The sequence below is a fragment of the Flavobacterium bernardetii genome, from assembly GCF_011305415.1.
Taxonomy (GTDB): domain Bacteria; phylum Bacteroidota; class Bacteroidia; order Flavobacteriales; family Flavobacteriaceae; genus Flavobacterium; species Flavobacterium bernardetii.
The window spans coordinates 1-53506 of record NZ_JAANOQ010000011.1; the positions used below are offsets into that span (position 1 = coordinate 1).

The 53506-nt window shown below is 30.1% G+C and carries 42 protein-coding genes; 9 read left to right on the forward strand and 33 right to left on the reverse strand.

What is annotated here, in order from left to right:
- The coding region (locus G6N05_RS14640; RefSeq protein WP_187003019.1) for a choice-of-anchor L domain-containing protein at positions 1 to 1722 on the reverse strand (1722 nt) is incomplete at its 3' end.
- 132 nt (positions 1723 to 1854) lie between these two features.
- Between G6N05_RS14640 and G6N05_RS14645 the strand changes: the two genes are divergently transcribed.
- Both G6N05_RS14645 and G6N05_RS14650 read left to right on the forward strand, forming a co-directional pair.
- The gene (locus G6N05_RS14645) at positions 1855 to 2751 is read left to right on the forward strand and encodes a NifU family protein (RefSeq protein ID WP_166131416.1); all 897 of its coding nucleotides are present in this window, start codon (positions 1855 to 1857) and stop codon (positions 2749 to 2751) included.
- Between the two features lie 87 nt (positions 2752 to 2838).
- Entirely contained in the window at positions 2839 to 3600 is a 762-nt protein-coding gene (locus tag G6N05_RS14650; RefSeq protein WP_166131419.1) for a mechanosensitive ion channel family protein, read from the forward strand.
- A 54-nt stretch (positions 3601 to 3654) separates the two neighbouring features.
- Here G6N05_RS14650 and G6N05_RS14655 read toward each other — a convergent pair whose 3' ends face one another.
- From G6N05_RS14655 to G6N05_RS14675, 5 genes are all read right to left on the reverse strand, one after another.
- Positions 3655 to 3942, reverse strand: coding sequence for a DUF559 domain-containing protein (locus G6N05_RS14655; RefSeq protein ID WP_317167492.1), 288 nt, complete (start codon positions 3940 to 3942; stop codon positions 3655 to 3657).
- 200 nt (positions 3943 to 4142) lie between these two features.
- The gene (locus G6N05_RS14660) at positions 4143 to 4841 is read right to left on the reverse strand and encodes a hypothetical protein (protein WP_166131422.1); all 699 of its coding nucleotides are present in this window, start codon (positions 4839 to 4841) and stop codon (positions 4143 to 4145) included.
- Positions 4838 to 5506 (reverse strand): tRNA (adenosine(37)-N6)-threonylcarbamoyltransferase complex dimerization subunit type 1 TsaB, encoded by a 669-nt coding sequence (gene tsaB, locus G6N05_RS14665; protein WP_166131425.1) that lies wholly within the window; start codon positions 5504 to 5506, stop codon positions 4838 to 4840. Before tsaB ends, G6N05_RS14660 begins: the two co-directional genes overlap by 4 nt.
- Before the next feature lie 82 nt (positions 5507 to 5588).
- On the reverse strand, positions 5589 to 6914 hold the full coding sequence (locus tag G6N05_RS14670; RefSeq protein WP_166131427.1) for an efflux RND transporter periplasmic adaptor subunit: 1326 nt from the start codon (positions 6912 to 6914) through the stop codon (positions 5589 to 5591).
- 4 nt (positions 6915 to 6918) lie between these two features.
- Positions 6919 to 8286: a TolC family protein gene (locus G6N05_RS14675; protein ID WP_166131431.1), complete on the reverse strand. Its 1368-nt coding sequence runs from the start codon at positions 8284 to 8286 to the stop codon at positions 6919 to 6921.
- A 160-nt stretch (positions 8287 to 8446) separates the two neighbouring features.
- On the opposite strand from G6N05_RS14675, the gene G6N05_RS14680 reads away from it, so the two are divergent.
- On the forward strand, positions 8447 to 9838 hold the full coding sequence (locus tag G6N05_RS14680; RefSeq protein WP_166131433.1) for a DUF4403 family protein: 1392 nt from the start codon (positions 8447 to 8449) through the stop codon (positions 9836 to 9838).
- A gap of 74 nt (positions 9839 to 9912) precedes the next feature.
- Here the strand turns inward: G6N05_RS14680 and G6N05_RS14685 are convergent, their stop codons facing one another.
- From G6N05_RS14685 to G6N05_RS14760, 16 genes are all read right to left on the reverse strand, one after another.
- Positions 9913 to 10341 carry a hypothetical protein gene (locus tag G6N05_RS14685; protein WP_166131436.1) on the reverse strand — a complete coding sequence of 143 codons (429 nt, stop codon included), beginning with the start codon at positions 10339 to 10341 and terminating at the stop codon, positions 9913 to 9915.
- A gap of 1 nt (position 10342) precedes the next feature.
- Positions 10343 to 10603, reverse strand: coding sequence for a hypothetical protein (locus G6N05_RS14690; RefSeq protein WP_166131439.1), 261 nt, complete (start codon positions 10601 to 10603; stop codon positions 10343 to 10345).
- The gene (locus G6N05_RS14695) at positions 10593 to 11174 is read right to left on the reverse strand and encodes a DUF420 domain-containing protein (RefSeq protein ID WP_166131442.1); all 582 of its coding nucleotides are present in this window, start codon (positions 11172 to 11174) and stop codon (positions 10593 to 10595) included. Before G6N05_RS14695 ends, G6N05_RS14690 begins: the two co-directional genes overlap by 11 nt.
- Positions 11175 to 11216: 42 nt before the next feature.
- Positions 11217 to 11846, reverse strand: a complete 630-nt coding sequence (locus tag G6N05_RS14700) for an SCO family protein (protein WP_166131444.1) — start codon at positions 11844 to 11846, stop codon at positions 11217 to 11219.
- Positions 11847 to 11947: 101 nt separating this feature from the next.
- Positions 11948 to 12640 (reverse strand): hypothetical protein, encoded by a 693-nt coding sequence (locus tag G6N05_RS14705; RefSeq protein WP_166131447.1) that lies wholly within the window; start codon positions 12638 to 12640, stop codon positions 11948 to 11950.
- Between the two features lie 77 nt (positions 12641 to 12717).
- Complete coding sequence (locus tag G6N05_RS14710) at positions 12718 to 13068, reverse strand: cytochrome C oxidase subunit IV family protein (RefSeq protein WP_166131450.1); 351 nt, start codon at positions 13066 to 13068, stop codon at positions 12718 to 12720.
- A gap of 22 nt (positions 13069 to 13090) precedes the next feature.
- Positions 13091 to 14071, reverse strand: a complete 981-nt coding sequence (locus G6N05_RS14715; protein ID WP_166131453.1) for a cytochrome c oxidase subunit 3 — start codon at positions 14069 to 14071, stop codon at positions 13091 to 13093.
- A gap of 44 nt (positions 14072 to 14115) precedes the next feature.
- Positions 14116 to 14700: a cytochrome c oxidase subunit 3 gene (locus G6N05_RS14720; RefSeq protein WP_166131458.1), complete on the reverse strand. Its 585-nt coding sequence runs from the start codon at positions 14698 to 14700 to the stop codon at positions 14116 to 14118.
- Between the two features lie 28 nt (positions 14701 to 14728).
- Positions 14729 to 15622, reverse strand: a complete 894-nt coding sequence (gene cyoE / locus G6N05_RS14725; protein WP_205729771.1) for a heme o synthase — start codon at positions 15620 to 15622, stop codon at positions 14729 to 14731.
- Positions 15623 to 15788: 166 nt separating this feature from the next.
- Positions 15789 to 17948 (reverse strand): prolyl oligopeptidase family serine peptidase, encoded by a 2160-nt coding sequence (locus tag G6N05_RS14730; RefSeq protein ID WP_166131461.1) that lies wholly within the window; start codon positions 17946 to 17948, stop codon positions 15789 to 15791.
- Between the two features lie 7 nt (positions 17949 to 17955).
- Complete coding sequence (locus tag G6N05_RS14735; RefSeq protein WP_166131464.1) at positions 17956 to 19599, reverse strand: S8 family serine peptidase; 1644 nt, start codon at positions 19597 to 19599, stop codon at positions 17956 to 17958.
- Entirely contained in the window at positions 19592 to 20461 is an 870-nt protein-coding gene (locus G6N05_RS14740) for a thiopeptide-type bacteriocin biosynthesis protein (protein ID WP_166131467.1), read from the reverse strand. The genes G6N05_RS14735 and G6N05_RS14740 overlap by 8 nt, the downstream gene beginning before the upstream one ends.
- Complete coding sequence (locus G6N05_RS14745; RefSeq protein ID WP_166131470.1) at positions 20454 to 22673, reverse strand: lantibiotic dehydratase family protein; 2220 nt, start codon at positions 22671 to 22673, stop codon at positions 20454 to 20456. The genes G6N05_RS14740 and G6N05_RS14745 overlap by 8 nt, the downstream gene beginning before the upstream one ends.
- Before the next feature lie 5 nt (positions 22674 to 22678).
- Positions 22679 to 24316, reverse strand: a complete 1638-nt coding sequence (locus G6N05_RS14750; RefSeq protein ID WP_166131473.1) for a S8 family peptidase — start codon at positions 24314 to 24316, stop codon at positions 22679 to 22681.
- Positions 24317 to 24386: 70 nt separating this feature from the next.
- On the reverse strand, positions 24387 to 24545 hold the full coding sequence (locus G6N05_RS14755) for a hypothetical protein (protein WP_166131476.1): 159 nt from the start codon (positions 24543 to 24545) through the stop codon (positions 24387 to 24389).
- Positions 24546 to 24667: 122 nt separating this feature from the next.
- Positions 24668 to 26359 (reverse strand): helix-turn-helix domain-containing protein, encoded by a 1692-nt coding sequence (locus G6N05_RS14760; RefSeq protein ID WP_166131479.1) that lies wholly within the window; start codon positions 26357 to 26359, stop codon positions 24668 to 24670.
- Between the two features lie 394 nt (positions 26360 to 26753).
- Here G6N05_RS14760 and G6N05_RS14765 point away from each other — a divergent pair, with 394 nt between their 5' ends.
- The 5 genes from G6N05_RS14765 to G6N05_RS14785 all read left to right on the forward strand — a co-directional run bounded on the left by G6N05_RS14765 (position 26754) and on the right by G6N05_RS14785 (position 31605).
- A complete protein-coding gene (locus G6N05_RS14765) occupies positions 26754 to 27170 on the forward strand; it encodes a hypothetical protein (protein WP_166131482.1) in 417 nt (138 codons plus the stop codon).
- A gap of 132 nt (positions 27171 to 27302) precedes the next feature.
- Positions 27303 to 28373: a pepsin/retropepsin-like aspartic protease family protein gene (locus G6N05_RS14770; protein WP_166131485.1), complete on the forward strand. Its 1071-nt coding sequence runs from the start codon at positions 27303 to 27305 to the stop codon at positions 28371 to 28373.
- A complete protein-coding gene (locus G6N05_RS14775; protein WP_166131488.1) occupies positions 28370 to 29629 on the forward strand; it encodes a pepsin/retropepsin-like aspartic protease family protein in 1260 nt (419 codons plus the stop codon). The genes G6N05_RS14770 and G6N05_RS14775 overlap by 4 nt, the downstream gene beginning before the upstream one ends.
- A 391-nt stretch (positions 29630 to 30020) precedes the next feature.
- A complete protein-coding gene (locus G6N05_RS14780) occupies positions 30021 to 30464 on the forward strand; it encodes a hypothetical protein (protein ID WP_166131492.1) in 444 nt (147 codons plus the stop codon).
- A gap of 10 nt (positions 30465 to 30474) precedes the next feature.
- Positions 30475 to 31605: a hypothetical protein gene (locus tag G6N05_RS14785; RefSeq protein WP_166131495.1), complete on the forward strand. Its 1131-nt coding sequence runs from the start codon at positions 30475 to 30477 to the stop codon at positions 31603 to 31605.
- Between the two features lie 52 nt (positions 31606 to 31657).
- On the opposite strand, the gene G6N05_RS14790 is transcribed toward G6N05_RS14785, so the two are convergent.
- The 11 genes from G6N05_RS14790 to G6N05_RS14840 all read right to left on the reverse strand — a co-directional run bounded on the left by G6N05_RS14790 (position 31658) and on the right by G6N05_RS14840 (position 50055).
- Positions 31658 to 32440, reverse strand: a complete 783-nt coding sequence (locus G6N05_RS14790; protein WP_166131498.1) for a LamG domain-containing protein — start codon at positions 32438 to 32440, stop codon at positions 31658 to 31660.
- A 196-nt stretch (positions 32441 to 32636) separates the two neighbouring features.
- The gene (locus G6N05_RS14795) at positions 32637 to 34148 is read right to left on the reverse strand and encodes a T9SS type A sorting domain-containing protein (protein WP_166131501.1); all 1512 of its coding nucleotides are present in this window, start codon (positions 34146 to 34148) and stop codon (positions 32637 to 32639) included.
- Positions 34149 to 34332: 184 nt separating this feature from the next.
- Positions 34333 to 34974, reverse strand: a complete 642-nt coding sequence (locus tag G6N05_RS14800; RefSeq protein ID WP_166131504.1) for a hypothetical protein — start codon at positions 34972 to 34974, stop codon at positions 34333 to 34335.
- A gap of 171 nt (positions 34975 to 35145) precedes the next feature.
- Entirely contained in the window at positions 35146 to 35697 is a 552-nt protein-coding gene (locus G6N05_RS14805) for a hypothetical protein (RefSeq protein ID WP_166131507.1), read from the reverse strand.
- Positions 35698 to 35819: 122 nt separating this feature from the next.
- Entirely contained in the window at positions 35820 to 37904 is a 2085-nt protein-coding gene (locus G6N05_RS14810) for a gliding motility protein RemB (protein ID WP_166131510.1), read from the reverse strand.
- Between the two features lie 157 nt (positions 37905 to 38061).
- A complete protein-coding gene (deoC, locus tag G6N05_RS14815) occupies positions 38062 to 38805 on the reverse strand; it encodes a deoxyribose-phosphate aldolase (protein ID WP_166131513.1) in 744 nt (247 codons plus the stop codon).
- 52 nt (positions 38806 to 38857) lie between these two features.
- On the reverse strand, positions 38858 to 39250 hold the full coding sequence (locus G6N05_RS15810; protein ID WP_166131516.1) for a VanZ family protein: 393 nt from the start codon (positions 39248 to 39250) through the stop codon (positions 38858 to 38860).
- A complete protein-coding gene (gene gcvH, locus G6N05_RS14825; protein ID WP_166131519.1) occupies positions 39204 to 39584 on the reverse strand; it encodes a glycine cleavage system protein GcvH in 381 nt (126 codons plus the stop codon). The genes G6N05_RS15810 and gcvH overlap by 47 nt, the downstream gene beginning before the upstream one ends.
- A 131-nt stretch (positions 39585 to 39715) precedes the next feature.
- The gene (gene sov / locus G6N05_RS14830; protein WP_394351483.1) at positions 39716 to 46927 is read right to left on the reverse strand and encodes a T9SS outer membrane translocon Sov/SprA; all 7212 of its coding nucleotides are present in this window, start codon (positions 46925 to 46927) and stop codon (positions 39716 to 39718) included.
- Positions 46928 to 47022: 95 nt separating this feature from the next.
- Positions 47023 to 47604 carry a Holliday junction branch migration protein RuvA gene (gene ruvA, locus G6N05_RS14835; RefSeq protein WP_166131522.1) on the reverse strand — a complete coding sequence of 194 codons (582 nt, stop codon included), beginning with the start codon at positions 47602 to 47604 and terminating at the stop codon, positions 47023 to 47025.
- 150 nt (positions 47605 to 47754) lie between these two features.
- A complete protein-coding gene (locus G6N05_RS14840) occupies positions 47755 to 50055 on the reverse strand; it encodes an NADP-dependent malic enzyme (protein ID WP_166131525.1) in 2301 nt (766 codons plus the stop codon).
- A gap of 809 nt (positions 50056 to 50864) precedes the next feature.
- Here G6N05_RS14840 and G6N05_RS14845 point away from each other — a divergent pair.
- Positions 50865 to 53506, forward strand: a 2642-nt coding sequence (locus G6N05_RS14845; RefSeq protein WP_166131528.1) for a DUF4347 domain-containing protein, incomplete at its 3' end; no start/stop codon positions are given.

The following is a 53506-nucleotide window of genomic DNA, read 5'->3' on the forward strand; positions in this document are numbered from 1 at the left end:
TCCAATTCCTGTAGCTCCTGTTGTTGTATGAGTAATAGCTGTTAAAACTGTATTCACACATAAAGTAGGTGTTGAAGAAGCAGCTGTAACAGTATCTCCAGGCGTAACTATAATAGTCCCAGTAGCATTAGCTGTTCCACATCCTCCAGTTAATGGAATCGTATAATTGAATGTTCCAATTGCGCTTGGAATTCCTGAAATTGTAATAACATTTCCCGACCAAGAAGCTGTAACTCCAGCTGGCAAACCAGTTGCCGCTCCAATTCCTGTTGCTCCTGTAGTAGCATGAGTAACCGTAGGTACTAATGACGCACCCAAACACAAAGAAGGAGTTGTTGATGCAGCTGCTACTGTATTAGCTGAAACATGAACAACATTAAAATTAGCATATTCAGGACAAGCTGCAAATATGTTAATTACTTTAGCTACAATAGGAATAGAAGAACCTAAAGCCAATGGTATAGGAGCAGTAATTGGATTGTTCTCAGCTTGCGCATCGGCCATTGTATAGTAATATTGTACTTCGTGAATAGCAGGATCTTGAGTACCTAAAATAAGATTATCATATACTGTCAAATTTACAGGTGAACTACAAACATATTGGTCTCCAGGTGCTTCATTAATATCAAAACCTGTAAAATATTCTACAACAATACAATCTGTTTGTGAACAACTTCCACCACCAGTAACACTTGCACTCACACAATAAGTTCCTGGTTGACTAACAATAATTGATGGCGCATCAATATTTAAATTAGCACCGTTTAAAGTCCAAACAAAATCAAAATTAGCTGCATTTAATCCTGTATTTAAAGCTCTAGTTTCACCTGGACAAATAGCTTGACCGTTAGAAACTAACATATCTTGAGTATAAGCACCTCCTAAACCAATAGGATAAGTTAAATTAGCAACTCCAACATTAAAACTTCCACCTTCTATAAAAACAGCAGAATCAAAAGCAGTATCATTATAATCTCCAATAACTAATTTTATAGTATAATTATGATTAGGAATAACTGTTGCAGACGCTGTCATCGGAACAGTATACCCCATCATGTTCATTGCAGTATTTGCAGCTGGAAGACTTGGAGAATAAACATCAAAAAAAGCAGGGTTTACAGATGGACACCCACCATTATGAGTATTATTTCTAATATTTGTAACAGAAACTGGTGTACTTGTTCCTGGTATTACAGCTAAATTCTGAGGTGGAGTTCCTGCAGTAATATCAGTTAAAATGAATGCAAATACATCACCAAAAGTACATTGATAAGTACCATATTCATTTGATGCAAAAACGAAATTAAAACTAAAATTATCTGTGAAAGGAGTAAAATTAAATTTGACAAACGAAGCATCATTAATACTACCAGTATTTCCGTTTGCTTGACTTATAGCAAGAAGTTCTGCGTCTCCAGTTCCAGAACAAACACTACTCATATTTGAACCTGTGAAACTTCCAGAAGAATTAATAGCATTTCCACATCTAATAATAACACCATCTTGAAAAGCAAAACCTGAAGATGGGCCACCATAAGAGAAATACCCTACTCCACAATTTCCTTGTGTAAGAAAGTTACTAACTTGAGCACATGGTGAATCAATTAATACGTTCTGAATTAACTGAGGCACAGTGTAAGATGTAGTATTTACATTTATTGATTGTGAAAATAACATTCCACTTAAAAACAATAAAATAACCGATAAAGTAATTTTTTTCATTTTTTTTGTATATATTTAGTAGTTGTTTGATATTGTGTTAACTAATTTAATATTGTGTTAACAAATTTATAATGTTCAAATATATAACTTTACTTAATGTAATGTTTGTATCTTTGCAAAAAAAGTAATAAAATGGGCAAAATTTCTATAAAAATCACAAATAATATATCAATTGTTAAATTTGAACTTGAGGAGTTTATCACTAGAAATCAAAACTTTGAGTTTAAAAATATTGATGAAACTGCTAACTCACCATTAGCGAAACAATTATTCTACCTACCGTTTGTAAAATCAGTATATATTTCGGGAAATTTCATTGCAGTTGAAAAATTTTCAATTGTGGAATGGGAAAATGTTCAAGATGATGTAGCGCAGCAAATTGAAGATTTTATTGAAAAAGGCGGGAAAATTATTTTGGAAGAAACTTCAACAAAGAAAAACCCAATCACAATTTACGCAGAATCTACACCAAATCCTGCAGTTACGAAGTTTGTTGCGAATAAAAAACTAACAAACACAGCCGTGGAATGCAAAAATATTGATGAAACTAAAGCTTCACCATTAGCTAAAGATTTATTTAGTTTTCCATTCGTGAAAGAAGTATTTATCGATGAGAATTACATTTCTATTACGAAATATGACATTGCAGAATGGAACGAAATTACATTAGAATTACGTACATTTTTAAAACAATATTTAGAACAAACCGATGTAGTTGTAGACGAAAGTTTAATCGAAAAAACAGATAACTTCAAAATTAAACAAGAGGAATTTTTTGATAATTTAGATGTAACTTCTCAAGAAATCATCAATATCTTAGAAGAATATGTGAAACCAGCAGTTCAAAGTGACGGTGGGAACATTACATTTAATTCATATGACGAAACTACAAATGTGGTAAAAGTAACTTTACAAGGTGCTTGTAGCGGTTGTCCTTCATCAACATTTACCTTGAAAAACGGTATTGAAAACATGTTACGTGATATGTTAAAAAACAACACTATTATAGTTGAAGCTATGAATGGTTAATAAATTTAAGATAAATTAAATCAATAAAAAATAGTTAAAAAGCGTTCTAATTATAGAGCGCTTTTTTATTTTTGCAAAAAAAATATAATGGAATTTCAAACCTACTTAAATACTATAAAAGATCTAATTTTTGATTATTCTCCTAAAGTAGCAGTTGCCTTACTTATTTTATTTGGCGGATTATGGCTTACGAGTTTTATAACCAAAACGGCCAAAAAATTAATGACCAAAAGAAACGTTGAAATTACGTTAACCAATTTTTTAGGTAATATTATTTTTTGGACCTTAAGAACCATGCTTTTCATCACTGTAATTTCTAAATTAGGTGTAGAAACTTCTTCTTTTGTTGCTATTTTAGGGGCGGCTGGTTTAGCTGTTGGTTTATCTTTACAAGGTTCGTTATCTAATTTTGCGGGAGGAATTCTAATTATTTTATTCAAACCCTTTCGAGTTGGCGATACCATTGAAGTCCAAGGCGAACAAGGAAGTGTTGCCGAAATTTTAATTTTTTCAACCAAAATGATTACTTCAAACAATCAAGTAGTTTATATTCCGAACGGGATGTTATCTAACGGAAAAATAAAAAATCACAGTCAGCTAAGTACAAGACGTGTTGATATTGATATTATTACGAACTATAAGTCTGATGTTACAGATATTAAAAACAAAATTGCAGCAATTATCAATCAACATCCATTGATTTTAAAAGAACCAAAAACAGATGTTTTTATCAATAATTTCACAGAAACATCAATTCATTTTAGCGCAAGAGTTTGGACAGAAAACGCCCATCACATGCAAGTGAAATCAGATATTTTAGAACAATGCAAGGATTTGGTGAGAATTTAGATTTAGGCACATTTTAATTCCCCTCTTCTAGAGGGGTGGCCGTAGTTCGGGGTGTCAAACTTTATATTCTTGAATAATATAATTTTCCAATTCTATCATTATATTTTCTAAATCGTGTAATACTCGAAGTTTTGAAATTCTATAAATTCTGATACCAATAGAAATCATAAACTCATCTCTTTTGGAGTCATAATCTTCTTTTTCATTATGACTTTCGCCATCAATTTCAATTACAAGTCCTAAACTTTTCACATAAAAATCTACAATACAATTGCCAATTACTCTTTGTCTATCAAAATCTAATTGCCAAAATTCTTTGTTTCTTACTTGTTTCCAAAACACGACTTCTGCAAAATTACCAGCTTTCTTAAGGCTTTTGCTCTGTCTTTTAATGCAGAATTATATGGTAGATTAAGAATGTAGTTTGCTTTGAGAGGATTACCTTTTATAGTTAGAGATTCTGTCATATTAGAACTTATTTTTTACACACCACCCTACGGACACCCCTCTAAAAGAGGGGAAGTATTGCGAAGTATTTCAGTTTAATATTTAATAATTTTTTCTAAAAAATTCGAATTCATCTTGGTTTCTTTTTCAATTGGAGTCAACAATAATAAATAAATTGATTTCTCTTTTTTATAGAACGAAACAATAAAAGGAACTTTTTTCTTAAAAAGAAAATTGGAACCACTAGCCTCTACAAAAACATCTGTTGGGTTATTTATATTTTCGTATTGCAACGACATGGTAGTTAAAGGTAAGCTGTAAGATATAAAATTCTTAGTATGAACAATTTTCTTTAATTGCTTTTCATCACCTGATAAAGAAAAAAATATTTTTGAAACTGAAGATAAATTTTCGTTTCTAAACTGAATATCATAATATTTATTTGATTGTAACTGGCAATGAGAAATGATTACATCTTGAGAAGTTGATTCATTATTAAAACTAATTATTTCATCTAATGAAATATCGTTTTTTAAATCAATTTTTGTAAAATAAAAGTTATACTTATTATTGTATTTATACAATTTTAAAGCATTTCGTTTTTTAGATTTTATTACTGTTTCAACTTTTAACTTATTTAAAATTTCCTTTTTCAATATTAAAGAATCGTCTTTGTCAAAATTTTTCTGAGAAATATCAATTTGAGACATTGTATCATTAACATCTCTATTTATGATATAAAATATTAGTAAAAGAACAACTATACTTCCAATTATAAACTTGTACTTTCTCATATCTTCTTCGTCATCAAAACAAAATCTTTCAAATAAAAAGGTTCGAAATAAGCAACATCTTCGAATTCCTTTTTTTGGAATTTTTCAAAAGAAACTAATGCCATTTCTGTAGCCGATGGAAATTCTATTTCTGGGTAATATTGAAATTTTGCAGCTGTTAAAACGTCTTTAAATTTCATAGCGCCGTCACCAATTAAATGCATAGTTTCTGAAATATCTTGATAACTGGTTTCGTCAATAATTTCGGCTTTGGTTTCTCTGATTTTGTTGTAGTTACTATCAAAGAACGCACAAAACACTTCCATTCTACGTGCATCAATCATTGGAACAATAATTCCTTCTGTAATAGTAATTTTTCTGGCTAATAATTCTAACGTGTCAACAGCAATTAACGGAACCGACAACGCATAACACAAACCTTTAGCTGCCGAAACTCCAATTCGCAAACCGGTATAAGAACCCGGACCTTGACTAACTGCAATCGCATCTAAATTTTGTAACTTTAAATTCGTTTCTGCAAAAAGTTCTTCAATAAAAACGTGTAGTTTTTCAGCATGAGAAAAATTTTGAGTTGCGATTTCTCTTATAGCTATAGTTATTCCGTCTTTAGCCAAAGCTATGGAACAATTTTTAGTTGCGGTTTCTATATTGAGAAGTAATGCCATTTTAATACTATTTAAGTGATACAAAGAAACAAAAAAAAGACACAATTTCTTGTGTCTTTTTAAAATCAAAATCTAATTATAACTAACTTTTCTGTTCTTTTGCTTTTTTGTCTTTATCCGATTTGGTTTCTAATCGTACTTTATCATTTGGCATTAATTCTTTTGAAACTAAAGTATAAGGACCTGTAATAATTTCATCACCTTTTTTCAAACCTGATAAAATCTCAATGTTTGTATCATCTTGAATTCCAGTTTTCACGACTCTAATCTTAGCTTTATCGCCAACTTTAACAAAAACACATTCGAATTTGATATCTTTTTTAGGCGCTTTACCTTTTTTCTCCGCTTCTTCTTTTTCAATTTCTGCTACAATATCTTTCTTAGTTGAAGTCGTATCATCTTTGATTACAATAGCACTAATTGGCACCGCTAAAACATTAGTACTTCTTTTTGTTTCAATATCAACTGTAGCCGTCATTCCTGGACGGAAAGGTGAATAACTCACTGGTTTTCCTTCTAATAAATCTTGGTACGATTCTTTAACTAATCTCACTTTAACTTTAAAATTAGTTACTTGATCTGCTGTTAAACCTGTTGTTGCCGAGTTAGAAATACTAGTTACCACTCCATCAAATTTTCTTTTTAAATACGCATCCACTTCAATTTTAGCCGAATCACCAATGCTTACTTTTACAATATCATTTTCATTTACGTCTACTTCAACTTCCATGTTATTTAAGTTGGCAATACGCATCATTTCAGTTCCAGCCATTTGTTGTTGCCCTAAAACTCTTTCACCTAATTCGATATCTAATTTAGAGATTGTTCCATCTGCTGGCGCGAAAATAGTTGTTCTTTTTAAGTTATCGCTAGCTTCTGTTACGTTTGCCGAAGCCGATTTCATTTGATAATATGCCGATTGTTTACTAGCCACAGCTACTTCATAAGCAGAAACAATTCTGTCCCATTCTGAACGAGAAATTACACCTTTATCATATAGTTTTTTATTTCTATCGTAATTCGCTTTTGCTTCTTTAACTTGAGCATCGGCTTGACTTACACCTGCTTTTGAAGTTGACAACGATGCCACAGTTCTATCTACACCAGAAGTATAAATATCTGGATTAATTTTCACTAACAATTGTCCTTTTTTAACTTCTTGACCTTCTTTTACATTTAAAGCAATAACTTCACCTGAAACTTCTGGCATAATTTTAATTTCAATTTCTGGTTGAATTTTACCAGTAGCAGAAACCGTCTCAACAACTGTCATTGTTTGCGCTTTAGAAACTTCAACAACTTTACCGTCATCGTTACTTCCAATTTTTCCAGATTTTTTCAGAACAATTAATAGTGCAATTACTGCAACTACACTTCCTAAAATGATAAATAATTTTTTTCTTGACATGGCTTTATTGTTTTTCTATAAGTGGAATTCCGAAATAAAATTCTAAAATTTTGATTCTAAAAATATAATCGTACTTGGTTCTTAATACTTCTGATTGTGCATTTACGAATGCGGTTTGAGATTGGTTGTAATCGAAAATATTCATCATACCAATTTCGTATCTGTCTTTCGCATATTGCATGGCTAATTCACGAGCTTTTTCAATTTGTAAAGCAGCTTCATAACTTTCTTTAGCTGCTTTTGTATCGGTATAAGCTGTAAAAACATTACGTTCTACCTCTAATTCTTGTTGTGAAACATTTAGTTTTACTTTTTCGTAATTGACTTTATTTCTTTGTACATTGTTTCGAGTTGCAAATCCATTAAAAATTGGAATATTCATTTGAACACCAATATTTTGTCCGAAATTATTTTCGAATTGTTGAAAAAACGGACTCGCTCTATTGTAATCAATTGCTCCAGTAGATTGATTCAAATAAGGAATTTTATTATAACTAATATTTGAATTCAAACCATAATTCACACTAAGTGTAGGTTGAAAAGCACCTTTAGCAATTTGAATATCTTTGTTAGCGATTTCTAAATTGGCTTTGGCCAGTTTTAATTCTGTTCTACTCTCTTTTGCTTTAGCAATAACTGCATCTGGTGTTTCACTTAAAATAGTGGACAACATAGTCGGCATATCTTCATCCGAAACATCAAAATTTTGAAAATCTTGAATTTGAAGCAATTGCGCTAAACTTAATTTTGACAACATTAAAGCATTTTCAGCAACAATTACACGTTGCTTTCCAGAAGCCATAGTTGCTTGAATATCTAATAAATCGCCTTTAGGCACATTTCCAGCTTCTACCAATTGAACGGTTCTGTTATATTGCTTAGTATCCAATAAATTTTGTACAGTTTGCACTTTCAAATTTTCTTTATTGAACAAAATTTGCAAATAGGCATTCGCTACATTTAAGGCAACATCTTCTTGCATTTTTGTCAATTGATATTGAGAAGCAATAATGGATAAATTCGCTTTTCTTAACTGATTCACATTTTGCAACCCTTTATACACATCAAAACCACCGTTTAAACCAAAACTAGAAAACTGATTGGTTTGATTGGTTCTATCGTTGGTAATTGGATTAATACTAAATCCGAAATTCCATCCATGGGAAGCACTTCCGTTTAAACTTGGTAGAAAATTACCAATCGCATCTTTTTTAGAAATGGCGGTGGTTTGTAAATCTAATTCCGATTGCTTTATGGAAATATTATTTTTAATGGCGTGATTGATGCATTCTTTTAAGGTCCATTTTTTTTCTTGGGCAAAAGACGCAACACTCACAAAAAATAATACAAATACTAGTTGTACTGACTTCATTATTATAATTGTTTTCCTATTTGACCAATTTTTGAAAAAAATGTTACACTTTACAATTAAAATTTTACTTTTATGCCTGAAAAACGCTAAATCAGAAGATTTTTTAAAAAACAATATTTTGAATTTCTTGGCGTTGTCATCATAATATATTTATAATAACATGAATTTAAAAATTAAAATTTTGCTTTTCGGAATGGTAACTCTCGGGCTTTTTAGTTGCAGTACTACAAAAAGAATTGATACAATAAAACCAGAGCCAACTGATAATGCACCAATTGTTTATAGCAATAAAACTTCCTTAATTTCCATGCCAATGGAAGTAAGCATGAAAGAGATTGAATTTCATTTGAACAAAAACTTAAAAGGATTAATTTACAACGACTCCATTTTGAGTGACGATAAAACTGAAATGAAAATTTGGAAAACATCGGACATTAAATTGATGGAGAAAAACGGTGAAATAGTTTCTGTTATTCCATTAAAAATATGGGCTAAGATCAAATATGGAACTGAGTTTATGGGTTTAAACGATACGAGAGAAATCAACTTAAACGGAACCATAACTTTAAATAGCAAAGCTAATTTTGCGAATTGGAAATTAAACACGACTTCTAAAATCGAAGATTTCGAATGGAGCGAAAGTCCGAGTATTTTGGTAGCTGGAAAAAATGTTCCGATTACTTATATTATCAATCCGACTTTATCTATTTTTAAAGGAAAAGTAGCTAAGATGATTGATGAAGCGATTAATAAAAGCTGCGATTTTAAAGAACAAGTAATGGATGTTTTAGAAACTATTTCTACTCCATTTATGGCTAATGAAGCATATGAAACATGGTTTAAATTAGTTCCGAATGAAATTTACAGCACGAATGCGGTTTTGAGTCATTCAAAAATTACGATGAATTTAGGCATGAAATGTCAGATGCAAACCTTAATCGGACAAAAACCAAAAAACGGATTTGATAAAACGAAAATTGTTTCGAAAGCGGTAAGTAAAATTCCATCCGATTTTAATGCTTCAGTTGCAGCGGTTTCTACTTATGAAAGTGCAAGCAGAATTATGACGAAAAATTTTTTAGGTCAGGAATTTGGTTCTGGAAAACGAAAAATTACTGTTCAAAAAGTCGATTTATGGTATAAAGATGGCAAAATGATTATTGCGTTAGACATGTTAGGTTCTGTAAACGGTACGATTTATTTAGCGGGAATTCCAAAATACAATTCAGAAACCAAAGAAATTTATTTTGAAGAAATGGATTATGTTTTAAACACCAAAGGCATTTTAACTCGAACTGCTAATTGGTTGTTACAAGGCATGATTTTGAATAAAATTAAAGAAAGTTGTAAATATTCTATCAAACCCAATTTAGACGAAGGCAAGAAAAACATGTTGCCGTATTTAACGAATTACTCACCTATGAAAGGTGTTTTTGTAAATGGAAAATTAAATGATTTCATCTTTGAAAAAATGGAACTAACCGAAAAAGGAATTGTGGCTTTTATTACTTCTACAGGAACAATGAAAATTACGATTGACGGAATGGATTAATCTTATTTAAGATTTTTGATTTACGATTTAAGAATAAAAAAATCCCGACTGGTTTTGAAACGAGTCGGGATTTTTTAATTTATTTCTTTAAAATATTTATTCCAATCTTTTTTATTAATTGAATAGGAATACTGACAGCCTTGTTCATACAATATGACATAATCTAAACTTTCGGTTGTACTTACAGAGAAAGAATCAATTAAATCAGTATCATCATAAAATTTAAAAATAAAATCTTCAGAAGTACAACAATCATATCCATTTCTAGAAGCATTATCGATAAGCGTTTTCAATTCATCGATTTTCGCACTTAGTAAAATATTTTTCTCATCAAACACTCTAAAACTATCTTTATCAAAACCTGTAAAAACTTCTACTTTTAAAGTATTTGAAGTATTAAGTGTATGATTGAAATCCAGATCTTCACTAATAGTCGTTAATTTATCTGAAACACGATCACAACTTAAAAATAAAAACAATCCAAACAAAAGTAAATTCCTCATTCTAATTAAGTTCTTTCTTTTTTTGTTTTAGTCTGTAAACCGCGTAAAAAACACCAGCTACTAAAATGTAAGGTATTGCCATTAAATACACAATTCCATCGTTTACGCCTTCTGCTGCAGCTTTATTTGCTTCGTTTTGTAAGGAAGCTCGACACATAGCGCACTGTCCAATTGAGGCAAAAGGCAAAAGGCAAAAGGCAATAGCAAAAACTACAGCTTTACTTCCAACTTCCTGCTTCCAACTTCTAACTTTATTTAACATAATACGGAGAAATCATTACATAAACCACAACACCAGTAATAGCAACATATAACCAAATTGGAAACGTAATCTTGGCAATTTTTTTATGCCTGTCAAAACGTTGTGCTAAAGCTCTCACATAAGTAATTAAAACTAATGGAATGATAATTACTGAAAGGGCAATATGGGTTAAAAGAATAATCAAATAAATAGCTCTTGAACTTCCTACAGCTAATTTTTCAGATTCCTCTAAAATAGAATTATGATTTACATCTCCATAAACTGCAGAAATTGAGGTCATGTGATACGCCACATACATTAACAGAAACGCAATAGAACATGCAATTGCAGTTTTCATTAAGTTTTCATGTAGTTTTCTTTTTCCGTTTTTAATTGCTAAAACTGCTGTAATTAATAAAACTGCTGTAATACCATTAATAGTAGCATAAATTGGAGGTAAAAAATTTAACGGTTCTACATCGTATCCTAATTTTCTTAAGTTAACTCCAAACAATGCTGCTACTGCAAGTGGAATAATGATGGATACGGCTGTAATTAGTTTGTTGTATTTTGTTTCTATGTTGTTTTCCATAATGTGTTTATTTTTAGGCACGCAGATTAAACTGATTTAAATTTACTCTTCTAATAATAATTTGATGTCTTCTTTGATTGCGTCGATTCCAGTTTGTTCTAAACCATCGTAGTATAAAATTGGATTACCGAATTTATCTTTTCTACATCTGATATTTCCTTCTTTATCGATTAAAGCGAATAATCCAGAATGTTCAAAACCGCCTTGGACTTTTTCATTTTTTCCAGCAAAAATATTAAATCCTTTGTTAGCTAAATTCATAATATAGTCGTAATCGCCTGTTAGAAAATGCCAATTAGAATGTTTTGCACCTAGTTTTTTAGCGTGTTCATTTAAGGAAGCAACTGTATCGTTTTCTGGATCAATAGTTATAGAAGCAATTCCGAAATTCAAATCGCCATAAAACGTTTCTTGCAATTGCAACATGTTTTGATTCATTTTCGGACAAATAGTTGGACAAGACGCGAAGAAAAACTCTACTACATACACTTTTCCTTCATATGATTTGTTAGATATTTTTTTACCATTTTGGTCGGTCAATTCAAACGTAGGCACTTTTTTGTCTAAGTTCACTAAACCATTATCCTTAAATTTTTCGGTTAATTCTTTCACTGTCCAAATTCCGAACAATAAAATGATAAATGATATTCCGATGTATGAGTTTTTTTTCATGATTATGTTTTTAAACGAAACACTTCGACTCCGCTCAGTGTGACATTACTAGAATTAAACAACTTAATATACTTGATTCTTTTTACTTTTTACTTGGCTCTTTAGTTCTTCTTAACTTCTTGTTCAATTTTATCTCTAAATTCGTCTTTACGTTTGTTCTTTTTCAAGGCTAAACGGTATTCGCGAAGTAGAATTTTTACGTCGTCAGACATTTCGTTATGCAATTCTGCAGCTGAAATGGTATTGTAACATTCCCTGTATTCTACTTTTCCTTTAATTTTTTGACCTTTTCTTCCTCGAACACATTTTTCTTTATCGATAATATACACGAAAGAAGTTCCTGATTTATCGTTTAATGTATTTTTAAAATGGAAAGAATTAAAATAGGTTTCGATATCTTCTGGTTTTCCGAAAAGAAAATGCCAGTTTTTTAAGTCGTTAGACAATCTTCGAAACTCTAACATAATGGCTTTAATTTTTTCTTGATTCCCATCTGGCAAAATCATCACCATTTGGAAGTCTTTAAAACCGCCGTATTTATTGTAAATTTTCTGATTTAAGTTGAATAAATTCGCTTTTACTTCTTCAATATCACTTCCAGGAAAACCTAAAACCGTAATGTTTTTATCTAAAGTAATATTCTCCTTGTTTAAAGAAACAAATTGACTTGGAATATCAGAATGGTTTTTTGAAATAATCGGAAGAAAAAGGGAATTGTGTGAGGCTGTTGCGAAAAACATATAAGCCACTATAGGCAAGATGAATAGAACAGATAATACTAAATATTTTTTCATTACTGGTAGCTAAATTTTGAAAAACAAAGGTAAAAAAAAATCCCGACGTTAGTCGGGATTGATTTATATATATTTTGTTAAAAAATCCATTTGTAATGAGAATTTTTAAATACTTCAAAAATATAATCTGCTTCTACTAATACGATGAAGCATAAGTATAAAATTAAGAATACTAATGGAGCTACGATAGACCAACGTAAACTTTTCTTTTCACCTTCTAAGTGCATAAAAGCCCACATAATGTAGTATGCTTTAACAACTGTTAAGATAATGAATATCCAGTTTAAGTAACTCATACTTAATAAAGTTTCCCTAAACAATGCATCTGGTTTAGTAATACCTAAATAAACCTCAACTGTTGTTATGATAGATAAGATTCCGAAAACTGTCCAGATTCTTTTCATGTTAGATTCATGTGCGTGTGCCATAATATTTTCTTTTTACTAAAAATTAAACTAAATAGAAGAATGTAAATACAAACACCCATACTAAATCGACAAAGTGCCAATATAAACCAACTTTCTCAACCATTTCATAACTTTTTCTTCTTTCGTAAGTACCTAATAATACATTGAAGAAAACTAAGATATTAAGCATTACTCCTGAGAATACGTGAAATCCGTGGAATCCAGTAATAAAGAAGAAGAAATCTGCAAATAGTTTATGTCCGTATTCGTTTCTTATTAAATCTGCACCTTGAACCACAATTATACCGTCATTCAATTTTTTTACAGACTCTTCACGAGAAAGAACTGTTTTTTCTTTGTCAACGATGAACTCTGTTCTAACTAAAACTTCAGGATGAGCTGCAAAACCAGCTTTTACTTCTTCAATTGAATAAGCAGGAATAGAAGATTCTTCCATGAACCAAACTCCTTTTTCTCTAGTTAATTGCTCTCTTTCTTCTGGTAAAGTTGCAGCAAACTCTTCTAATTTTACTCTTGCATATCCGTTCTTTTGAGTTTTATCAACTTTTACGAATTGTAGAATAGAACCTCCAGTAGTTTCAACAGCTCCGTACTCACCTTTAATGAAGTTTTTCCATTCCCAAGCTTGTGAGCCTAAGAACATAAAACCACCAACAATAGTAAGCAGCATGTAGACAGCAACTTTTGTTTTTTGTAATTTGTGCCCAGCATCAACGGCAATTACCATTGTTACTGAAGAAAAGATAAGGATAAAAGTCATCAATGCCACATAGTACATTGGTGCGTTTACACCGTGTAAGAATGGAAAGTGAGTAAATACCTCATCGGCGATTGGCCAAGTTTCGATAAATTTAAATCTAGAAAATCCGTAAGCAGCGATAAAACCTGAAAAGGTTAAAGCATCTGATACGATGAAAAACCACATCATCATTTTACCATAAGTGGCTCCCATTGGTCCTGGACCTCCGTCTAAAGCGTGTTCATTATTAACCGTAGCGCTCATAAAATAGTTATTGTTAAAAAGTTCCCAAATTTATTGATTTTTTTCTATTTGAAAAAATAGAAAAATAAAAACAAGTAAACCCAAATAAAATCCATAAAGTGCCAATACATGCCACTTAGTTCAATACCAAGGCATTGCGACGAATTGTATTTTTGTTTATAATGATTATAAATTACATAAATTAACGAAATCATACCTCCAAACAGGTGAGCAACGTGTACAAACACGAAAGCATACAAAAAAGAGACCGTAACTTTGCTTGAAGAACCGAAAGGAACTAACCCTTGATTGAACAATAAATCGAACCCTTTGAACTGAAGATAGACAAACGTTAAACCTAATCCTAGAGTGATTAATAAATACACCGTAGTTAAAGACTGGTTATTTGCTTTTATTGCTTTTTTTGCCAAATAGAAAGTAATACTACTTACTATTAAAACAATTGTACTGTATGTGAAAGTATCTGGAATGGCTAACTCTTTTAACCAATCTGGGCGTTGTTTACTTACTACGAACGCACTTGTTAATCCTGCAAAAATCATAATAATACTAATCATACCGAAGTATAACAACATTTTGTATGTTTTTGCTTTTTTATCGTAAGCCTCTTGTATTGAAATGCTTTCCATTATTTAATTTTATTTATATTCTATGTGTTTATACAAATTTATCGATGACATAAACAATCTGCAGCAAAGTTATGTAAGTTACGCTAACTAACATCAATCTTTTAGCAGTTTTTGCATCCATGTTCTTATATAGTTGAATCGCGTGATACATCATCCAACAACCTAATACAAATACGATGACTGCTCCTACTACAGATAATTGTAATCTTCCCGTAAAACCAAAAGCTGGCAGAACCGACGCTATAATTAACCAAAAGGTGTATAATATCGTTTGAATAGCTGTTTTCTTATCGCGTTTACCTGTTGGCAACATAAAGAAACCTGCTTTTTCATAATCTTCAAATAAGAACCAACCGATTGCCCAAAAGTGAGGAAACTGCCAGAAAAACTGAATTAAAAATAAGGTTCCTGCTTCAATACCAAAACTTCCTGTTGCAGCTACCCATCCTAACATAAAAGGGATCGCTCCTGGAAAAGCTCCAACAAAAACTGATAATGGTGTTAATGTTTTTAATGGCGTGTACAAACTTACATACATAAATATGGAAATCGCACCGAACATAGCTGTTTTTGGATTGATGAAATATAAAACGACTAAACCTATAAAAGTTAAAACAAACCCTAAAGTTAAGGCTTTGTTGACTGACATTCTACCTGATGGTACGGGACGGTTTTTAGTTCTGTCCATTTTCGCATCTAAATCTTTTTCAATAACCTGATTGAAAATATTTGACGCGCCTACCATACAATATCCGCCAATGGCTAATAATAAAAGGGCAGTAAGGCTGAAAGGATATTTATCTGAAAACCCCAATAAATAACCAACAATAGAAGAAAAAACCACACTTATGGCTAAGCCTGCTTTGGTGATTTCTTTAAAATCTAAAAAGATTGATTTTAGGGTTATGGTATTTGTTTCCAAAAGTGAATTTTTAATCGAGGGCAAAGATAGTAAGAAGATTTTGGTTTATGCAATACTTCTCTAGCAAATTCTTATAATGAAAGACAGAATAGACCTGACAGGTTTTAAAAACCTGTCAGGTCTATACAAGAACATAAACAAATATATGATTACATTGAGGTTATCATTAATTTTTCAATTTATAGTTTTTATCACCTAATTGCCAATAGAAAAATGCAAATTCATCTGCCAAACTACCATGGAAATTATCAATAGAATCATTACCTGAATGACCGCCATTAAAATCTACTGATAAGAAAATAGGGTTTTTTCCAAAATTATATGCTTTTAGTTTTGCCGCAAATTTAGCAGGAATCCAAGCAATTACTCGTGAATCATTTATTCCTGTTGTAACTAAGGTAGCCGGATAATCAACTCCCATTTGAATATGATGATACGAATCCATTTCATACAAAGCGTTAAATTCATTTTCTATTTTTACACTACCAAACTCTTTAACGTTATTTTGCCCGTTTGGCGTATGTTCAAATCTTAATGGATTTAAAATTCCGACATCAATAATGGCCGCTTTAAATAAATCTGGCCTTTCAGTAATGGCTCTACCTATTAGAATCCCACCCGCACTACCTCCAGTAATGCCAATAAATTTTGGTAAAGTGTATTTCTTTTCAATTAAATACTCCGCACTAGAAATAAAATCTTTCCAAGTATTCGGTTTTGTCTCTTTAAAACCTCCTTTGTGCCAAATGTCTCCTTTTTCTCCACCACCACGAACATGGGTATAAACTAGAATTCCTCCATCTTCAACCCACAATAATGAGTAAGGCGAGAAAAAGGGCTTATATGAACTCCCATAACTACCATAACCAGTCATGTAAACTCTATTTTTACTATTCTTTTTTAACCCTTTTTTATATATTATTGTAAGCGGCAAATCTAATCCATCATGAGTTTTTATCTCGATTTCCTCAACTACAATTTCATCAGTGTTTACAAGACTTATATCTTTATTTAGATCTGCTTCTTTAAAAATGTTTTCACCAAAAACATACTTAAATCTTTTCTTTTTCTTTGTCCAACCCGAACAATAAACGATTAGTTCATTAGAATTCTCATCGATATTTGATATCATTATTTTACCAGAAAGAAATGGTAAAGTTATTTCGTTAACTTTATTATTATAAAAGTAAAGCTTTGCAGAAATTCCATTTTTCAATGTAGTAAAGTAAAAACCTTCTTTTACCTTAACGATTGAATTAATTATTTCATCTTTAATACTCTCAAAAACAATGTCTGGTTTGTTGAAGTTCGCATTACTTAATAAGGTTTTACAAATTATACTTTGACCATTAATCTCTGTTATATAAATAAAATTGTCTTTATCAATTACAAACTCTTTAATGTTATTCTCTTTACTGTAAAGTTTTTTCCAAATCAACTTCCCTTCTTTAACATCATTTGCTTTGGAATAATAGGTGTCCGAATATGGCGTAGCTCCTGCAGTAATACCAAAAATTAAGTTATTACTTTTATTTATATAGCTAATGATAGGGAAATCTTCGCTTTTAATATCACATTCAGGGTTATTTGATCTCGAGAAAACATCTTTATGCTCTAAACTATTATCTCCAATTTTGTAAATTACTGACTGTGTATTTTTAATAAATTCGGGATGTTTATTATCGATATTTGGGATGTGTATATAAATAAAACTTAAGTTATCTTTCAGCCAAAATATCCCTCCTAATTCTGCGGCCCAATTATTAGTAATGACATCTGGTAATACTTTCTTATTAATAACATCATAAATTACTATTTCTGAAACTTCTTTTCCACCTTCGGTAAGCGCAATAGCTACTTTACTCCCGTCGGTGCTAGGATTAAAATAACTTATTACATGTTCTTTGTTTTCATTTTGTTTAAAACTGGATGGCTCAAACAACAAGACTTCTTCACTCTCTAAATTTTTTCTAAAAAACAATTTGGTAGTTTTCTCTTTTACAGATTCCTTTAAATAAAAAACCCCTACGTTTTCAATTTCTTTGTAGCCGAAGTAAACAAAATCGAGCTTATCATCTATTTTCAACAATCTATTAAAAAAATCATTTCTACCGGAAATTGAACTTAAAGTAGCCTTTGTTAAATTCGTTTCCGCTTTTAACCAATTAAGTACTGTAGAATCTTTTAAATTTTCAATATTTCTGTATTCATCAACAATTTCTTTTCCGAAATAAACTTCTTTTACTGATTGTGATGGTGCTTTTATAGCGTTTTGCCCATACATAATTGAGCTAAATAACAAAACCACACTTATTTTTATTTTCATAATTACATTATTTACTGATTTTTTCCGCTAAAATCATAGCGTTATAAATATTCAAAACACTCCCGGATTTAGATAATTCAGAAAATTTTACTTTTTTATTTTCAGCTCCAGGGATAAAAACTTCAATTTCGTATTTAATTCCAGATTGTAAAATAATATCTTTTACTTGTTTAGCTGTTAAATTTGGATAACAAGATCTTAGCAATGCGGCTGAACCAGAAGTTAATGCTGCTGAAAAAGAAGTTCCGTCATCCATAGCATATTTACGCAATGGATCTAAACACCAAATATCTGTTGCAGGGGCCACGATATCAACATTTTTTTTACCATAATTAGAATATTTATAAACTAATTTTTCATTCACTTCATGATTAACACCGCCTACGATTAATAAATTACCAATGTATTCATTTTCATCTTCAACATTATAATAATCATTTGGATAAGAAAATACTTTATCTAAATTTTCACTACCATTTCCAGCAGAAACAATCACTAAAACATCCTTTTCTTTAGCATAAACTAACGATTTTTGCATCCATTCTGGATATATAGGAGAAGATTTACCAAAACTCATATTTATTACTTTTGCGCCATTATTAACAGCGTATTCGATAGCAAGCGCTATATCTTTATCTCTATTATTACCCGATGCTGAGGAGACAACTAAAGGCATTACTTTAATATGATTTCCAAATCCTTTTATTCCAATTTCATTTTCATTATTAGCTACTATCATGCCCGACATCATAGTACTATGCCAAGTTTTATTTGAATATTTAGAAATTTGATTATTACCATAATCTTTATCAGTAATATCCGTTTCTTTATCTTTTATAATATCATTTTCATTAAATATTGGATTTAAAGACGTAGGTAGTTCACCTTTTGTTTTTTCTTCAAATAAATCAATCCAAGCTTTATTGTTGTTTGTTTTTAAAAAATCTCTAACAAAATACATATCATAATATAAATTATCATCCGCATCAAACTCTCTAAGTTTAAACAAACTATCGACTTGTACTAATGAATATTTATCACTTTTAAATATTTCATTCATTCTTTTAAATGAGGAAACATAAGCTTCTTGATAATATTTGGAATCTTCTAATTTTGAATTATATTTTTTTTTAATTTTCATTAAAGAAGTTTTAATATCAATAAATTCTAAAGAATCTAATTTATTGCCTTTAAAATTTGTAGTGTCAATATTTTTATTTAGTAAATTCCTTAATCTTCTTGTTGCGTCATAATTTAATCTAAATGTACTTTGCCCCTCTTTATTTCCTAAAAAGTTCCAGCCATTCACATCATCAACATAACCATTTTTATCGTCATCAATATTATTATTCGGAATTTCTTTATTATTAATCCAAATTTGATTTTTCAAATCTTCGTGTTTAACATCAATATAGCTATCAATAACTGCAACAATTATGGGTTTAAAATGTTTTTTTATAAACTTTTTACTTTGTAATTTATTCAAACTAATACCTGGAACGCTATCTTCTTGAATATCTAAATTTTGCCAATTTTTTAATTCATTAATTTTTAATTTTTTAATTTCCTGTAAATACGTAACAGGTTTTAAAGAATTGGATTTACAGCTTGATAAAGCTAAGAGAAAAAGTATTATTTTAAATTTACTCATAGTGTAGTTGTTTTGCTTTTCTATAAAAACACGTTTTATAATACCGGAACAAATGATCATAAATTAAGGTTTCATATTCTCTTTGTCTAGAGGTGAATTGTCTGTTTATCATCATATGAATATGACTAGAAAGAAAGGAGTTCAAATTGATTTCTAAATTTGATTTAATTGATTTTACAACTGTTTTTATGTTTTTAGACTTTGCTTCAACTATTTCATACAATGGAGATAATTCATGATTTGAAACAAAATTCATGCAATTTGAAATTTCTTTTTCTAATTCTCTATAGTGTTTATCTAACTCACTTTTTAAAACTTTTGTAGCGTTAAATTCTTGTTTAAAAGCTAATTGCATATCGTCTAGCAACCTAAGTCTATCTGAAGTTGATAAAGAAAATGTATTTAAAAAACTATCTATGGAAAGCAAACTAAAAAGCAATTGAGTTTCCTCATTTTCGAAATTTTTTTTCAAAACTAAATAGTCTATTATCATTTTGCTATCAAAATAAAATAGTGTTTCAGAATCTTCCATAGTGTTTAATCCATAGCGTTCGATTTCTCTTAAATAGGTATCGCTTTGAAGTTTCCAAATGAAGTTTTTTTGTAATACATCTTCAAAAACAGGATTCAGTTCTTTTATCACATGAAAAACATTTTCGGTTTTAGTCACTTGAAATCGAATTCTTATATGGCTATCCGAATCGTTATATCTTATAAAAAACCATTTTTTAATATAATTTTCTGACTCAAGCAATTCTATTTTCTCTTTTAAATATTCTAACAGAATAACATCGGCAATTTTATAACCTGAATAAATTTTAAAATACACCCATTCACTTCCTAAGCTAAAGACTCTATTCATTTTTATTTACTTTATAGAACGAAACTACAAACTGGTTTGCGAAAGAATTTGAATCTACATCTTTCACTACTGAATTATCTTCAAATAAAAACTCTTCCAAAATAATTTTCGAATTAGGTTTAATAGTTTTGAGAAACAAAATAATTCCGATTTCCAAATTCAAATCTAACAACAAGGTATTGTCGCCATTCACTAAATTGACATATTGAGGGATTTTCCTAACTTGTTTCCATGATTTAAAATCATTTATCATTTGATTAGTAAAAATTAATTTAACAAATTCTTCAAGCTCATTATAATTAACAATCCATTTTGCTTTAGATAAGATAACACCAGAATAGATTACTCTTGGGAAATAGTTATGATGATTTTTTAGAATCCCCCAATTGAAACTTGGAATTGGTTGCACAGACTGTCCTTGTAAATCGCACAAAAAATGATATATCGGCAAAGAATTATAAGAATAATTATGCGCGTTAGACAAACAAGGAATGATTTCTTTATTTAGAGATTTCGATTTTAAAACCACTTTATTATTCTTTATTGACACATACAAATCTTCTATTGTAATTTGATTTGCAGAAGGCAAAATACTATTCGCTAAATACGGAATTTCGTAGTCTCTCAAGCAAGGCCTTCTTAATACGTTACCTGTTCTGGATTGTGGAATATGAACGATTTCCGCTAAGATTTTATTTGGATTTAATTCCGCTTCTTTTTTAATAATCTCATTGGCCAAATTATGAATAGCTTCATCTCCATTACAAAATCTACCGATTAACTTTGCGGCGCTATAATTTCCAGACGATTCTATTGAAATTACTTCTTCCTTATTTTTGGATAAAATTTCAACCATTACAGAAAATGTATTGGGTATGTTTTGATTTACATTCTCAATAAAATCAAAATCTTTATCATCTAATAAAATAACATCTTGAGAATTACGAATGGCATCTTTTAGTTTTTTCTCTAAAATGTAATCAAGCTTTATCCATTCTTCTGTTGTTGAATTTGACTTACTCTTATTTTCAAAAGAGAAATTATCTAAAACAGTGTGTGTATCATTCATTTTAGTATTTTGAAGATACCCAATTCCTAATTCTGAATCTAAAACAACTGAAAGTGGCATTTCTCTAGTTTCATATCTTTTTTGAAAAGCCTTCTTAAAATCAATTAAGTTACCGTTTTCTTTATTTTTTCGAATCTTACTTAAAAACTGAAGTGCTTTATTGATTTTAAAACTCACTTTTTTATCTAAGGTAGCACAAATCGTTTTTTTATATAAATCTGTTTGCAACAAGTACTTTTCTTCAAACTTACTATCAAATTTTTCGACTAACTTTCTTAAACTTTCAAATTGGTGCTTAGAATCAACAAGATTAACTTTTCCTTCTAAAAGCAAATCCATTTCACTTAAAACGTTACATTCTAAACTAAAATCAGTAATAGTTTCAAGGATTTTGACAATCCTTTTAATATCAAAATTACCTGTAATTGTAGCATCAAGTTCACTAACTAAAATTTGGTTATTAATTAATCCCAAAACAAATTCACTAGCTTCTTCAAATTCAGATGCATCAGCAATAATTAATTCAATCAACTCATTAAATTTCAAACCCTTTTTAGAATTTTCAATAAGAATATCTAAGACAGGATTTACCCTGAAAGAAGACAAAGTGTGTTCTCTTTTCTTATTTACATATTGATATTCGATGTATCTATAAAAATCAGCAACCTTATATAATGATGAGTTTGGATAATAAACAAGATGAGATTGAACAAATGGGTTTTTAGAAATGTCTTGTAATAAACCAATCCAATAATGCATGTCAAATTGCGTAAACACTTTATGCTTGTCAATATTATCAATTTGAATTGAAGTTTCGCTAGCAAAAATCCCAGTACTACAACCTGCAAAATTTCCGAAAGGAGTAGCTCTGGAAGAAAGCCTTGCCATATATTTTAACAAGGCTAATTCTAAATTTATTTTTTTATTGGGAAGTATTTGTTTTGGATTACTTAGTAATTTATCTATTTCAGCAATAAGTTCAGGAGAAGCGATTTTAATCGCCTCTTTAATAAGGTTGTTATCTAAAACCTCAACCAACTTATTACAAGAATAATCAGTAAGAAGTTGTGTGTAAAAATTTATTGGAAACAAAGGTGTTCTTAAAATAAAAGTATCAAAACAACTTATGGAATTCGCTTTCATTATTCTTATTGCTTACTTACTTTTTTGGCTAACATCATAGCGTTATATGTATTCAAAATTTTACCCGTTTTACATAAATCTGAAAACGGAACCATTTCATCTTTTGTTCCAGGTTTAACAACCATTTTATCAATTGATATACCAGATTCTAAAATTATATTTTTCACTTGATGAACTGTAAGTTTTGGATAATACAACCAAATTAAAGCTGCAGTTCCAGAGACCATTGGGCCGGCTAGTGAAGTCCCAGAATCATAGCCGTATTCATTATTTGGTTTTGCAACATAAATTTCTTCACCAGGAGCAAAAATGTCAACATTTTCTTTTCCATAATTAGAAAAAGGAGAAACCATAGTACTATCTGCTCTTTTTGAAATCGAACCTACATTAATGAAATTACCTACTAATTCATTATCTTTATTTCTTACATAATCAATATCGCTTGGATAGTACGAATTTTTATCAACATTAAAATTATTATTCCCCGAACTATGCACTAATAACACATTATGCTTTTCTGCATATCTAAATGCATCAGTAACCCATTCTTGATTTAAAGTGAACTCTTTCCCAAAAGACATATTAATCACTTTAGCGCCATTATCTACTGCATAATAAATCGCCATAGCAATATCTTTATCATGCTCATCACCAGAAACAGAAATACATAATGGCATTATTCTTATTTTATTATGAAAACCATTTACTCCTATATTATTTCTTTGTCCGCCTATTACTGATGAAACTTCAGTACAATGAGTTAGTTGATATATGTTGTTATTCAATTTATTATTACCATATCCTTTTTCCAGAACATAGCTATTGTCATCAATAAATTTTCTATCATCATAATCAATGTTTAAATTTCTATTTACTATGGAGTCTAATTGATTTTTTGATTCAAATAATTGTTCTTTTTCTTTAAGCCCCATTTGAATAGCTATCATCATAGAATTAATTAAAGCACCTAAGTCACTATCATTAGTATCTCTCCTCTGTTTAAATGTCTTTTCATTTATTTTATTTTTTTTGTACAAACTATCTAATTGCTCATAAGTATAGTCTTCTTTTGGGAAAAAATACTTTAAAGTATCTATAGTTTTTGGTCGAATTCGAAAAGCATATTCAATTGATTTTAGCCAATTCTTGTGATAAACTAACTCCTCCTTTTGTTTATTATCTATAAGAGAATATTCATTTAAAAAAAGCAAAGTATCTGAAGGGATTTTAATGTTTAATTTTAGATACTCCTTTTTCAACCTAACAATTCTCGAATATTCAAAATTCCTGTATCTAGTAAAATTGTTTGACTTATGACCTGTAAAATTCCATCCGTTTACATCGTCAATATATCCATTCTCATCTTCATCAATTTTGTTGCCTAGAATTTCTTTTTTATTTACCCAAATTTGATCTTTTAAATCCTCATGATTTATATCGATTTGAGAATCTAAAACAGCGACAATTATTTCATTTTGTTTATGTTTTTTTTTATTTTCTAAATGCCATTTCTCTAATAATGTAATGTTTGAATTATTAACGAAATCACTTTGAAACAATATTGTCTTATTTTCTTTATTATTAGAAAAATTAGATTTACATGATGTTAAAATAATGCAAACCACAAAAGTCAATAATCTCATATACTTATTTAATTTAGTCTCATCCAACATCATTAATGAGGTAATAGATGAGTATATTTTACAAATTTCGTTAACACCAACCTGAACTAAGTTGTTTTATTTTGTCAGTAATGAAATCATCATTTGTAGTATTTATCGGTTGATTATCCTCACCACCAGTTATCTTTTTTAAATTTTTTAATTTGGCTACTTCAAATTTTTCGAACGTGAATTTTCTTTCTTTTTTCATTATATTTTAGTTTTAAAATTAAGTTGCAAACCTAATTTTTGCCTTTGAATTAATAAAATTATACTTGTCGAAATTCAAGAATTTCGGTATTTAAAAATCATAAAAACCTAATTACCAATAGACTAAATGCCATTTAATTCTTTAACAAAAAATGATGGTTTAATCTCTGTTCGTTTATAAAAAGCATTTGAAAAGGATTCAGCTGTATTAAAACCAGCTTCTTCTGCCAATGCAGCAATTGTATATTTTCTAAGGTTTTTATTTTGCTTTAATTCTTCAATAATATTATCAACTCTTAAATCATTAATATAATTAATAAACGATTTATTTTTATATTCATTTATAACCAATGATAGGTATTTTGTATTAGTAGCAAACTCATTTGACAAATACTGAATACTAATGTTTGGGTTTTTATACAATTTGTTTTTCTCGAAATTTAACAATTTATCATTTATGTCTTTAATCAAACTATTGGAAAGGTTAATGTCTTTTTTTTGAGTTTGAGTCATAACAACATTATTAAGAATCTCAGGTTTTGAAGTCTGATTGATAATTTTTTCGAAATTTAATTTATATATTTTCTTCTGTTTACTTTGATATATACTAATTGACACTAAACATAAAGCAAAACCAATTAAAAAAATGATTAACCAAAAATATTTTTTCTCGTCAGTTTTTAAAGACTTAATTAATGATTCTTTATCTTTTACAAGATTTGGTAAATCATAATCGTTTTTAAGTTTTACAGATAATTCTTTGTATTCCTTTTGAAATTGATTTTGAATTTCGAGGTAAGTCGTTAAATATTTTAATCGATTTTCTTTATCTCCGTTTTCATTATAATAATCTATTAAAAATTTATAACCATCCGAAAACTCTGGAGAAATGACTAAATTTAACCTATATAAAGAATCAACTTTTACATAATTTTCAACTGCTTTAATTTTAACACCTAATCCTTGATAAGCCTTTGCCCTATAATAATATGCCGCAAGTGTATTATTATAGTCTTTATTTTTAATTATATAAGGTAAAGCTTTTGTTACACTGTCTAAAGTTGCTTTAAAATTATTTACTAATACTTGATTAGCTCCTTCATTTAATATAAAAATATTATGTAAATATTCATTTTTAGATCTTTTAGTTTCAGAATACCCCAATCTATTATAGTAACTTGCACTATCTGTTTTTTTTATTGATTTGTAAGTGTCCGCTAAAGCAAAGATTGACGCTTCATAATCAAAAGTTAAATCTGGATTGTTTTTTTGACTTTTATAAAAAGCATAGCATTCCCAAAATAAAGGAAGTGACTCTTTAACTTCACCCATTTTCTCAGATTTTAAAATACCAATAGCAAATTTTGCTTTATAATAATAATTTATATTCTTAGAAAAAGCTAATTTTTCTACCTTTAAATAATTGTTAATTGCATCGTTGTATCTATACTTTTTTGATAAAAAATACCCTTTTTCTAAATATGCAACAAAAGGAAAATTTTTCTCACCTGAGGGTAGGACTACATTATTAATTATACTATCAAAATAAACAATTTTCCTGTTATCATCGTATAGCAATGAGTAATAGTAATAACCTCTTGCAATCTTAGGAGTATTGTTTTCTTTTTTAGCTTTACCCAAAAATGCTTTTACATATTTTTTTTGGATTTCAATTTTTCCTTCATTCTTAAAAAAAGCATCTTTCAATTCATCATAAGATAATGAGCTTAGTGGTTTTTTAAAATTTTGTGCTTGTAAATTGAAAGTGAAGAAGATAACACTTAAAAGGCATAGATATAAACGTCTTTTCATCATAAAAATATTATTAAAAAATCAAAAGTAATGTTTTTCTTACGATTTAACCAAATTATTTTTACCCATAAAACGATCTTAAAATAAAAAACTTAAGATTAAGTTGTATGAAATTTTGGAATTTCGACACGGAATTCGGGAATACAGATACAGATAATTTGCTTTCTATATTACAAAACACATTTCTTTGCAATGTTCTGAAAACAAAAACTTGCAAGTAAAAAATAAGGAACAGAAAAGAATTATCAGATTTCTTAAAAACTGTTTGTTAGGAGTGAAGAGAAAGTTGGCTTTGCTTTTAATATTGAAAATTCCAACTATAAAAAAAGCAGTCGAACTTTTAAACAGTATTGGCGTACTTAAGTTGACTGCAATTAATTTTAAAAAAACAAATATAATGAAAAAAATGGTATTCGGCTTAATTGCCACTGTTATGTTAAGTGTTTTTGGAAATGCCCAAGAAGTAACTGGAAATCAAAAACAATTACTTGTAAACACGCAAGTTGTTTCATTAATTACCTTAAGCAAATCTGTTTATCAAAAAGGACAAACTTATGAAGATTTTGTCAAAAATTTCACTACACCTTCACCATACAATCCTTTTGAAGGAAAATTGATGAAAGTGGTTTACAGTGATTTAGCAAGCAATACATCAACATGTGAAATATTGAGTAGAGATGCTTCAGAATTAGTTGCTTTAGGACAAAAACACGGGGCTTCTAACCTAACGGCCATCAATAAAACAAAATGTGGATTTTGGTGTCAATTAGCAATAGCAATTATTGAAGTAATTATTGAAATTATTAAACCGTAGAAATATAAACCATTGAATGAAACTGTTGAAGTTACCTTTTAACAGTTTCATTCTTGAAATAAAAACTAATAAATGAAACAAAATATCACACTTCTTTTAGTGATTACCTTTATAAATATAAGTTGTAAACAAATGAAGGCAATAAAAAATCAGGAAATAAGAAACAAAATTGGAGCTTACGCTTTCAACAAAGAAAGCAATCTTATTTACTTTGAAACTTTATTAGAAAATAACAAAGTGAATTTCATGTTTGACACTGGAGCAACGAGTAGTGTTATTACAGATTCTACAACAATTTCAAATTTTTCAACTAGAACATTTAATGGTATAGGAAGCTTAAAAGGCGCAGATAGAAAAAAAACAAAACGTAAAATACTTGTTTCTTCAATAGAATCTCCTTTGTTCTATTCTCAAAACAAAGTGTTTTCATATTTGAATATGATTTCTACCAATAAATGTGCTAAAAAAAATGAATTTCAAGGAATCCTAGGTGTTGATATCATGTTTAATGATGATTTGTTATTATTAATGGATTTTACAAATAGTAAGATTAGCTATATAACAGATTCAGATAAAAAAAAAATAGCTTTAAATGAAGGTTATCAAAAAATAAAATCAGAATGCAAAATGAATCAAATATTTATTTTTCTAAATATAAACAATAATGAATATCGATTTAAATTAGACACAGGTTTTTTAGGCAACCTAGTCATTCCATATAATGAAAATTTGAAGTTTGAAAAAGATAGAAATATTGCATTTGAAGGTGAGTTTTTTCAAACAGCATCAGGCAGAACAAACGGTGAAGAAATTTTTTATGAAAATCAGCAAATAAATCTTGGAGATATAAATGTAAATTCAACACTTTTGATTTCCAAAAGTATAAAAGCACAAAATGTTGGAATAAATTTCATCAAAGGTTTTGATTGGATTATTGATTTTTATAATAATGAAGTATACATAAAAAAGAACAACATTGAAATTGAAAGTGATTTAAACAATAAAATGTTTCAGTATAGAGCATCTGAAAGAAACAATAAAATTGTAGTTACAATAAAGCAAAAAAAATTAAATGAATATCAACTCAACGACGAAATCATCTCTGTAAATGATAAAACTATAACATCTGAAAACATTTGCGAAACAGTAATTTTATTAAATAATACAGCAAATTGGGATGAATTAAAAATAAAAAAACGATGAGTATAATATCAAAATCAATATTGTTTTTAATTTTTTTAATTCTAATAACTTTATGTAAGTATTACTTAGATAACTACTTTTTTAAAGGAAGTAAAATCTATTGTAATAAAACTATTAAAAGCATATTATCATTAATAATTGTAAGCTCTACAATTATTTCATGTAGTTCCTATAAAGATTATTCAAACCAAGTATCGATTTTAAATGAAAATTCGATTCAGAGTTTTACTTTAGAAAACAACAAGCTACATATACCTACATTAATAAATAACGAGAGTGGAATTTTTTTATTCGATACTGGTGCTCAAAGTTCTGCTTTACTTGATAGTATGTTTTTACAAAAAATCAACAAAAACAACGATTTAAAAAAAGGGACAAAAATAGTTGGAGCAAATGGCGTGACAATTCAATCATATAATTTTGTTTCATCAACAGCTAATAGTGGTTTTTTTACTTCTAAAAATAAAATTTTTAGATTTATTAAAATTCTAAAACAAAAAACTAAATATTGTAATGAAGTGCATCCAAACAATATTGGTATTATTGGTATTGATTTTATTGAAAATAGCGAATTACCAGTCTTGTTAGATTTTGAAAAAAGTAGAATTGAAATTTTAAACAAAGATTTTACATTTCAAAATTACACTAAAAGTAGTGCTAAAATAAAAACACTTGGTTCCAAAATAATTTTGCCTTTAGTTATTAATAATAAAAAAATAGATTTTTTATTTGATACTGGAAACAATGGCGGCTTAATTATTAAAAATGAAGATTTTAAATCATCTAAACAACCAAATGTTGAATTTAATACTTTAATAGAAACCGTTAATGGCATTTCATCTCAAAAAATAAAATCATACTATAATGCTGATATTATTTTTAATGAAACTGAAAAAATAAATTGTAAAATTTCTGTTTTCGATAATTTACATATTAATACATTAGGAATTAAATTTATAAAAAAATTTAATTGGATTTTTGATTTCAAAAACAATGTAGTCTATTTTAAAAAAATAAATAACATTGAAAACACTGATATAGAAATCCCTCCTTTCACAATTCAAAGCATTGCAGTTAATTCAAAACTTTTGGTTGGATTCAAATTAAATACAGACAACAATAATTTCAATATTAACGATGAAATTATATCTGTAAATAATAACATTATCACTCCCGAAAATGTATGTGAAATGCAAAATTTATTAAATAGTAAACCAAATTGGGATGAATTAAAAATTGAAATAAAAAAAAATTGAAAAGAAGCATCACTATTCAGATGCTATCATATTTAATTGCTAAAAAACAAAATTTAGAATTAAAATTCATTAAACCCAACATTAAAAAATATTAAAAAAAGATCCAAACGAAAAAATCACAATTTTTTATAAGCCATTCAAACATTAAAATGGATCTTTTTTTTATCATACTACCTGAAATGATATACCATTTCAAGAAAAGATTCATTATGAATCGAAAAAAAAGCAGCTTTTTGTAGTTCTAATTATTGTTGTGATTAAGAACAGGACTTTAAAAGTCATGCTATGTTTTGCTTAAATTGTTTAGTTAAGTATTAAAAGCGGTAAATCAAAATTTACCGCTTTTTTAAAAACAAAAAATAAAATTAACACAAGTAAAAACTTTAAAAAAATGAAAACAACAACTATTATACTGATATTGTTTTGCTCAATTATAAACGCACAAAACATAGAAAACAAACTTGAAATTGACATTAGAGGAAGAGAGTGCAAAGGTGGAGTTGGCCTATGCACAATTGAAACTAGTACTAATAAAAACCAGGATATTGAGAAGTTTTATTTATTAAAAATTTCTGAAACAGAATTACAGCTAACAATCAAAACAGAAGCCCTTACAATTGATGAACAAAAATTTCTTTTTGGTAAAGAAATCAAGACTATTTCTGAAATAGAAAAATTCTTTTTTAATCAAGATTATGATTTTGAATTGAATTCTGAAACCATTAATCTTTTAAATTTAAATTCAAAAAAACCAACAATAAAGAGTGGACTTTATCCAATAAAACTAATTGATAATAAAGCAGTAATCATCTTGAAACTATTTAGTAAAATTTAAAACTTAAATAATGAGTAAGCGCTTTTTTATATATTTTTCACTTTTATTTAGTGGTTTTGCTTTTTCAAATAATTTTGAAAAAGATCCAAATGTTATCATTTCAGAATTATATTTAGAAATAAGCTCAATTAATTTAAGATATGAAATTCTTATTAATAGTAAAATTGAAAAAACAAAAGCAATAGATCATTCTCTTCTTACCACATATAAAACAAAAAAGAAAGTGGATTTATTAATTCAGAAAGATCAAATTAATGCTGAAATAAGACAATTAATAAAAGACAACACTAGTGATGTTTCTAAAATTAGATATATAAAAGGATTACAAATAATTAAAATTTTATATGAAAAGGTATTAAGTTTAGATCATCATTTTGCTTCTATTCGAACTTTTAACGAGATTAATAAAATTTCAAATCCAAATCAATATCCAGAATTTGAAAAATTAAAAAACTTAGTTGCTGCAAAAAAAGACAAAAAAACCGGACTTGATTTGACTTCAATTTTAGGAACAAATACTATTGTTTCCGTAATTCAAACATTTACTAATATGCTGAATTCTTCATTAACTAAAGATGAAAAAGAAAAAGAACTAAGCAATATTGAATGCATTTTAGATTTTACTTTACGCATGCAAAATGATTTGAATACTATTTATTTCGAAACAGCTTTTCTACAGAAAAGTAATGATAAAATGAAAAGTGAAATTGAAATTTTATTTAAAGATTACACGAAACCTATCAATTATACAGCAACACTAGAAAACTGCAGAACAAATGACGATTGGGAAAATGTCACGATAAAAATGGATGAGTATTTAACTAAAATGAAATCCACAACTGGTACACAACAATATAAAATGCAAGTCAATTTAGAATTCCCAATTGATCGATTGTTGCAGTTTATTACTATGTATAATAACTTTATTGACCAAGGCGGCAAATTTTACGAAAAGTTTAAAGTGATTTTGAATAGCTATGAAAACGGAAAACAATGCGAAACCAAACTTCCGTTAGAATACAAAAAACTAAAAACGGATATTGATGTGGCTATTGATAAATTCAATATTGCTTATAAACCGGTTGAAATTAATGGTACTAAAATGAAGGAAATTTTATATGGATTGAATGAGTTTGATTAGCACGGATTGCAAATCCGCTATCGGGAGCAGTGCCTTTTGTGCGTAGTGTTGATTATTGACAACAAGGTTGTAAATTATACAATTGAGTAATTTCAAATTGAGAAAGTATATTGTTATATATAATAACATCATCCAATAAACCATTATAATTTTTTCCTAAAAATAAATCTCCAGCGTTTATAGTTGGAATATTTGTAGAACAGCCAGATCCAGGTAATCTAGTTGTTAAAACACCATTTTTGTATAATTTTAAATCTGTTCCGTTACAAGTTACAACTAAATGTTGCCAAACATTTGATAAGTCGGCTAAAGTTTCAGCACAGCCTAAACTATTAGAATAATCATCCCATAAAGAATGTTGATTGATACCAAATACTGGTTTTCTACAATCATATAGTGAAACTGACCATTGTCCAGAAGTATTAGGACAATGTAGACCAGAATCTCTTCCAATTAAAACTTCAAAGCCCGAATTTAGCGATAATGGTTTATACCATAATGAAATCGAAAAAGGAAGGGTTTGAAAATTATCTAAAAAAGTTGGATTTGTATATTTTAAAAATTCATTATTTGCTTTTACAAAAATGAATGCGCAATTTGAATTTCCAGCTCTATCCATTCCAGAGCTTGCTGTTGTTGAATTTGTTAAGTTGTAATTATTTCCTGAAGAATCATCTAATGAACCATTAGCAAAAGAATAAAAAGCAATTACTCCATTTTGTAAATTAGGTGGTAAACAATTAATTTGTTCAATATTTGTTTTTTCTTCTGATTTCTCGCAACTTATTGTCATGAATAATAAAAAGACAATTCCGATTTGGTTTATTTTTTTCATATTTCTTTTCTCTATAGATGCTTTTAAAGTCTTTTGGTTGCGTCTATTTTGTATTTTTTTTTGACATTACGCACAACTTATTCATAACCAATACTTTATAACGTTTATATTTGATTAGTACGGATTGCACCCGAGGCTTTAACAGAATTGACGAAGTAAATCCGCGCTCTCTGGTTGTAATTAAAATAGCAACTGGTTATTTTATAAAGGTTATATTTTTAAATTTGCTCCTATCTTCATTTGAAATACGTAAAAAATAAATCCCTTTTGGTAGAAATTCAAGATTATCAATTTTCTCTACATTATTACCAGAATTATATGTTTTATTATTGGTAATTGTTTTTAATCGCTGTCCTTTTGTATTGTAAATTTCAAATGATAATTTTTCTGAACTATTTAATGTGAATTCCAATTTTGTTTCATTGTTTATAGGATTCGGATATAAAGTAAAATTAGTATTTAATTCAAATTCATGGGTTGATAAAATCGAATTTTCAAGACGCGCCATTAAAGAAATATCTTTATAGCCAGCCATTACAATTTTGTTGTCAGATTGGATGGCTAAACTTGCGAAACCCTCAGGTTCAATTCCAAAATTAAAAATGAAAGTTCCATTAGTTCCAAAAGAATTCACATCGCTTCCGTCTAAATTATAGCATCCTACTCCAAAGTCCCAATTACTTGCCACACCTGCTGTATATCCAACAATTAAGTGATTGTTTAAATCTACAGCCGCATCAACTCCAAAACCTTCAATAATACCACCAAAATCTTTAATAACTATTCCATTATTCCCAAATGTAGTATCAAGACTTCCATTACTGTGATATCTTACTAGGACTGGCTTATTTTTTAAATTATGGTATGCATGGCCTACAACAATAAAATCGCCATTATTAAGTATAACGGCTTTTCTAGCATATGGAAACTCATTTGGACCAAAAGTGGTTGAAACCATTCCATCTCCATCGAATGAAGTATCAAATGTACCATCAGTATTTAATTTTGATAAAGTAAGACTATTAACGTTGTTACCAATACAAAGAATTTTACCATCATTCAAAAATTCCAAATCATATAAGATTTCTCCATTAACAATCGCTGTACCATTGTTCGCAAAGGCATTGTCAATAGAACCATTTTGATTTAATCGAACAATAAATGAATTATTGTTACTATATCCTCCTATATATATATTTCCTGCAGGATCTATTAGAATTGATAATCCTTCTTCATCTGTTGTTGGAAGAGAAATAATAGTATTGCCAGAGTTACCAAATGTTGTATCTATTGTTCCATTTGAATTTAATCTGGTAACCAAAATTTCAGCATTATTATTTGGCAATTCGATCCCACCTGTTATCAAAATTTTTCCGTCATTTTGTAATGCTATACTATGTGCATATGCTTGGTTACTATTTGTGACTACAGTTCCATTATTACCAAAAGTAGTGTCAACACTACCATCTGTGTTAAATCTGACAACTAAACATTGTGTATATGGATCATTCGTAGCAACAGCACCTGAAGCTACTATTTTACCATCACTCTGAAGAACGATTTGTGAAAATTCATTACTTCCAGAGATAAAGTCTTCATAAACTTTGCCGTTTGTTCCAAAAGTAGCATCAAAAGTTGGTGTTTGAGAATAGCCGTAAATTGTATTTAAAAGGATAAATAGTATTGAATTTAGTATCGTTTTTTTCATTATAAATTTTAAGTCTTAGTTTTATCTTAATATACTATCTGAATATAGTATCGTTTGTTTTTTTATTGTTGGCTAACGTTCCGGGGCTGCGTGGAACGTTTATTTCTTGTTAAGTTAGAAAATCGAGCGTGTTGTTTAAGGTAAAAGTAGCTATTGTGCCAAACCGTTGTTAGCAGAAGTTCATTTATATTTTTGAGGTTTTCAATCTCAGCTTAACATCTCTAAATTCTACAAGTTCAAGCTCAACCGGTTTTCCCATTAACGTAAATCCTTTCCCTTTTTTAACTAAGTAATTTCCTGAAAAATTCAAATTTTGTAAAAGTTCAAACGGGTGAAGGCAACAAAATCTAAAAAGCGGGAATAAATTGCTTTTTGCTTCAATCATATCCATTTCTAGTGACATTTTAGCCTTCTTTCGCTTTTTTCCTTCATATGCATTAACAATTATCGTCTTGGAAATGCTGTCTGCTTTTATTTCCTCATTAGTAAATTCATATCCGTAGAAAGATTTATGATATTTTATTGTATCGGAATCTACGTAAACAAAATCAAAATATATTTCATCATTGACCTTTGACTCATTTACTAAATAATTAAACATAATAAACTTATCTAAATCATACAATACGCCCTTGAGTTTACCATTACTCGAAGTAACACTTAGAAAATAGGAATCATTTTTAGAATTTGCGTAAGTAATTCGATCGTGCTTATAACTATCAACATTAATTCTGTATTGCGCTAACAAGTCGAAATCATAATTTTGAGCGTACCCCGAAACCATTACAAAGATTGCGATGATAGATGTTAAAATACCTTTTTTCATTGTTCTAGTTTTTATGAATTTCTGCTAATGTTCCGGCGCTTGGCGAGGTTGCGAACTTCGGAACTACTTATTGTCTGTTAAAGATAAAATTTCTTACGAAACGGAAACGTGATTTTACTACAAAATTCGCTATTGTGTAAAACGCTTGTTATGCGTTCGGCTTTTTTAGTACTAATTTATTCTTTTGAGAGTTTTTAAATTATATAGAATTATATCGCTATTATCCTGTTCGTCAAACTTGTTGTTTTTGTTCTTGTCATAATAGCCAGAAACTACCATTGTTCCAGTGTTTTTATTATAAGTTAAATGTTTTACAAAAAAATCATTATCTGTCAATTGAGTTTTTGTTTTACCATCTGTTGATAAAATAATTATTTGTGATGGATTAATATTATAACTTTTATTATTTGCGTTTTGTTCAAGAGAATTTACTCGAACAAATATTAAATTGATATTTAAACTATCAATTTTAATTTGTTCGGGCATTCCAACTCTAGTGTCTTTGGGAAAATCAACTTGATTTTTTTTACCAGTTTTAGTATTAATAAAAATTAAAGAACTAAAATTTGAATCATTAACTATATATCTACTAAAATGAAACCCTATAACATAATCAGTTCCTTCTACTTCTTTTAATTTATCATAATAAAATTCATTGTTTTTCTCTTGACCATTTGATAAAAGATTAAACATTACAGTAAAAATAAAAATTATTTTTCTCATAGTTTTATTGTTTGTGGTTTAAGCTGACGCATAACTTATACATACCCACTACTTAATAGCAATACATTTAATTAGCACGGATTGCAAATCAGCGCTATTGGGTTATTAAATTTATTTAACCATTAATAATCAAAATACCAATTAAATAAATCTGTAGAAATCCCAACAGAAACCCAAGTGGTGTTTGATTTTTCAAAAGTTGCTGATGTTTTGGTTGGGTCGAAACTTCTGTGAATTATATTGGCAAATACTTTCAAATTCGAACTTGGATTGATAATGTATCCTGCAGTGAAATCACCAATTAAGATTGTAGTTGTATTTCCTTGTCCGGCGAAAGCACCTTCATCATAAGGTCTTGGATTGGTTTCGCTATCGTATGGGATAAATAAATTGGTTCCGTAGTTGAAATTGTTGGTTCCGTCAGTATAATCGAAACCTCTTTTTCCGTAAATCAATTTCGCTTGTGAAAAATATCTGTTTTTGGTGTAACACGCAATTCCAATTAACTCTTTAAAGTTGGCACCCCAAGCATGTCCCATACTTTGGTTGTTGTGCGTATAATTAGTAAGTGTAGCACTATGAGAATACACATACGGACGAACTATATTATATTCGGCTTGTAGTGTTAAGTTTTCAATATCGAACGCGTTGAAATATTTGGCTCCAATTTGGTATCCGAATTTGTTTTTCCAACTTTTATTTCCTTTCGAAACATCGCCAACCGAAAATTCATCAATTAAAAATTGTCCGTAAGCACTAAATTTACTGTTGAATTTATATTTAGACGTGATTCCTAACAAGGCATTCCCCGATTTTGGTGAAGAAGCAAATTCCACAGCTCTATAAAAAATGATTGGATTGATAAAGTTGGGATCGAATCCTCTTCCGTTAGTATTTGACCAAACTACGCTTTCAAATAAACCTAAATTCCATCTTTTAGTAACGTTCCAACTCAAATAATGGTTTGCCATATATTTTGAAGCATACGTTCCTTCGGCTGTGTTTTCTGGTGTAATATCACGCAAAAACATATAGGTGTTGGTGTATTTTATTTTCCAAAAAGTAGTATTGAATTTTATAAACGGATACGGACTTGTAGCATCTCCTTGAATTACCGAACGGTATCCATCTCCAATAAAATTTCTTCCGTAACCCAATTGCACATCGAAAAACTTAGTCGCCGTAAATTTGATGTTGGCTTCTGCCATAGGAAAATCGAAGGCATCTGTTCTAAATTGTTTAGCAATTCCAACTCCAGGAATCGTTCCAGGGTTTCCTCCAGAAGGTTTTAAACTAATAGCATAAGCATTATAATAATCAGCAAAACGACCTTGACTTTCGTAAATTGAGGTTGTTAATGTGATGTTTTTACCTAAACCTGCTTGTATGTTAAGTCCTCTGGTGTTCACAAATGTGTTTTGTAATTCGCTATCAAAATCTTTTCCACCACGCATGTCTAAAATAGGGTTCATTAAAAACCAATAACCATCACCTTGCATTTGTACTAAGTTTTCATTCCAAATTTTTCTACCAAACCACGATGTTTTTTTCATAGCTTTTGCTTGATAATTCTTTTCAAAATCATAATATCTAGCAACATCTTTGTACGAATAAGGTTTTTCTGCGGTGTGATTATTTGTCCCAACTTGATTCATATAGGCTTCAAATTCGGCATATTTTTGATGATTGAATGGAATGTTTAAACCACTTTTGAATTGTGGGTTTTCGAATTTATTATAAACAATATCCTCAAATTCTTTTAATTCAGTTTTTGCTGTAATTTTCTCTGTACGATAGGCGTCTTCAGCTTTTTTCTTAGTTCTTTCATCATCTGAAAAAGGGAAGTTTACTTTCAAGGTATATTTCGCATAAACGGGTTTACCGTTATAAGTTGCAGGTTGCACAACTGGAAGCAATGAAAAAACACGTTTGGTTTCGTTTTTAATTTCTTCTGAAGCCGCATCGATATATAAAAGATCAAATTTCCCTAAAGTATCGACTGCAAAAAGCGCAATGATAGTCGACTTTTCAGCGGTATATTCTTTATTGAAATTTTGTTTGAAACTGTCTTGGATAGTCGCAAAAAAACAAGCATCGTCTTCTGGTTTCGCTTTACAACTTTCAAAGATTGGTAATTTTTCTGTGTTGTTTTGTGAGAAAACAGACAGAGAAAACAAAACAACGATTGTACTTAATATTTTTTTCATGTCATTGCGAGGCACGAAGCAATCTTTAAATCTGCCACAAAGGCGCTAAGTCGCTAAGTTTTTTTTTAATTTAATACTGATTTTTCTACTTAATTCTTTTATTTTTTGGCTTCGAGAGCCTCAGCCAACCGGTGACTGAGGCTCTCGAAGTCACTTTTCAATAACTTCCCGAAGTTTCTATTCCTTCAGAAATGGCTTTCGCCGATGATGTTCCTATTCTTTTTACACCTAACTTAATCATTTCAAGTGCTTCCTCTTTTGTTTTGATGCCACCAGATGCTTTTACTGGTAACGGAAATGCGTTTTCTAACATGGCAATTATTGCAGGAAAAGTGGCTCCATTAGGTGAACCATCTAAGGTTTTATAAAATCCAGTTGAAGATTTTACAAATACATTTTCAAATTCAATTTCCTTGAAATTAGCCGCAACCACATTTTTTATTAATGAGGTTATTTGAATAATCTGAGCACCGTTTAAAGCTGCAATTTCAATAATCCATTTTATGGTTTTGTTGTGTTGCAATGCGAATTGTGTGCCTTGCAAAACTTCTTGTTTCACCAGATTAATTTCACCTAATTTAAACGCTTCAAAATTAATAACAAAATCTAATTCGTCTGCGCCGTCTTTTATGGCTTGTTTGGCTTCAATTAGCTTTTCTTCAATAGTGTTTGTTCCTTCAGGGAAACCAATTACGGTTCCTATTAAAACTTTTGAATTTTGACTATCAATTAATTTTTTGGCCAATCCCACTTTATCTGGTCTGATCATAACCAGTTTGAACATTTCGTCAATAGTTTCTTGCACAAAGTTTTGAACCAAAACAGTGTTTTCTTTTTCAGAAATTTTTGCTTGCTTAGCTGTTTTTAAATACGTTGAATCTAAATAGGACTTGATGTTCATTTATTGATTTATTGGTAAAAATAAAAAAATCTCACCAAAGTGAGATTTTAATTTAGTTTTTTATTGCATAAAACTTTTTGACATATATAAAACTTGCTAGTGCACCTATAGAATTTGCTAAAATATCATACCAATCGAATGTGCGATGAAGCGTGAAACTTTCTTGCATAAACTCTATTGAAATTCCTATTATTAAAGCTAAAAAAAGAACTATTAGAATGTAATTCAAACTAGTATTTTTTAAGCTTCTTGACCAAAAATAAACAAATACGAAGTAGAATATAAAATGAACTACTTTGTCTTTATATTGGAACGTAAATTTAGGAACGTTTGGCGCATCATCTAAACAAAAATAAAAAATCAGAATTGTCCAAATAAATGCAAGAATCTTAAATAAATTATGCGCCAATAAGTGATGTATACGCTTCATTTGATAATAATTCATCTATTTCAGAAGCATTAGAAATTTTAATTTTAACCATCCAACCTGCTCCATAAGGATCAGTATTTACAGTTTCTGGATTACTTTCTAAATCGTCATTGAATTCAATAATTTCACCACTTAATGGTAAAAATAAATCTGAAACCGTTTTTACAGCTTCCACAGTTCCGAAAACCTCATCTTTATCTAAAGTTTGGTCTAAAGTTTCTACTTCAACATAAACAATATCACCTAATTCTTTTTGAGCAAAATCTGTAATTCCTACAGTTGCTACATCTCCTTCAATTGAAACCCACTCGTGGTCTTTTGTGTACTTTAAGTTTGCTGGTATATTCATTTGTATTTATTTGTTGTTTTTAATTTGGTCAAATGGTATCGCTTTTTTTATTTGCGAGTTCATTTTTTAATTGTGTTTATTTATGACAAATGTAAATTATATTCTTAAAATTTACTATTAATTTTTATTTTTTAATTTCCGAAATTATATATAAAAGTAAAGCCAGAACGAATGTTTGTAAGCGGGAATGCTGTTGAAATGACTGCTTTAGAAAATTGATGATCATAGAAAAACTTCGCTGTGAAATTTTTACTAAAGGCATAACCTGCGGATAATTTGAATGACCAAATGTTTTGCCCACCACCTAATTGATTGTTATCGTAATCTAAATATCGTACAATTGTCATGTTTTGACGAAGTGTGAAATCGGCTTTTAAATCAATATCACTCTTAATCATTCCTTGTGCGTTGTCGGCTAATTTCGAATTAAACTGAACGCCTTTAATTCTGTAACCAATACGAACGGTGTAATCGTTTCCTTGTACTTCTGTTAATAAATTATTATCGAAACTCATATTTAAACTTCGGTCTTTTTTCATTTCGACCATAATGTTTAATGAGTTTTTCAATTCGAAATTAACATTAAGTAATGGATTAAATTGCTCTGTTAAATTGACATTTGAAGTAATAATATCTGGGAATAAATTACCATCCGTATCTGTTGGACTTGGATTTAAGTTACTTCTAAATGAATTCACACTATAACTAGAACGGTATCCGTGTTGCATAGAAAAACGTTTGAAATTATCTTTAAACCAAGTCAATTTCATTAAACCTGTATATTTCAATGTCCAGTTTGGTAATGGGAAACTAGAGAATAATCCAGTTTGCACAGATGATGTTTTCACTCCAGAATAGGCAGATAAAAATGCAGGTACTAAAACACGCTGACTATTTTTTCCGAATTTATCTGGATAACCATCAGCATCAAAACCGTAATTTGAAGTACCATAAAATTCATCTGCTAAACGTATTGCCACAGCATAACGATTTTTACGGAATCTATCAAAAATTTCAGATTGATTTTCATCACTAGCTTTAAATGCCGTTTTAATCATAATAGTAGAAATATTAAAATTTCCAGTACTATAAGGCGACAATGAGTTGTAGTTTCCGTCAACTGCGTCAAATTGTTCCGAATAGTTCTCCGTAATATTTCTCTCTGCGTTGATATCAATTTTTAAATCTGGAATAAATTCTACTTGTGCAGTATAATCTAATCGTTTCGATTTAATTTGAGTAAAGCTCTGATTGAATTCTGGGTAATTTGTTAAATAACCTCTTTTAGCCGATTCATACCTAATATCCGATTGATCTCCGAAAACGAAACCTAATGTTGGTTTTGATGTTCCGAAAAATCCTAATCCTGGTAAATATCCTGGTAATAACGTTCCTCCAGATTCTGTATAATTCACTTGAATGTTTTTGACAGAAGTTAGCAAACCAATTCCAAATCTAGCAAAACCACCTCTTTCTTCTTGTATTACTTTAGGAGCAGTATTGACTACTTTTTCACCTGGTTTTGGTGGTGTTTTTTTAGAAGGAACTGCTTGTTTTTTCTGTTTTTTAACGGTTAATCCAATATATTTATAAAAGGCATTCATATCTAATGCTGTCTTTATATTATGCGAATTAGCATTCTGAATAGTATTTCCTAATTGATAAATAGTACCGTCTAACGCTTCAAAAGTTGAAAAGGCATCTGAAGAACGTTGCCAGCTGTAATCTCCTGTATATATGTATGAAGATTTAATGAAACTTAAAGCTGGAATTTTATTTATTGGTAAATCGTAATTAGCTGTTATTTGTTGGTTGTGCGTATTGGCTGTACCAAAATTCCAGTAATCATTCCAAATGTCTAAGTCGTTAATTGGGTTATTTTGCGCATCAAAATAATTTCTTACGATATTATTATTTGCAGCAGTATAATTTAATTTTAATGATTTTGTAATTGGGAAATTCACACCATACTGATAATTGAAGAAATAATTTCTTCTGTACAATGGATCTAAACCAATACCCTGAACATCAACCAATCTAAATTGTTGACGATTAAATTGTCTGACAATATTAGAATTAAATGTAATATTACTTGGTAAGAAGTTAAAATTAAAATCGCTTAATGCTTTATAATATCCGTTTTTCTTGAAAAACTTATTCTTTTTAAATGGTTCAATGGACAATGGTTTAAACGAATAGGCATAATCCAAAGATGATTTTTGTTGTTGATCTACCAAATTTTGAACTTGGAAATCGTGATGTAACATTTCGTTAAACGAATATGAAAGTGTCAAATTCTCAACATCATAAAAACGTTGTTTTTGTTTTTCTCCACGGTCTTTTTTCACACCAATAAAGTTTACACTTGTACGTTTGGTATAATCGATAGCGCGGTTTTCAATTTCGTCTTTTTTGTTTTGTTCCGTTTCTGCATCAATTACTTCTTTCAGCTCTAAATCTAAATATAATGGATCGTATTTTGGTGTAATTACTTGCTCACCAACTGCATAGTTAAAAGGTAAATTCAATTTCCATTTTTTCGGTAATAATTGCCCAACATTAAAGTTAGAAACTACGTCATATTGTTTTACGTCTTCTCTACTTCTTTCATTCGGACCTTCTTCTAGAGCTCCAAAACCAATTGTACTTAAACGTCCCGTTGCAGAGAATGTTGCGAAGTCAGCCAAATTCGTATCTAAATTAGCTACGGCAGCATAACCTCCTTTATTGTCAATTTCAGACATACGAAGTTCGTTAAACCAAACTTCTCCTCTAACTGCACCTGTTGCATCTGATGAACCATTCGGATTTTTAAGTCCGACCATTAAGGTTCTTACTTGTCCGAAATTAGGATTTCCTTTAATACCGATTTTCATACGGTCTATAGAAGGGTCTAAATCTTCTGAGTTCATAAAGGCAATTCCGTTAGTATCCGTATTACCTATTAAAGCAGCATTACCAGCAATTTTTAAACTTTTAATTTTTGAAAGCAAAGCTAAAGGTAATTCAATTTCGTTATCTGCTAACCAAATATCTTCGGGAGTACGAGCATTTAAATCACTCACTTTTAATGGCATTTCAATTTGGTAGAAATTATCGGTAAAGTCATTTCCTATACGAATAAAAGCTACCATTTCGTCATCTTCTAAAGGATCTACATCTCCAACCAATGGTTCAGCGTGTAAAAACATACGTAATTTTTTATATTGACGCATATCTACATCTACATTTTTAAATACGGCTTTAGAATCTGCATCAATTAATCCACCTTCACATCCATCAGTATTGTCTTTCTCATAAACTCTTAATGATAATGATTGTTCATTTTGATTGATAACTGTGTTACTGTTGTATAATTGTTCTCTATCTACACCTGGAGGTGACACATAAGGAATTGGGCTTCTGCCTCCATTTTCTTGAATATTAATAGCTACCACATCAAAACTTACATCATCTTGACATAAATTTGAATTTCCTGGTGTAAATAATTCCCCATTAAATCTTCTCCATTCTCCACGCACTAAATCTAAAGTTCCTAAACGAAGTGTTACTTCTTCGCTAAAGCCAGTTAAGAACATTCTCATAAAACGAATGGTTCTAAAATCTGTAATTGGACCTTCAATATTGGCAGCTGTTGCTTCTAAAATTGGAATTTTATATTGTACCCATCTTACTTCAGTACTTTGCCCGTTTGGCATAACTTGTGTTGTGGTCTTAAAATCAGAAACATAATTTTGACCAATAACAATAGTAGGAGTAATTGGAATATTAAATTTATAATACGCATTAATGGTATTCATGGTATTATCTCTATTCAAATCTTCCACATCAGGATTAGTTGAATTTCCTCTATTCGTATCTGTAACTGTAATTGGGGAATTATTTTCCAAACCGTTATAATTTTTATATCGATCTAAAACAGTTCCAGTTGCATTTAAATAATAGTTATAATTATCTGCAGAAGCATCGCCAAGAGCGGCGAAAGCCGGATGTTTTAATCTTTCCTCAGCATCGTTTAAACCATTTATACCAACATCTTGTACACTTCTATTTGCTTCATTAGTATCAAACGCGTAAATTAAGGATTGTGAAGCTGGCACTTTACCCCATTTGTTTGAGTAAGTTGGTTGACTTCCGCCGTTTTCAGGCAAACCATTTTCATATTGTTTTCTACCGTCTTTTAATACATCTTCACTAATTTCTCCTAAATTCAAAGTTAAGGTTCCTGTATTTGTTGGACTTGCAACATCACCTGGATTACCTGTGTAAGGATCCATCATCCAAAATTGTACATACTCAACATTTGCTTGTTCAAAATTTGTTGTATTAATTGCTCGCATAATACCACCCCAATTATTTGGAGCATCAATTGCTGGAAATTGATTGTTTGATGCCGCTATTGGATTGTAATTGTATGGTCCACGTTCTCTAGGATAATACGTTAAATCTAAAGTACTTATTACGTTAGATTGTCCTTGTGGAATGTCGATATTTGGGAATAATTCTTGACTAAAAATTCTTCTTGTTTTATTGCTTGACAAATCGTTATCATTAATTCCTGATGGCGGATCTGTATAAAAAACAGGGTCGATATTATACCAAGATAATTTTGCTCTTTTATGACCATATCTCCAAACTAAATCTTGTTCCGGATCATCATTAAATTCTCCTCCAAAACCAATTGGTGTACTGGCTAATGACCAAGCTAATGGTGATTTTAAATCTACATTAGATTGTGACCCTTCAAAATCATCAATATAAGAAGTTGGCTCTCCATTAAAATCTGCAGTTTTTGGTGCGTTTGGAAATAAATAGGCAAACTCTCCTCTAAAAGATAAATTAGATGGCGCTTCCGTTTCAATGTTTGGTAATTTGTTAACTAATCTTGTAAAGAAAGGAACTTCTGTAGAGAAATTAGTATTTATACCTACTATAGTATTATTTACTGATTCTTGATTGTAATCTGCTTTTTGAGTAAAAGGTCTTTCTGTCATTTTTAAGAAAGTAGCTCCAACTAAAAACTTATCGTTAAATTTATGCTCTACATTCAAACCATAAAAACGTTTCGTTTGTTGTCCGAAAACAGAATTATTTTCTAATGACACATTAATTGGCGTATTCGAAGCTTGCAAAGATGGGTCTAAAATATTAACACGACCTGCTTGATAATTTACCGTATAATCTACACCTTCTACTAAAATTCTTCCACCAGCAGATACTACAACACTTCCTTGTGGTACATTAAATGCACCTAGAGAAATTCCGTCACCACCAGTAGATTTAAAACTACCTTTTAATTTGAATTTATTTTTTGCACTTTCTTGTAAAGCTGCTGCTTGTGTAGATGTATATAACGTTCTGAAAACGTATTTCTCCTGATTGTCATTATATAATAAAGGATCATTATAATCTTCCGCAGCTAAACTTAATTTATCAAATAAGGTTTTACCGAAAGGTTCAACCGTTGTGAAAATAATTCTTCCATATTGTGCATCAACTGTAATACCAGGATAAAAATCGAAAAATCCATCTCCATTTGGTTGTGGGTCATTCGTAAAGTTTAACTTATCTAAATTAAATACTTTTAATAATGGTGTTTTCGTTACAGTATAAGGAATATTTAAAACTGGATTGTTTTCATCTGGAAATGGAGTTCCGGCTACTGGTGAAATATAATTTATAGGTGAAGGATCTTGGTATAAGATATTGAATTTAAAATCTTGTTGTTGCAATTGATTTCCGCCTGGAATTTGATAGATGTTTTTCATCATTAAATCCCAAGTTGGTTCACTCACATTGATTAAACTTCCTTTTAACATTTTTAAAATCAAAGCCTGAGTTGTAGGTATTCCAGCTGGATCTACAGTAGTTGATTGTAAACCATCATTTGCGAATTCCCCTACTTGATATACCTCGCCACCAACTGTATATTGGTAAGCAACAGCTAAAACCTCATCGTTTTGAAGTTTCTGATTTAAGGAAATGTATCCTAATTGTGGATGGAATGTATATTCTGAAGGTGATAATTTTCTAGCGTTTTCTAATTTCGAATAATCAATTCCCTCGTTCATTCCTGTATTAGTAAAACCGCTATTTGCAGTGGCAATTTCTCTAATCTGGTAATCTAAGTAATACGCTGGATTATCAATTTCTCCTGGATCAAATTTATTATTTTTATTGTCAGTTGGAGAATTTGGAGGTACAATAACAAAACCTGCATCAGGAACACCAATTATTTCAGAATCAGGAATTCCAGTTAATTGTGCTTCCCCTAAATCTTGCAAAGCAATAATATTTCTTAAGTTATTATCTGTTGTAGTAACTCTATTTTGTTTGTTTGTTATCCAAACTTCAATTCTTGTGATTTGTGCACGAGAATCAATTACAGGATAATTTCTTAAGGCATTATTATAGTTGTTTCTAAAATATTGTGATAAGAAATAGTGTTTATCAGAATCGTATTCTAAAGCAAAGAAATCAAACTCTTGAATAGTTCCACCACCTTGTGAAGTAATCGTTTTTGATTGTGATTTTTGTTCTGAGAAAACTCCAGTGAAAGTAGTTTTTCCGAACTGAAATTGTGCTTTCACACCAAATAAACTTTGCGCACCACGAATTAAGGAATTCGATATTGGAAAACTCACATTTCCAACTTCAATTTTCTGTAAAATATCGTCTTCTGTTGGTGAATAATCAAGTTTAATTAAATTTTGAAAAGCAAAAGTAGATTGTGTATCGTAATTAATATTTACATTCAAACGCGTTCCTACTTTTCCTTGTAAACCCATTGAAATTCGCTGATTGAAGTCGAATGCTGTAGTTTTTCTATTTCTTGGTGAAAAGGATGGATTATCTTGTTTCGTAAATCGGATTCCTAAATCAATTTCAACGGAACCACTCGGTTTAACATCAATTGTATTTCCACCAAAAATGGCTTCAAAAAACTTACTATTAACGTAAAATCTTGGTAATAAATTCTTTCTTGCTTCTTCAGAACCAGCTCTTTTTCCGTCAACTGCATTCAGTTTTTCTTGAAAATACTTACGCATTGTTTCTTTTCGAACAAGCTTTTCATACTCTTCTGGAGTCAAAATCAAAGGATAATCAATATTAAAACCATCAACGGAAGCCGTATAAATATATCGGTTAGTTACTGGGTCGTAGGTATAAGCATCAATAATACTTTTAGGATTTGGCATAGCAATTTGCCCTACACTATAACCTGTTTTAGTTGAATCTTGTTCTTGTACTGGAGTTTCTTGTGCAAATGAAAAAACACTGGCAAACAGCATAAAAAAAGAGCTGCTGATTTTTGAAACTATATTTTTAAATAATTTTTTCATATGTTTAAAGCATATTATTTATAGATAACATATGAATCACTTCCATTTTTAATGGTGTTTGCTTTGGCAAACTATTTGTTAATTGTGATTTCAAATTATAATACTTTTAAAGCTTGTTTGATTAAGTCTTCCACTGTTGCTGTTGGACTATTTGTGATAATTTTTTCTAATACTTTTTCTGCATTTTTTCTAATATAACCTAAAACTTCTAATGCAGATAACGCTTCTTCTTTGTTTGTATTGTATGAACCACCAGAAATTTCTTCGATGGCGTATATTTTTAACACTTTGTCTTTCAGGTCTAAAATCACTCTTTGAGCCGTTTTTAATCCGATTCCTTTAATAGATTGAACAGTACCTACATCATTAGAAGCAATTGCTTGAATAATTTGTTCTGGATTTAAAGACGAAAGCATTGTTCTGGCAGTATTGGCACCAATTCCTGAAACAGAAATTAATAGCTTAAACAATTCTCTTTCTTTTTTATCGGCGAATCCAAATAAAGAATGTGAATCTTCTTTAACTTGTAAAAAAGTATATAATTTTACATTTTCAGATTCAGGAATTTGAGTATAGGTATGCAATGAAATATGAATTTCGTAACCTACGCCATTGCATTCTATCACCACTTCTGTGGGAGTTTTTTCTACTAGTTTTCCTTGAATGTGTGCAATCATATATTTTCTAAACCGCTAAGCTCGCAAAGAATTCGCAAGGTTCGCAATGTTTTTAATTATTATATTATTTTGAGTACAAGATCTAAATAATTTCTTATTTGTGACTTTTTACTTTTTACTTTTTACTTTTTACTTTTTACTTTTTACTTTTTACTTTTTACTTTTTACTTTCAGCTGATTTTTCTTCTTTTCTTGTGCGTCAACTACTGCAACTGCAGCCATATTTACCATTTCTTCTACACTTGCCCCCAATTGAAAAATGTGCACTGGCTTTTCTAATCCCATCATAATCGGACCAATTGAAACCACTTTATCTAATTCCTTCAGCATTTTGTAGGTAATATTTGCCGCATCTAAATTAGGAAAAATTAAAGTGTTAACCTTTTTATTGGCTAATTTAGAGAATGGAAACTTACTTTTTAGCATATCTGGATTTAAAGCAAAGTCGGTTTGAATTTCTCCATCCACAATTAACTCAGGATAATTTTCATGTAAAATTTTAACTGCTTGTCTCACTTTTATAGCACTTTCATTTGAAGAAGAACCAAAATTTGAAAACGAAATCATTGCAATAACTGGTTCAATACCAAACATTCTTGCTGTTTTTGCTGTCATTAAAGCAATTTTTGCTAATTCTTCAGCCGTTGGATTAGGATTAATTGCAGTATCCGATAAAAATAAAGGCCCACGCTTAGTATTCATGATATTAGCCGTGGCAATTCTACTTACACCTTGTTGTTTGTCGATTAATTCCATTACTGGTTTCACAACTGTTGGATAACTACGAGAATATCCAGTAACCAAACAATCAGCATCACCAGTATTTATCATCATTGCTGCGAAATAATTACGCTCACGCATCCATTTTTGAGCATCTAATAACGATGTTCCTCGGCGTTGTCTTGTTTTCCAGAAATACTGTGCATATTTTTCTCTGGTTTTATCTTCGTCTTTAGATTTCGGATCGATGATTTTTAATTCGGCATCAAATCCAATTTCTTCTTTTAATTCTTGAATAATTTCTAAATTCCCTAATAAAATCGGAATTCCAATTCCTTCTTCATGAACAATTTGAGCTGCTTTTAACACATCTAACTGATCTGCTTCTGCAAAAACAATTTTTTTAGGATCGGTTTTGGCTCTATTGAAAAGTAGTTTTATTATTTTATTATCGCCACCTAAACGTTCTTGTAAATCATCTGCATATTTTTCCCAATCTGTAATTTCAATACCTGCAACACCGCTTTCCATTGCAGCTCTTGCTACAGCTGGAGAAATAGTGGAAATTAATCTTGGATCAAAAGGTTTCGGAATAATATAATCTTTACCAAAAACCAGCTTTTTTTCGCCATAAGCGATATTCACTTGTTCTGGAACAGGTGTTTTTGCTAATTCTGCCAAAGCTTTAACGGCAGCCATTTTCATCGCCTCGTTAATTTTTCGAGCTCTTACATCTAATGCACCACGGAAAATGTATGGAAATCCTAATACATTATTTACTTGGTTCGGATAATCAGAACGACCTGTTGCCATAATGATATCTTCACGTGTATTTATCGCTACATTATAGTCAATTTCCGGTTCCGGATTCGCCATCGCAAATACAATTGGATTAGGCGCCATTGACAATAACATTTCTGGTTTTAAAATATTTCCAACCGATAATCCTAAGAACATATCGGCGTCTTTTATAATTTCTGATAGTGGTCCTGGATTACACGATTTTGCGTAACGCATTTGTAACTCGGAAACATCATCTCTACAAGTTGTTAGTAAACCATTTACGTCGAACATGTATAAATTTTCAGGTTTTACTCCTAATAAAACATACAAATTCGCACAAGCTAAAGCAGCTGAACCAGCTCCAGAAACCACAACTTTTATTTTTGTAATATCTTTTTCTGCAATTTCTAAAGCATTTAAAAGTGCTGCCGAAGAAATAATTGCTGTTCCATGTTGGTCGTCATGCATCACAGGAATATTTAATTCCTCAACCAATCTTCTTTCAATTTCGAAAGATTCTGGTGCTTTGATGTCTTCTAGGTTAATTCCACCGAAAGTTGGCGCAATCGCTTTTACCGTTTCTACGAATTTATCAATATCAGTTGCATCAACTTCAATATCAAAAACATCAATATCAGAAAATATTTTAAATAGCAAGGCTTTTCCTTCCATTACTGGCTTTGAAGCTTCCGGACCAATGTTTCCTAAACCTAAAACGGCAGTTCCATTAGAAATTACAGCCACTAAATTTCCTTTAGCAGTATATTTATAAACGTTATTTACATCTTTTGCAATTTCCAAACACGGTTCAGCCACTCCTGGTGAATAAGCCAAAGACAAATCTCGTTGGGTAGCATATTTTTTAGTAGGCACCACCTGAATTTTTCCAGGTGTTGGTTTGGCGTGATATAGTAAGGCTTCTCTTCTTTTATTATTACTTTTAGACATATATAATCATTTGCATCAACTTACAAAGATAAAATAAGCAATGAAATAACAATAACGATTATTTAAAAAGTTGTTATTCTTTTTAAGCACAACCACAAACACTTAATTACCAAATAATTAACAAAGTATTTTTTTAAACACTTTAACTTCAAATCACAAGATTCAAAAAGCGTAATGAGGTTGGTTTTTTTGAACTGAAATTTGAAAAAGAATTACACGTAACAAATCTATTTAATTTAATTTTAAACATCTAGACACGATTTCCTACAAGAAAAAACAGGTATTACTACCTAGTTTTTTCTTGTTATACTTAACATATCTTTACCTCGAATTATTTAGGTTTTTTTTCATTTAACAAATAACCTAAAGCATTTAAGCTATAAAAAAACTGACCCCTTACGCTTTTTCATTTTTCAATAAATTTATAAACACCAAAATAGTATTTTTTATTCAGCTCATAGTTTTCTGATAAGAATTATTTCATTAAAACCTCGAAATCAAATTTATTTAACATAAATCTTCTCTTCTTATGACATAAAAAAGTTTTTTCATGACATTTTTTTCTTTTGACAATTAATGCTTAGAGTAAATTTGAAAAAATCTAATTAAATACAACTTATAATCAACTAATGAAAGAAAAAATACCTTGATTTAAACTATCACTGAAACCCACATGTTAATAACGATGTTAGCTATGCTATTTCCGTTAACCTATGTTTACTCTCAAAGCACAACTAATCTCAGGAAAATTGGGGGAAATATTGAAACAATCTAAGAATCCTTTATAACAAGTATTAAAAGAAATTATTATGAAAATAAAATTATTATTAGTCGGAATACTCTTCTTACTTTTCTCAAGTGAGGTTTTCGCACAAAGTGGCGTTCACCTTTTTCTTATAGACGAAAAAGTAGAAAATCCTGAAATTATTGAAGCAAATGCTAAGTCTGAATTGAACGTAAAAACATTGCGTGTTTCATCCAAAGCTGGATTTGCAGAAATAACAGAATTAATAAAATCAGTTATTAAAAGTGAAAAATTACTTAGTGTAAATATTTTTTCACATGGAAAAAAGGGTCTATTTGAACTCGGATCAGAGATTATTACTAACCATAACATATTCGAATCAAAAAATTCGAATTTCTTTTATGGATTAAACATGTCTATTGAACATAATGGTTCACTTAACATATTTTCATGTGAATCTGGATCAAGCGATGAAGGTAATCAATTATTTGATTCATTGAAACAATTAGGCAACTACTCAGTTGCTATGTCTACAGATATTACGGGAGGCAAAACAAACTGGAATCTTGAATTATCCGAAAAGGAATCATTCCAATCCGTACTTTCTGATAATATAAATAGAACGTATAGAGGAAATTTGCAAGTAGCAGTAGAGCCTGGTTATACTGTAACTACAGCATTTTTAGGAACTGGTTATGTCACAGAAATGACTACTGACTGGACTGGAAAACGATTGTTCTGGCATATTGATAATTCAGGAGGAAATCCAACAACCTTAAGAAATGGTGATATTGCAGCTCAAACTTTTGCGTTAGTTCCTGGGGTTTGGGCTACAACTTGGCATCCTTTTATAGCAACGGATATTGAATATTACAACAATTCAATATTTACTTGGTCGAATAGCGTATTAAGTATGCGTGATCTATCTGCACCAGGAGCAGTTACATTAGCATCTGCACCTGCAGTTTCTGGAAATGAATGTGGTTTTGCCGTTATTGGTGATACTCTGTATTTTCAAGGCTCTGGAAGATTATGGTCAAAAAATTTAACCACTGGAGTTGTGACAAATGTTATGGCAATGTTGGATAATTCTGGTCTTGAATATTGTCAGACTACCAATAAATTATATTATTTAAATTATTCAAATAATCAGCTCTGCGAAGTTAATTTAGCCGGACCAAGTCTTGTTGTTAAATCAACAATACCTGCAGGACATAATGCAAACTTTGCTGTTGATCCCGCAGGACAATTTGCCTATATTCATTATGGAGCATCTGTGCAAAAAGTTAACCTGACAACGGGAGTTATTACAGCTTTTGTAGCTGCAATACCTTCTGTTAGTGCTAATTCTGATGTGCGAGTTGGCCCTTCAACCGGTGTTCTGGGAGGGAATAGTTTATACATAGGAGGAATAGATCGAATTTGGGAGGTGAAAATTTGTACACCATCTTCAATCACACCAAACATAGCTTCTTTACCAGATGTTACTGGTCAATGTTCTGTTGCTGCGCCAACAGCACCAACAGCTACTGATAATTGTGGAACAATAATTACAGGAACAACGTCAACTGTTTTTCCGATTACAACACAAGGAACAATAACGGTTACTTGGACGTATACAAGTGGAAGTGTTACAACGACTCAAACTCAAAATGTAATTGTTAATGATGTTACAAATCCAATTATTACTATACCAAGTACTTTAACATCCGTTGATCAACAACAGTTGGTTTTAAATACATGTATGGGTAATTTTACTCAACAAAACTTAGCACAGTCATTTATTCCAATTCAGAATTCTATTAATGGTGCTTCAATATTATTAACTGATAATGGCGCAGGAATTGGTAACGTTACTCTTTCTCTTTATTCAACATTAAATGGAACTCTTTTAGCAAGTGGCACTGATTTGGGTGTTTCAGCAAATGAATGGGCAAGCGTAAGTTGGCCTTCTATTTCAATTACACCTGGCGCAACTTACTATTTAGTAGCGACAGGAACTAATGGGGCGCAATGCTGGTCTGGTAATACATCTAATCCATATCCTAATGGACAAACATATGCTAACAGTGGATTTGGTGCATTTCCTAGTTTTGATTATGTATTTACAACTACTTATGAATCTACTGGAGGTAACATTTGTGGATCAACGTTGACTTATTCAGCAAACCTAGGAAGTTGCGCTACTAACGTCACAACAAACAATCCAATTATTAGCGATAATTGCGCTGTAAATAATCTTATTTGGACGATATCTGGAGCAACAGTTGATGCATCTCCTGTTTCTGGTATCAATAATTTAAATACTCATAGTTTTAATACTGGAACTTCAACAGTAGAATACACATTATCTGATAATAATGGAAATACGTCTATTTGTTCATATAACGTTGTAATTACTGATACTCAAGTTCCAACTGTAATTACTCAAAACATAACAGTTCAATTAGATGCGACTGGAAATGCAACAATTACGGCTGCTCAAGTTGATAACGGTTCAACTGATAATTGTGGTATTGCTACGATGACAGTTTCTCCAAACACATTCACTTGTGCGAATGTTGGTCCAAACACAGTTACTTTAACGGTAACAGATGTCAATGGAAACATGAGTACAGGAACGGCTACGGTAACGATTCAAGATACTGTTCTTCCAACTGTAATTACTCAAAACATAACAGTTCAATTAGACGCAACAGGTAATGC

Coding starts and splice junctions, on each gene's coding strand:
- G6N05_RS14690 (WP_166131439.1), bottom strand. CDS start 10,603: ATGTTAAATAAAGTTAGAAGTTGGAAGCAGGAAGTTGGAAGTAAAGCT.
- G6N05_RS14805 (WP_166131507.1), bottom strand. CDS start 35,697: ATGAGAAAAATAATTTTTATTTTTACTGTAATGTTTAATCTTTTATCA.
- G6N05_RS14645 (WP_166131416.1), top strand. CDS start 1,855: ATGGGCAAAATTTCTATAAAAATCACAAATAATATATCAATTGTTAAA.
- G6N05_RS14785 (WP_166131495.1), top strand. CDS start 30,475: ATGAGTAAGCGCTTTTTTATATATTTTTCACTTTTATTTAGTGGTTTT.
- ruvA (WP_166131522.1), bottom strand. CDS start 47,604: ATGATTGCACACATTCAAGGAAAACTAGTAGAAAAAACTCCCACAGAA.
- gcvH (WP_166131519.1), bottom strand. CDS start 39,584: ATGAATATACCAGCAAACTTAAAGTACACAAAAGACCACGAGTGGGTT.
- G6N05_RS14795 (WP_166131501.1), bottom strand. CDS start 34,148: ATGAAAAAAACGATACTAAATTCAATACTATTTATCCTTTTAAATACA.
- G6N05_RS14810 (WP_166131510.1), bottom strand. CDS start 37,904: ATGAAAAAAATATTAAGTACAATCGTTGTTTTGTTTTCTCTGTCTGTT.
- G6N05_RS14695 (WP_166131442.1), bottom strand. CDS start 11,174: ATGGAAAACAACATAGAAACAAAATACAACAAACTAATTACAGCCGTA.
- G6N05_RS14715 (WP_166131453.1), bottom strand. CDS start 14,071: ATGAGCGCTACGGTTAATAATGAACACGCTTTAGACGGAGGTCCAGGA.
- G6N05_RS14770 (WP_166131485.1), top strand. CDS start 27,303: ATGAAGGCAATAAAAAATCAGGAAATAAGAAACAAAATTGGAGCTTAC.
- G6N05_RS14780 (WP_166131492.1), top strand. CDS start 30,021: ATGAAAACAACAACTATTATACTGATATTGTTTTGCTCAATTATAAAC.
- G6N05_RS14650 (WP_166131419.1), top strand. CDS start 2,839: ATGGAATTTCAAACCTACTTAAATACTATAAAAGATCTAATTTTTGAT.
- G6N05_RS14710 (WP_166131450.1), bottom strand. CDS start 13,068: ATGGCACACGCACATGAATCTAACATGAAAAGAATCTGGACAGTTTTC.
- G6N05_RS14775 (WP_166131488.1), top strand. CDS start 28,370: ATGAGTATAATATCAAAATCAATATTGTTTTTAATTTTTTTAATTCTA.
- sov (WP_394351483.1), bottom strand. CDS start 46,927: ATGAAAAAATTATTTAAAAATATAGTTTCAAAAATCAGCAGCTCTTTT.
- tsaB (WP_166131425.1), bottom strand. CDS start 5,506: ATGGCATTACTTCTCAATATAGAAACCGCAACTAAAAATTGTTCCATA.
- G6N05_RS14745 (WP_166131470.1), bottom strand. CDS start 22,673: ATGAAAGCGAATTCCATAAGTTGTTTTGATACTTTTATTTTAAGAACA.
- G6N05_RS14755 (WP_166131476.1), bottom strand. CDS start 24,545: ATGAAAAAAGAAAGAAAATTCACGTTCGAAAAATTTGAAGTAGCCAAA.
- G6N05_RS14760 (WP_166131479.1), bottom strand. CDS start 26,359: ATGATGAAAAGACGTTTATATCTATGCCTTTTAAGTGTTATCTTCTTC.
- G6N05_RS14680 (WP_166131433.1), top strand. CDS start 8,447: ATGAATTTAAAAATTAAAATTTTGCTTTTCGGAATGGTAACTCTCGGG.
- G6N05_RS14735 (WP_166131464.1), bottom strand. CDS start 19,599: ATGAGTAAATTTAAAATAATACTTTTTCTCTTAGCTTTATCAAGCTGT.
- G6N05_RS14750 (WP_166131473.1), bottom strand. CDS start 24,316: ATGAGATTATTGACTTTTGTGGTTTGCATTATTTTAACATCATGTAAA.
- G6N05_RS14840 (WP_166131525.1), bottom strand. CDS start 50,055: ATGTCTAAAAGTAATAATAAAAGAAGAGAAGCCTTACTATATCACGCC.
- G6N05_RS14670 (WP_166131427.1), bottom strand. CDS start 6,914: ATGTCAAGAAAAAAATTATTTATCATTTTAGGAAGTGTAGTTGCAGTA.
- deoC (WP_166131513.1), bottom strand. CDS start 38,805: ATGAACATCAAGTCCTATTTAGATTCAACGTATTTAAAAACAGCTAAG.
- G6N05_RS14675 (WP_166131431.1), bottom strand. CDS start 8,286: ATGAAGTCAGTACAACTAGTATTTGTATTATTTTTTGTGAGTGTTGCG.
- G6N05_RS14790 (WP_166131498.1), bottom strand. CDS start 32,440: ATGAAAAAAATAAACCAAATCGGAATTGTCTTTTTATTATTCATGACA.
- G6N05_RS14765 (WP_166131482.1), top strand. CDS start 26,754: ATGAAAAAAATGGTATTCGGCTTAATTGCCACTGTTATGTTAAGTGTT.
- G6N05_RS14730 (WP_166131461.1), bottom strand. CDS start 17,948: ATGAAAATAAAAATAAGTGTGGTTTTGTTATTTAGCTCAATTATGTAT.
- G6N05_RS14660 (WP_166131422.1), bottom strand. CDS start 4,841: ATGAGAAAGTACAAGTTTATAATTGGAAGTATAGTTGTTCTTTTACTA.
- G6N05_RS14720 (WP_166131458.1), bottom strand. CDS start 14,700: ATGGAAAGCATTTCAATACAAGAGGCTTACGATAAAAAAGCAAAAACA.
- G6N05_RS15810 (WP_166131516.1), bottom strand. CDS start 39,250: ATGAATTATTATCAAATGAAGCGTATACATCACTTATTGGCGCATAAT.
- G6N05_RS14705 (WP_166131447.1), bottom strand. CDS start 12,640: ATGAAAAAATATTTAGTATTATCTGTTCTATTCATCTTGCCTATAGTG.
- G6N05_RS14800 (WP_166131504.1), bottom strand. CDS start 34,974: ATGAAAAAAGGTATTTTAACATCTATCATCGCAATCTTTGTAATGGTT.
- G6N05_RS14700 (WP_166131444.1), bottom strand. CDS start 11,846: ATGAAAAAAAACTCATACATCGGAATATCATTTATCATTTTATTGTTC.
- G6N05_RS14685 (WP_166131436.1), bottom strand. CDS start 10,341: ATGAGGAATTTACTTTTGTTTGGATTGTTTTTATTTTTAAGTTGTGAT.
- G6N05_RS14740 (WP_166131467.1), bottom strand. CDS start 20,461: ATGAATAGAGTCTTTAGCTTAGGAAGTGAATGGGTGTATTTTAAAATT.